Here is a 45,167-nt window from a genome sequence, read left to right as displayed (position 1 = left end):
TGTCCAACTGATAGGATTATATGAAAAAACACAGAAAAAGGGCAATAGCAATGGCATATAAAGTGATTATACTCTATCGACTTTATATGCCACCTTACTTTTTAGGGACATTTACTGAATATCCCTTTTTATTTCCATTCACCCGGCATTTCCGGCCGGTCTGTTTATCTTGATTTCTTGAAATCTTTCTCAATAGCCTCTGCAATCCAGTTGGCCAATGCCTGCCGGTTATCCGGAATCACCAGCCGTTTCTGGTCGAGAGCATTCTGAATATTTCCCAGTTCCATGAAAACGGCGTAAGGCACCGTATTCCGCAGCACGAACAGGCTCCGCTCACTGACCGTTCCGTCAAATCCGCGATTAGGCTGATGCCTTGCATACTTTGCCCGGAAAGTCTGCTGCAACTGCTCTGCCAGACGCTGTCCGTACTTGCTTCCCGGAGCATGATAGAAATACGTATCTGTCTGCTTTCTTCTTCCACGACTGTCGACATGAATAAAGATGGCCCGCTTATATCCCGACTTATCCTTCCGGTACAAGCGGTTGATAGCATCACAGCGCTGCTGCAGACGCTCTACCTGATTCAACGGAATAGGCTTGCCCATACAGGTCTCCCGCTTGCTGTTCTTCAATATCGCCGTATTGCGGATTCCGTCTTTGGAGTCCTGTATAATAAAGTGTACCTTGGCTCCCCGTTTAAGCAGTTCCTTTCCCAGACGCAATATAATGTCATAAGCATACTCATCTTCATGAAGTTCATGCCCCTGATACTTGCCGATGCATCCCGGGTCGGGTCCGCCATGACCGCTGACCAGATAAAATACCGCCCCTCTCAAAGAGGAGGAAGTCACCGAATAAGCAGCCTGACTCTTGCCGAACAGCGGTTCGTAGTTTCCACTCTTCTTTCTTTTTTCGGCAAAGGCAGAAAATACCATCCCCCAGCACAACAGCAAAACAAATCCTGCCTTGATAGCCTTCAAACTCATCTTTCTCATTCCTTCAACAACTCATCGATCTTTTTACACAAAGAGGCAAACTCCTCCTCATTATACAGACGCGTCATCAATACAATCCGGCCTTCCTTGTCAATCAGTACATTCCGGGTAATACCGGCATTGCGTACTGCGTACTTGGAGAAAATATCGGCTCCCGGATCCAGTCCCAACGGATAAGTCACCTTCGTCTGTGCCGCAAAAGCCTTTACCTTTTCCAAAGGTTCGTCCCGGTCGATGCCATACAGGGCAAACCGTGGATTACTCTTATGTTTCTGCCATATGTCCTTTTCGATAAACGGCATTTCCTTGCGGCACACTCCGCACCAGCTTGCCGTAAACTGAAGCATGACCACCTTTCCCCTCAGCGAAGACAGGGCAATCCGGCTCCCGTCGGTCAGTTCCATTTCAAAATCCGGTGCCATGTCACCTACTTTCACAATATATCCCGCCTTGTCGGGGGTCACCTGCTGAGCCTTCAATTCTCCGGACAAAGACAACAGTCCTATCAGAGAAAGGGCTATAAAGAATAGTTTTCTCACGTGTATACAACTAGCTAAATTGGTTTATATATTCAAACTTACGGAAAAATCCGCTATTTCCCCGCAACTTTCACCAAAAAGTAAATTTCTTTAATAAAAAAGGAAGATATCCCGTCCTGAACATACCACATATTAACATCTCGGAAAGAGAAAAATCATTCCATCCCCTCTCTGCGGACTTTCCGGATTAATTGACAAAAAAATGCCCGGGAAATGCCAGTTTACATTTCCCGGGCAAGCTATTTACTGACGGAAGTTACGGAATTTCACCTTCCATCCGTCCGATGTACATTCAACACTGATTATTTGGCCAGTACTTTCGGATTGGAAATTGTTTTTCCTACCGGAGACAACTGCATCAGTTTGGCTCTCGGAGATACCGATACATTGCTCAAAGAAGAAGAGTTCCATACCTTCGGACTGAGAGCTGCATGGATAGCACGGCTCATTGACAATGAGATACCGAAGAATGATTCAAATTCGCTAGGATCCGCATCGTCGCTGGCCTTCAGGTTAACCGGCAACTTAACCACTTTTGTATAATTGCCATTGCTGTCATAACCTACACCTACAACCAATACATCATAGTTATAAGGGAATCCCCACAAAATAGGTTCACTGTCCAAAGAACCTGTAGAAGTCAGGATGCCAATATATTCATCATCAGGAAGCGGACCATATTCCTGTTCTACCTGGTCAATTTCTCCCTTGTCGAATGCATTGATCAAGAAGCCTTCGCCAGAGAAGTTCAGTTTTATACCAAAGGCAGCCATTTGTGCCAAGCTAGGATCGTCTTGGAAGATCTTACCATCATAAGCATCATTCAATTCCTTGGCATTCCACTGCTTGGTTTCTGTGATTTCGAATGTCGCAGTAGAAGCTTCAGCTGCTTTAGTACGGATGGTAGTTTTCTGAATATCAGTAGTCGGAGTCAGTCCGGCACGTCCCATTGCCAAGAATACATATTCAGTATCCGGAGTCAGATTGTTATAAACCAGACTCAACTGGTTACCTGCCGAGGTTTCGAAGCTCTCTTTGCTCAATTCAGCTTTCAACTCAGCGTCAGACATTTGATCAATTACTGATTTTTCACCGTAAGCCAATACATAGGTATCAAATGTAGAAGGAGTTACATCGATAGTAATTGAACGTGACTTCACGTCTGTTGCCGTAATCGAAATAGTATTATTTACAGGTGCAGCTGCAGCGGTAGTGATTTTCACTTTTGTAATCGGTGTAGCCAGTGTGTTCTCGGCTGTCACTCCGTAGCAATATGCATAATATTCAGTCTCAGGATCCATGTTGATAAATACCTGATCCGTCATATCACCTTTTACCAGGAAAATTGACAAAACTTCCGACAAAGACATTCCGTAGAGATCGGCAATCTGCTGGAGCTGGCTCATCTCATCATTGAACAAAGCCTCATCTGAAACATAGCCTTCCATGGTTTCTGCCGGCAAATAAGACAGCATGTACGACATACTCTTATCCTTCGGAAGTACTTCGAACTGAGCCCATGAAGAACCTACATCACCGATTGTCAGCTCAAAAGCTTCTTCGGCTTTAGCTTCCTGCTTCACAGTGAAAGAAGCCTCACCCTTCGTACCGTCAGCGGTAGTACAAGTCAGTGTAACAGTAGCTTCACGCGGAGTAGTTTCCGGATTGGCAGCTACCGTAAACAACAATATACCCTTGGTAGTTACATCAAAATCACTCAGCCAGTCAGCTTCGGAAGCAGCCGCCAGTTTATATCCCTGTCCGGCATTCTTCAGCGAATAAGTCATCTGAGCACTGTTTTCGGATGCAGAAAAACTTACTTCCGACTCAGAAAAGGTTATCGACGGTTCTACTGTAACCACTTCTTCTTCCTTTGGTTCTTCACCATCATCGCAAGCTGTCATCAACGGTGCAACGCCCATCATCATAAAAGGCAGTATCACCCAAAAACTTCTTTTTCTCATAAACGTCTCATTTTTAAATTATAAAATCTCACTTCATTAACTCAAATGGTAAATCCAGTTTGGCAGTACTTCTGCTCCGTGCAGCAGTTCTCGGAGCCTTAGGTCCCGGAATAAACACTGCATGCTCCAGAATGTAGCGCACTCTTTCCTGCTGTTCGGGAGTAAACGCATCGGCATACGAAATCGAATAATCCATGATATTGTCGGATACGAATGTCATTCCCGAAGCACACTCTTCTCTGCAGATCAGTTCGTCCAGATGCTCCTTATAGGCCGTTCCGTAGAAATTGACCAGCTTCAGGTATACATTCCGGTCGTACGACGGAGTATCCTCACAATAGTCAGTATCCGCGCATCTTCCCGTATACGTTTCAGAAAAGACATGTCTCAGTCCCAGGAAATGTCCAAGTTCGTGCGCCAGTGTACCGGCAACATTCGTATCAGCCCCGTCCGGATGCTCCGGCGAAAGCGGATCCGAAAAATCGTATACATAGCGGTTATTGATAGACACGCACTGAGGACGGTTCAACTGCTCCACTCCCGGTACCTCTCCCTGCCACTGGGTAACTCCCGGAAGGGCATCCGGCGCCACCACAAAGGGGAACTGAGAAATACCCAGGATATTGGGAGTACTGAAGGTATACAGAAAAACATTGATATACCGGTTCGGGTCCCACACCAGATTCAAGTATCTTTCCTCGCTGGAACTCATGAACTTTTCACAGTCGATGATAGAAGACGTCCATGCCACACGGTTGACACCCGGTTCTTCCATTGGTTTTCCGTCGGGAGTTTCCTCAGCCATTACAAACTCCAGGTTCATGTTCACCCCACTTTGCTTGTACAGCGAGTTCACCCGGTCCAGCACCTCCTTCAGATGGCCTTCGCGCACATACTGGTTTTCGTTGTTCCGATTGGCATACAGCACCTGAAAGACTACCGGAATCTTATAGTGGGCATCGGCCTGATAAGCCTTCCCCGGCTGCTCCACCTGAATTTCCACCGACATGTCCTCCTGCTGTACCGCTGTCAGTAACAGGGTAGCCGTACGACTGTCCGCTTCATAATTCTCCTTCAGTTCAATCTGTACCTCCGCACTTCCGCTTCCACTGCCAGTTCCCTGTACCACGCACCACTGCTTGTCGCTGGTCAGGCTCCACTCCTGGTTGGTGGAAACCGACAACGTATACACTCCACCGTCCGACTGGACTCCCTTAAACGAGTCCTGCCCCACTTCCAGGTAAGCCTCATCCACAGGTTCCGAAGTGCCCTTGTCGTCTTCCGAACAGGCGGTCCACAAAGACAGGCAGGATACCATTAAAACATATACATATTTTCTCATAAACGACTTTATTTATATTCAAAGGCAACCGCATCATTGATCGGGCAAAGTACCACGTTGTCAACCACATAACGTCCAGTCTTTGCAGAAGTAACCATGACTGCCACCTTGCAGCTTCCTAAACTGTTCAATGTCGCATCATTCAGATTCATTTCCATTGCAAAGTCAACCAACGTTCCCTTAGACAAGGTCTGGTTCTGTCCCAACTGTTCTCCGTATGCCTTTGAAGAAGAAGACAGGCGCAACACATTGTTGTGAGTAGAGAAATCACCTTCGATACCTGATGCTACAGTCTGTTCAGCCTTGATACCATCTTCCAGCAACCAGGCTACGATACGGTACTGTCCTGTCTCACCGATCTTCACCTGACCGATTACATCCAGTTTTCCGGTATCCTCTCTGCCACTTACAGCAACGGCAATGCCCGACATGGCCTTTTCTCCTACAAACTGTGACACTGCTTCGTCAATCAGGCTTGCATTTTGAGAGAAATTGGTACTCATCGTCAAGGAACTGGAAATATTGTTCAGGTTCATTGTAACCGTCGGGAAAGTAGTTACCCCAATCCAAGTATTGACCTTGCTGGAATAATCGTTACTCATTTCATCACCATCGTGAGCCGCAGCAAATACGGCATCCCCTTCTTTATGGTTAGCCAGATATTCCTGGATACCACCTGTAGCCAACGGACAGAACTGGCACCATGTACCGGTAGACTGAATAACCAGGGCACGGCGACGGAAACTGTCAAAGTTATCAGGCTGTCCGTCTTCGGGCAGAGGAGTTACTCCTTCAGCAACGGCTTTCACCTTGATCTTTTCAGAGATATCTCCTTCATAGCTGGCGAAGAATTCATATTCTCCCGGTTCGGTAGTGGTAAAAGTAGTAGAAGAATAGACTGCATTGTTCATGTAGATCTTGGCTGCAGCCGTTACATCGGTATCTCCCTTTTTCACGGTCAGGGTGACCGCATCCGAACCGTCGGCAACTACAAAGGAAGAAGAAGAAGTGATGACCAGATCACCTTGCAGATCCGGACCCGGTTCCTCTCCCGAGCCGTCATTTCCGGTACAGGAAACGAAACACATCATCATACAGCACAACACAAAAGAAAACCAATTTCTCGTTTTCATAGTAAATATCTTTTTCATACGATCAAATTTATAAATACCAACATCAAATTTTACGATTCCTGATTTCCCCTTCCTCCGGATGTTTCCGTCAGAAAGAAGAAGTAATGGTCAGATTGGCTCCTGTATAGGCCGGTGTCCATCGGCAGACTCCGCCGGAGCAGACATATCCGGCACGGTTACGACCGTATCCCAACTGGATGCGGGTAGCCTTATAAGCATAACTGGCCGATACGTTGTAATAATGAATGTCCGAAGAACCGTGATTGTACATATCGCTTACACTGAAGCTCCACCGCGGTGCCATGCCGAATTCCAGCAAGACAGCCATCCAGTCCTTCTCGTAATCCTGAGAATACAGATACTGCAGTTCGGCGCGCAGAGACATCTTCTTATTGAACTTATAAGTATTGTCCAGTACAAAGATGTTCGAAGCATATGTCTTGTCATTGGCTCCGTGTTCCGGGCTCCATTCCTGAACGGAAACCAGGGCCGAAGTCTTCCACTGCTTGTTCCACTGATGCTCCACATCCACATTCATGTCCCGCCACAACAACCGGGATTCACCGGTAATCTTGGCATCCGAATATGCCGTAGAGAAATTGGCATGCAAGTTCCAGTAATTATACCGGTTCTCCTTGTTGCGGATAGAATAATACACATCCACCTGTGCCGCAGTCTCACCTTCGGCTTGCACCTGATACGGATTCAGGTTGGCTAGCATATACGTATACTGACGGGTCAATGACGGCAGATAGTTCAGTACATTTCCCGTTCCGGCTCCCTTCAAGGAAAGCATGGTACTCATCTGTTCCAACTTTCTGAAAGTACCCAAAGCCGAGAAATTCTTGTAAGAATATCCCAATTCGGCCAAGATAGCCTTTCCGTCCACCATCTCGGCAGCCACTGCATTCGGGAAATCCTTTCCCTTCGATACATATTCCACACGGGCATCGAGCCCCTTCCATCCCATACTGGCACGGGCCGAATACATATCCAGGTTATTGGTTGTCAGCCGGTCCACAAAGTCCGGATCGTCCATCAGCGCCTCATAACGGTTTACATAACTTCCACCCAGGTCGAAGGCTACCTCCTTCCATCCGAGGATGCTGCCCAAAGACACATTCAGGTTACCTCCGCGCACGGCCGATTCCGCATAATCCAGATACAGACGAGGACGACCATACAATGCACTGACCTCTAACCAGTTCTTGTAATTATACGCCCCTCTCACACCCTCGATGGAATTGTTGAATCCGAGCGTATGGTCTTCATAACTGCGGAAAACCAGTCCGCTGCCATACTGTTCGAAGATATCTCCCACACGGAAACTGAAGTTGTCATCCTGCCAGCTGATGTATTTCGATCCCAGCAAAGTACGTTTTCCGTTGTTATAGGTAGCATATTCATACCCCTGCAATGCCGGCAGGAATCCCTCGAGCTGAATACCCGCAGAGAACTTCCCTTTCATGTAATCCAGTTTCAGGTAACTGTTCGAACCGAAATGGTCATCCGGATTAGCAGCAGAATTCCCCAGCTTGCTATCGTCCACGTAATAGATATTGTTTGATTCAAGGCTACCGGTCAGTCCCCCTTTGTCCTGTGCGTAGAGAGAGGATACAGCCCCTGCCATACACAATGCGATCCACTTTTTCATTTCCCTGCTATCTTTTTCAGTTGTTCCAATAATTCCTGTTCACTTCCAGGGGTATATCCCGAATGAGAATAAACCATCTTTCCCGCTGCATCAAATATATAAGTCTGCGGAGTGAAAGACACGTTCATTGCCCGCTTCAAGTCCTGGTTTTCATCGAAAACAGCCTGAAACTGCCAGTCGTATCCCTGTACCATGGAACGTGCGCGGGAAGAAAAACGGCTGTCGTCGATAGATACAGCCACAATGTCAAAGTCCACTTCTTCCAGCCATTCCTCCATCTGGTCATTCAGTGCGTTCAGTTCCATCAGGCAGGGCTTGCACGTTACTCCCCAGAACGACATGATGAAAGGCTTTCCCTGAACCACCTCCCGGATGCTGACCAATTCCCCATTCAGATTTTTCACTTTTACATCAGGCACCTCAGTCTGTGCCTGTACAGGAACGTATATAAAGAACAATAAGATTCCTAAAAGAATCGACAGATATTTTTTCATAATATAATACATTTATACTCCCCGGTCAGAAGAGTCCGACACTTTTACAAGTGTCCCGGATCAGGGAAGAGAGACCATCCTCTTCCCTTCCAGGCACTTCAATTAACTATAAAAAACACTCACATATATATCCCCTGAATATTACCAGTTCCGTTTCTGTGCCTCAGTCGGCAGACCCTTATAGTCAAAGGTCTTTTCCTGGAACTTCAATGCACTCTTACGGGTCGGCAGATTAATCTTCATGAAGCGGTTGCCGCCACGGTGTGCATCGATCGGTTTCACTTCATATCCGGTGCGTGAAGCCACCTGAGTCTGTCCGGCTACCTTTTCGTCTTCCGAAACCTTGGTCAGCGTAATTTCACTGACACCGTAGAAGCGGTAGAACGGATAGTTGCTCATCAGGTATCCTACAGAAGGATACAGCGGATAAGGAGTAATGCTTGAGTCTTCCAGTCCCTTGATTGACATTGTCGTACCATCTTCCGACACTTCAACCGGGAAGGTAATGTTGCGGTATCCCATATCCGAAGACTCTACGTTTTCACCGAACATGTAGTAGCTGTAGTTGGTAATGCCCGATGAGATCGGCGGAATGGCATTTTCGTAAGTTACCAGACCGATTTGCTCTTTTCCGTCATCGCCTTTCACAACCTGCAGGAAAATCTTAGGTCCGTAGTCATAGAACAGTTCGTCAGCAGTAGCTACTGCATATTCAAGGTCACAGAACAAATTCCAAGTGCCGTAGAACTCATGCAGCGGCTTGAATCCGTTACCTACAATACGGTTCATGTTCTTATATTTAGTAGAATACTTTTCGGCAGATACCTTGTATTCTTCAAAATATTCCTGAATCTTTGCTTCAGCAGTCGCGTCATCGTATCCGAGTCCCTTCCAGTAAGTCATCAAAGATGCATGTACGTCGGCCGGGATAGAAGCCGGAGCCTCGTTGGCATTCTGAGTGAACACGATCGGGAAAGAAGCAGTCTGAGTTTCTCCCTTCTTGGAAGTACGGTACTTGTAAGTAGCCGTCCAGGTTCCGGTAATCTTGTCGAACACCGGAGAATCCAACGGAGTACCTGTTTCAGGAGCCGACTTTCCGGTAGCCTCGTAAATGTCAGAACGTCCTTCGTCTACATTATACGACTGCATGATGATTCTTGACTCTGTATTTTCCCAGCTTTCGAATGACATATTGTAACCCTGGTCGCTGTTGATCTGAGCATAAATCTCTGCATCTTTTACATCTGCTCCATACATTTCAAGCATCTTGTCGTCCTCGTAAGGAGCGCCTGCCCATTCACTGACATAGTTCATCACATAACGCACACCGTAACAGTCTTTATTCGGAGCCTTGATGTTGAATACCACCTCATACGGATTGTCGCTTGGAACATGAGTCAGGGTCAGTACAGATTTCGGATTGGTAGACGGAGTGATTTCCACATCCTGTACATAAGCACTCTGCTTCATGAAATCTTCAGAGTAGTTACAGATGACTACCATTTTATACTTCAGGCCCACCGTCAGACGTTCATAAGAAAACTCTGCTGGTTCCACACTCGGACTGGTCATGTAATAGAACAGATAAGACTGGATACCTTCCTCACCTACCCATGTCAACAGATGATTGTAGTCTTCTTCCGCAATCAGACATGCGCCATAACTGAGGACACCTTCTCCCGGAACTACCGAGAAAGACAAGGAAGTTTCGGTTTTTCTCAGAATTTCCACTTTGGTCTGGTTTTCTACCTGTTCAGGGAAAGCAGTCCATAATTTCATTTTCGCATATTTTCCGGTATAAGTCGCATCGAAGTCGGTATACTCCTCCGTATATTCACCGATGTGGTCAGCCACAGACTGGTTCAGCAGTTCGCCCGGGAACGAACCTCCTTCTTTTCTTTCGAACAGCAGGTTACCCTCCGAGTCGCATTCACCCACCAGCAGGATATAAGTACCGCCCGGATAGAAAATCTGGTATGTATTCCAGTCTTCGGCAGGCTGATCCGGATCAATCTTTGTACCGTTTTCGATGGTCATTGTCTGAGAGCCTTTCATCAGCGTACCGTATTCCAGGAATCCTACGTCGGTATGACCGAACTGCTCTTTCATTCCATAATAGCTGTAAGCTTCGGCTACCGCTACACGGTAATAAGTATCGGCATCTGCCTCAACGTGGAAAGTAATTCCGGTAGTAGTCGTGTTGATTAAAGTCACCAGTTGAGAGTAAGCCGGAGTAGTTATCACCTTGCTCTTTACCACATATCCTTCCGTGCTCTTGAAGGCGAAAATCACCGTATAAGTCGTATTTCCTTCCAGACCCTCTACTGTAACCAGGTTGGCACCTTCCTGTGCCTCAATAATACCACTTTCTCCCTCATTGTTGGCATTGGCATAAAGTACCTCAGCCTCGGGCAATTCTGTTACTTCTCCCTCTGCAACGTCATACACATAAGATTCCACACCTTTTAAATTTAAACTGAAAGCAGCCGACGTTGCATAAATCATACTGTTTTCATCCCCCTCTTGGACAGAAATTTCAATTAATGGTCCATTGCCATTGTCTCCACCCACTGAATCCTCTTTTGAGCATCCATATCCTAACAAAAGGATAAGGAATAGCCAAACACTCACTTTTTTCATTTCTAACAAAAATTTACTATATCACTTGATTAACTATCTTTTTGCAAAAGTAGATATTTTGTTTTTAAAACATAATTTTACCAAAACTTTTTTATCATATACAATAAAAAATTATCAATTTAATAGATTTTATTCATTTTTTATACGAAATACTTATTCATCAACCATATTTTACTAACATAATATATTTAAAGATGGATTTTATTATAGGATATTTAACTTTTGACAAAGAATATGTTTTTAAACAATATCACATAAAGAAATAAATAAACGCGACAAAAAGAAATGAAAAGTTTTTAAAATAAAAAAGGGAAGCATTGCAATAATTTGCAATGCTTCCCTACTCATTATTTAATTATTTAATTTATTACAGCGGCATGTTACCGTGTTTCTTAGGCGGATTGGTCACGCTCTTGTTCTGAGTCATCTCAAGTGCCTGAATCAGTTTGTAACGTGTATCCTTCGGCAGGATAATCTCATCGATGTATCCCTGTTCTGCCGCACGGTAAGGATTAGAGAATTTCTCCTTGTATTCCTCAACAGCTTTTGCCTTTTCTTCCGGAGTAGCCTTACGGTACAGGATATTCACGGCTCCGTCGGCTCCCATCACTGCAATTTCGGCAGTAGGATATGAGAAGTTCACATCCGAACCGATCGGCTTGCTGTTCATTACGATGTACGCACCACCGTAAGCCTTACGGGTGATTACGGTAATCTTTGGTACAGTAGCTTCGGCATAAGCATATACGATCTTCGCTCCGTGACGGATGATACCGTTGTGTTCCTGGTCGCAGCCCGGCAAGAAGCCCGGTACGTCTTCGAACGTAATGATAGGAATATTGAAGCAGTCGCAGAAGCGGATAAAGCGTGAAGCCTTGTCGGAAGCATCGATATCGAGCACACCTGCCAGGTAAGCCGGCTGGTTGGCCACGATACCTACTGAACGTCCTCCCAGACGGGCAAATCCCACTACGATGTTCTTGGCGAAATGAGGCATCACTTCGAAGAAGTAGTGATCATCCACCACCGGTTCGATGATGTTCTTGATATCGTACGGCATATTCGGATCGTCCGGAATCACGGTCATCAGTGATTCTTCTACGCGGCGGATATCGTCTGAGCATGACTGCATCGGTGCATCTTCCATGTTATTGGAAGGCAGGAAGCTCAACAGCTCACGGATGCTCATCAGGGTTTCTTCTTCGGTCTCACACAAGAAGTGTGTCACACCGCTCTTGCTGCTGTGTGTATAAGCACCACCCAGCTCTTCCTTGTCCACTTCTTCGTGAGTCACTGCCTTCACTACGTCCGGACCAGTGATGAACATGTGGCTCTTTTCCTTCACCATGAAGATGAAGTCGGTCAGTGCAGGAGAATAGCAGGCACCACCGGCACAAGGACCGAGGATAGCCGAGATCTGCGGAATCACTCCCGAAGCAATGGTATTCTGGTAGAAAATAGAGGCATAACCCGAAATACTTCCTACACCTTCCTGAATACGGGCACCACCCGAGTCGTTCAAGGCAATCACCGGTGCACCGTTCTTCAGTGCCAGTTCCTGTACCTTTACAATCTTGCGGGCACCGGTAGCACTCAGCGTACCGCCGTATACCGTAAAGTCATAGGCATATACATATACCAGACGTCCGTCGATCTTTCCGTATCCACAAACGATTCCGTCACCCGGAATGTGGTTCTTTTCCATACCGAAATCAGTACAGTTGTGAATCACAAACTTGTCGATTTCGTTGAACGTACCCTTGTCGAGCAACATATCGATACGCTCGCGGGCAGTCATGTGACCGTTGGCGTGCTGTCTTTCCACGCGCTCTACGCCACCACCCTGAGAAGCCAGTTTATCCAGTTCCTCAAATTTCTTATATTGTTCAGCTGTTGTCATAATCAATCTTCTTTAATTACATCGAGCGTCATGATCACCTGATTGCTGTTCACTGAGTCACCCTCGTTGACCAGAATCTCTTTTACCACACACTCACTGTTTACTTTATAATTGCTCTGCATCTTCATGGCTTCGATTACCACCACGATGTCACCGGTCTGCAGACGGTCGCCGGCCTTTACCGGAATCTTCACTACCTTACCCGGCATCGGAGAAACAATCTTATCCTGCTGTTTCTCTTCACTTCCCTTGCGCATGCGCAGGTACTTGGCCTGAGAGTCGATAATATCGATATTATACGACTGGTAGTGGGCGTTTACCGTATAGCTCTTTCCACCGTCCTTGCGGATCATTTCCGCATTGTACGACTTGCCGTCGTGCAGAATCGAACAACTTCCGTTTTCGGCCATCACGATGTCTACATCATAAGGCACACCGTCGATTGTCAGCTGCACTTTGTTCCCTTCCTTGCTTACCAGGGTTACATCGGCTACTCTGTCACCAATATGTATTTCCATCTGAATTCTGTTTAATTGAGTTAGTAGAAAAATTAAATACGCAGTACGCCTTTCTTCAGACCGAATTCACGCCAGCGGCTGATCGGACGGTTATCCGACGATCCTGAATTGTTTTCTTCCAGGTTCATCAGGTAGTCGATGTAAGCGGCTATCATGGCAATGTTTTCAGTTTCCTCTTCCTTCTGTCCGGCCCATTCACGCAGCATATCCTGATGTTTCGGAATGAACAGCGTATTATAATGTCCTTCTACAAAATCGGGCACGTTCATGATGTGACGCAGATAACCGATATTGGTCTTCAGACCGGTAATCTTGTATTCATACAGCACACGGCGCATACGTTCGATAGCGAACTCACGGGTAGTAGCCCATACAATCAGCTTACCGATCATCGGGTCATAATAAATAGGAATTTCGTAGCTTTCGTATACATAGCTGTCGATACGCACTCCGATACCGTTCGGTTCCATCAGCTGACGGATGACACCCGGAGAAGGCATGAAGTTGTTTTCTGAGTCTTCGGCACAGATACGGCATTCGATGGCATGACCACGCTGTTTCAGGTCTTCCTGCTTGAAGTGCAGCGGCTCATTGTTGGCAATGCGCAACTGTTCCTTTACCAGGTCGACACCCACTACCTCTTCCGTAATCGGATGCTCTACCTGCAAGCGGGTATTCATCTCCAGGAAGTAGAAGTTGCGGTGCTTGTCAACCAGGAACTCAATCGTACCGGCTCCCTTGTAGTTGACTGCCTTGGCAGCTGCAACTGCAGCCTCACCCATCTTCTGACGAAGCTCAGGAGTCACGAACGGAGAAGGAGTTTCCTCTACGATCTTCTGGTTACGGCGCTGGATAGAACACTCACGTTCAAACAGATGAACGGCATTTCCATAATTGTCGCCCAGAATCTGGAACTCAATATGATGAGGTTCTTCCACAAATTTTTCCAGATAAACGGTATCGTCGCCAAACGAAGACATCGATTCCGAACGGGCTGTGTTGTAAGCCTCTTCCACTTCATCTACACTGTGAATCAGACGCATACCCTTACCGCCACCTCCCATGGAAGCTTTCAGCATTACCGGATAACCGATCTTATTGCAAATTTCCTTTGCTTCCTCTACACTCTGAAGAGGCTGTTCTGTTCCGGGAACCACAGGCACACCGGCTGCAATCATGTGCTTACGAGCCGAAATCTTGTCTCCCATGGCATCCATAGTCTCCGGATCCGGTCCGATAAAGATAATTCCTTCTTCACGGCAACGGCGTGCAAACTCCGAATTTTCGGAAAGGAACCCATATCCCGGATGGATGGCATCTACTCCATGGCGTTTAGCCGCCATGATAATCTTATCAATGTTCAGGTAACTCTCGCGAGAAGCAGCCGGTCCGATCAGGCAAGCCTCATCTGCATAAAGTACGTGGCGCGCCGTTCTGTCGGCTTCGGAAAATACTGCAACAGTGCGGATGCCCATCTCACGACATGAGCGCATTACACGCACTGCAATCTCACCACGATTAGCGATCAATACTTTCTGTATCATGCTTTATGTTTTAAAATATTCTTCTTACCTCATGTCTGTGCGTACTCACATCCACAGACACTCACTTCATGCACTTTCAATTCAGCACATCAAGTCCTAGTCTGTGCAAAAGTAGCAAAAAAACAGATAATCTTTTCATGAATAGACTTTTTTTTAGGTTGTAGAACATGTTTTTCACTCCATTGGGAACATCTGCAGCATTATTCTTTCTTTTTTCTTCAAAAAGCAAACTCCAGTTTGCAAATAGCTGTATCTTTTGTTTTTAGGAAACCTTGCCGCCAAAGCGGAGAGACGGATTCGCCTGCTGATGGATTTGACGGCAGACCGATAAAACCTTTCTGCCCCCGGTGCGCGGGTCGTACAACCTGCATACCGGGGGCAGAAAACCCGGGTACGGAGGTTGTACGACCTCCCTGCCCGGGTTCCAGTATATTTCATAAAAATGGAGGATCTCCTCCGTGTTTGTCGGACAAACTATTATAGGTTACATGAAAAACTTCAATACGAAAATGGCAGAAAGGATATACATTCCCCACGACAGTTTCTTCACGTTTCCACAAATCAGGTTAATCAGCACATAACTGATCATTCCCAGTACGATACCGTCAGAGATGCTGTATGCCAGCGGCATGAACACGATGCACACAAATGCCGGAATGGCCTCTGAATAATCGTTGAAGTCTACCTTCTTCACCGATGACATCATCATCAGTCCCACCAGGATAAGCACCGGAGCCGTAGCCGCACCCGGCACAGCCAGGAAGAACGGAGCCAGGAACAAGGCCAGCAGGAAGCAGATGGCAGTCACGAAGGCTGTCAGTCCGCTGCGTCCGCCTTCGCCCACGCCCGACGCACTTTCCACGAAGGTCGTAATGGTACTGGTTCCCAGCATGGCACCCACTGTAGTACCAATCGCATCGACCAGGAAGGCCTGTTTCAGATGCGGAATCTTTCCGTCTTTCGTCACCATTCCAGCCTTGGTAGTCACACCCACCAGCGTACCGATGGTATCAAACATATCCACAAACAGGAAGGTAAATACCACGATCACCATTTCCTTGGTGAAGATATGCTCCCACTGGAACTGCCAGAAAATCGGTTCAATGGAAGGAGGCGTACTTACCACCTGGTCAATGTGCGTAATTCCCATCGGAATACCGATAAGGGTAGTCAGCAGGATACCGAAGAGCAGGGCACCGCGCACCTTCTTCACCAGGAGCACCGATGTCACGAGCAGACCGATGATACCCAGCAGAGCCGTACCCGAAGTAATGTTACCCAGGCTGATCAGCGTCGCATCGTTGTTGACGATGATTCCCGCATTCTGCAGACCGATAAACGCAATGAACAGTCCGATACCCGCTCCGATGGCATTCTTCAGCGTCACCGGCAAGGCATCCACAATCTTTTCACGCAGGTTGGTTACCGTAAGCAAAATAAAAATCAGTCCCTCGAGCAAGACCGCCGTCAGCGCAAACTGCCAGGTATATCCCAGTGTCAGACAGACCGTATAGGCAAAGAACGCATTCAGTCCCATACCCGGCGCCAGTCCGAAAGGCAATTTAGCATAAAAAGCCATCAGCAGTGTAGTGAAGGCCGAGGCAATGACAGTTGTCGTAAAAAGCGCCCCCTTATCCATCCCGGTAGCGCTCAGGATGTTAGGATTTACCGCCAGGATATACGCCATGGTCAGAAAAGTGGTGATACCCGCCAATATCTCCGTACGCACACGGGTTACATTCCGGTCGAAACCAAACAATTTTTCAAGCATAATAATTTTCAGCTATTTTAATATCGGACCCAGAGAAAATGAGAAAGAGTTGCCTGCCCTCTGAATCCCAAAGACAAACAACCCTTTTATACCTTACTTATTATATTAGAAAGACCATTTCATTGCCAGGGTAGGAATGAAATAGAATCCATCCATCAGGGCAAAGTTGTTGGAGATTTCCCACTCAGTACCTACACTGAGGTTGAAATTCTCGTCTACATGTTTGAATTTGTTCAGGTTCACCCAGAACTGAGGTTCGGCGATGAATACAAAGTCGTGTGCATTGCCGTTGCCATCCACATGCTTCTCACGCCAGAAATCCGCAAATCCGCTGCAAGTATAGCGTCCGCCGTCAAAGTTCAGCGTCCAGGTACCGGTAAGCTGGAAGTTATGAGGTTTCTCATTTCCCTTGATGTACTTGTAGAGCACCTGCACTCCGAACACCTTCGAGAAATCCTTGTTGTTCCAATTATAGGCAGCACCGGCCAGCATGGAATGATTGATAAACATACCTCCGTTGTATTCCAGGTGAGCCGCAAAAGGTGCCTCCCAGAACTTCAGTTCACGACTGATTTCCCAGTAAGCAGAGCTTACTCCGTCGCGCTGGTAGTCCATATCCACAAAGAAAAAGGTACTACCCCACTTGTCAGCCTTGAACATTTCTACCGTAGTGGTCAGTCTTGGACGTGTATCCAATGAGTTGTACATTGCGCGTCCAAAATCATAATGCAACTGGACATTCTGTGCCTTCAATACCCCCGAAAAACAGCACAGCAAAACGATCAGCAAAAAATTTTTTTTCATCAATACGTAAAATTGTTAGTTGTTATTACGTCGCAAAAATAGTAAAAAACTGCTAAACAACATAATTTCAAGCATTCATAAAATCATTCTTCCCTCTCATATCCCCGGGAAATCGCTTACACATCTCCTGTCGGACACTTCTTTCCCCCTTCCGGCTGTCCATACTTTTTGATTTAGGTCAATAAAACCCCTTTTTCTATAAAAAATATGCTATAAAACATATTTCGTATCAAAAAACGCCCTATCTTTGCAGCGTAATCAAAAGAACAAAGTAAATAAAAGTTTATTGATCAATTTAGTTTTCAGGTAAAAGATTGAATACCGAAGTCGACCGTGAGGCCCGCTGAGGAAAAGAAAAGTTTATTTTTTAACTTAAAAAAGAAAGGATAACATTATGAAAAAGGTAAAAAGTATTTTTCACAAGATTGCAAACGCAGATCCGATGATCTGGGGTTATGTAATGCTCAACGAGCAGATTAAGAAGTAAAAACAGGCTGAATGTTTTCATGTTCAGCTTGACATGAACCCGACATGTATTAGGCATTAAATAAAATGAGGGGAAAAGGAGTTTCTTGTGAAACTCCTTTTTTCTGTTTATACCGGTAGCCGTTGCCGGATTTGTGGACCGGAGCCTGCAAAAAACCCCTCAACACCCCCTTTCATTCTCCATTTATTTTTATCTTTGCCTATCTTTATCCGTAATTTCTTCCGAACCATGGCACACATAACGATAGACACAGAAAATCCGGAATTCCAGAATGCGCTCAAGCTGATACAATATACCCGCCAGTCCGTCTTTCTGACCGGAAAGGCCGGAACCGGAAAGTCTACCTTCCTGAAGCATGTCTGCCAGGTTACCAAAAAGAAATTCGTGGTACTGGCTCCGACAGGCATCGCTGCCATCAATGCAGGAGGAAGTACGCTGCACAGTTTTTTCAAACTGCCGTTTCACCCGCTGCTGCCCGATGATCCCAACTTCAGTCTCAAGGGAGGCAAACTGCACAGTTTCCTGAAATATTCGGCCGACCACCGCCGCCTCATCAAGAACGTGGAACTCATCATCATCGATGAAATATCGATGGTGAGGGCCGACATCATCGACTTCATCGACAAGGTACTGAGGGTCTATTCGCAGAACATGCGCGAACCCTTCGGCGGCAAGCAGCTCCTGCTGGTAGGCGATGCGTTCCAGCTGGAACCGGTGGTCAAGGGAGACGAGCGGGAAATCATCGGACGGTATTATCCCAATCCCTACTTCTTCTCGGCAAAGGTGTTCCAGCAAATGGAACTGGTGGCCATTGAGCTGAACAAGGTGTACCGGCAGACCGACAAGGTATTTGTCAGCATCCTGAACCACATACGCACCAATTCGGTGAGCACGGCCGAACTGCAACTGCTGAACCTGCGGGCAGGGATCTCTCCTTCCAGCGACAGCAAGGACATGTACATCACCTTGGCCACCCGGCGCGACAACGTAGACTACATCAACGAAGAACGCCTGAACCAGTTGCCCGGCGAAGCCACCCTGCTGCGGGGAGAGATACGCGGAGAGTTTCCGGAAAGCAGTCTCCCTACCCTGATGGAACTCACGGTGAAGCCCGGAGCCCAGATTATCTTCATCAAGAACGATGCCGAGAAACGGTGGGTAAACGGTACCCTGGGTACCATCTCCGGAATTGATGCCGACGGCATTATCTATGTCATCACTGAAGACGGAAGGGAATTCGGGGTACAGAAAGAGCGTTGGAGCAACATCAGGTACCACTACAACGAAGAGGAGAAGAAGATTGAGGAAGAGGAACTGGGAACCTTCACGCAATATCCCATCCGGCTGGCATGGGCCATTACCGTCCACAAGAGTCAGGGACTGACTTTCAGCAGGGTAGTCATCGACTTTACGGGAGGAGTATTTGCCGGCGGACAGGCCTACGTGGCCCTGAGCCGGTGTACGTCGCTTGAGGGCATCTGCCTGAAACGCGAGATTTCCCGCAACGACATCTTCGTCCGTCCGGAAATCGTGGCTTTTTCCAGACAGTTCAACGATTCACGGGCCATCGACAAGGCCATGAAGGAGGCGCAGGCCGACATCCAGTATGCGGCAGCGGTCAAGTCCTTCAACCGGGGAGACTTCGAGTCGTTCATGACACAGTTTTTCAAGGCCATCCACTCCAGGTATGACATTGAGAAGCCGTTGATACAGCGCTTCATCCGAAGAAAACTGGGTATCATCAATATCCTGAAACAGGAGAACAAAAGACTCAGGGAGCAGTTGGATGAGCAGAAGAAAAGTCTGCAGAAATATGCCCGCGAATATTACCAGATGGGCAATGAGTGTGTGACGCAGATGCACGACAGCCGGGCGGCACTTGCCAACTACGACAAGGCCATCGAGCTTTATCCGGAGTATGCGGATGCCTGGGTGCGGAAGGGAGTGACTCTTTTCAACGACAACCGGATTGAGGAGGCTGAGGACTGCCTGAACCGGGCGGTCAGACTGAGGCCGATGGAGTTCAAGACGGTGTATAACCGAGGGAAACTGAGGATTTATACGCACGACGTGGAAGGGGCGATTGCCGACCTGGACAAGGCGACTACCCTCAAGCCGGAGCATGCCGGGGCTCACGAGTACCTGGGGAATGCACTGGCACTGGCAGGCAAGGAGGAAGAAGCTGCCCTCCAGTATGCCCTGGCCGAAAAACTGAAGCAGAAAAAGCGGTCGAATGAGTAGTCGAAAACTAGTCTCAGCAGACCTTGCCCGGTAAATCAATGAAACAATATCAGCTATTAAATATAAGCCTATGATAGTGAAATTATACGACAAGAACAATGATCCGGATGACCTGCAGCGCATTGTGGATGTGCTGAATGACGGAGGCATCCTGATTTATCCGACAGATACCATGTATGCCATCGGATGCCATGCGCTCAAGGAGCGTCCGATTGAGCGGATCTGCCGGCTGAAGAAGATTGATCCGAAAAAGAACAATCTCTCGATTATCTGTTACGACCTGAGCAACATCAGCGAATATGCGCAGGTGGAGAATGCGACCTTCAAACTGATGAAACGGAACCTGCCGGGACCGTTTACCTTTATTCTGAAGGCCAACAGCCGGTTGCCGAAAATATTCAGGAACCGGAAGGAGGTGGGCATACGTATTCCCGACCATCCGATCATACGCGAGATCTGCCGCCTGCTGGATGCACCGATTCTGACTACGACGCTTCCGCTGGAGGAAGGGGAAGACCTGGAATACATCACCGATCCGGAACTGATAGAAGAGAAATTCGGCCACGAAGTGGACCTGATTGTCGATGGAGGTATCGGAGGCATTGAACCTTCTACGGTCATAAATTGTTATGAAGATGTACCTACCATCGTAAGACAGGGAAAAGGTATATTAAAAGAATAACTGTTTATTTAATTATTACACATTTATGTTATTAACGTTATTGAATGCAGCTTCGCGCGTCAATGTTGAACAAATTCTGGACAAGCTGCTTAATTGGGGAATCGATGCGGGTAAAAGCATCATTGGGGCTATTCTGATCTATGTAATCGGACGGTTTGTAATCAAGCAGATCAACCGTCTGGTATGCAAGATTCTGACGAAACGCAAACTGGAAATCAGCGTGCAGACTTTCTGCCGCAGTCTGGTGAACCTGCTGTTGAATCTGGTACTTGTCTTTGCCATCATCAGCAAACTTGGAGTAGAGACTACGAGTCTGGCGGCCTTGCTGGCTTCTGCGGGTGTGGCTATCGGTATGGCATTGTCGGGCAACCTCTCTAACTTTGCCGGGGGACTGATCATTCTTGTCTTCAAGCCTTTCAAGGTGGGAGACTACATCGACGGAAACAACGTGAGCGGAACCGTGAAGGAAATCCAGATTTTCCATACCATCCTGAGTACGGTAGACAACCGGATTATCTATGTACCCAACGGCAGCCTGAGCAGCAATGCCATTGTCAATTACAGCAAGCAGGACATGCGCCGTGCCGAATGGACATTCGGAGTGGAATACGGTGAGGATTTCGAAAAAGTGAAGGCGGTACTGGAACGCATCATTGCTGCCGATGCCCGTATCCTGAAAGATCCGGCTCCGTTTATCGGACTGGGAGCGCTTTCTGCCAGCAGCGTGGACATCAAGGTACGTGCGTGGGCCAAGACCGACGATTACTGGGGCGTGTATTTTGACATGAACCGGGTGGTTTACGAGACATTCAACAAGGAAGGTATCGGATTCCCGTTCCCGCAGCTCACTGTACATCAGGCAAAAGACTGAACGGAAGGAGGCTGCGGCCTCTCCGGCACACGATACTCATAAAAAAGACCACCGGAAACGCTGCCGTGCAACGTTCCGGTGGTCTTTTTGTCTTCCTTCCGGCCGGGTCATCCCCGGGAACGGAAATCTTATTTTCTGTCGGCTTTCAGTCTGTCGGCCATAGCCTTGGCCAGCTCTCTTGCCTGTGCCGCATTTTCCACCTTCATGCTCTGCTTCATTTCAACCGGATTACCTACCAGTTCGAATTTCAGTCTTTCGGTAAATTCACCCAGTTTCTTCACAGCTGCACTAGCCCAGGTAAATGAGCCGAAGTAACCGATGACACGGTTCTTCATTTCACGTGCTGCAATCTTGCTCAGCAACGCTTCCATTTCCGGATACAGGTTCATGTTGTAAGTGGTACATCCCACAATCAGTCCTTTATACTTGAACACATCGGCCAGGATGTAAGAATGATGCGTGTGCGATACATTGTGCATGATGATGTTCTTGATACCCTGACGGCTCAGTTCTTCGGCAATGACTTCCGCCATTTCCTCTGTATTTCCATACATGGTACCGTAAGCGATTACCACACCTTCTTCTCCTTCATAACGGCTCAGTTTGTCGTACATTTCTACTACCTGAGGAATCTTTTCTTCCCATACCGGTCCGTGAGTAGAACAGATCATCTTGATATCGAGTCCGCTGCATTTCTGCAAAGCCTTCTGTACCGGATTGCCGAACTTACCTACGATGTTTGCGTAGTAACGGCGCATTTCATTCCAGTAAATATCGGTATTGATGTTCTTGTCGACACATCCGCCGTTCAGGGCACCGAAGCAACCGAAAGCATCGCCTGAGAAAAGGATACCTTCTGTCTCATCGAATGTCACCATGGTTTCCGGCCAGTGTACCATCGGAACAAGATAGAAGCGGAGATTGTGGTGTCCGAGTTTCAGGAAATCTCCGTCACCTACTACATAACGGTCTCCTCCTACTCCGTAGTATCCGTCAACCATCTCGAATGTCTTCTTGTTGCCCACCAGCACGATATCCGGATAATACTGTTTGATGAGAGCGATAGAGCCTGAATGATCCGGTTCCATATGATTGATGATCAAATAATTGATTTTACGGTCACCGATCACGTTACGGATTTTCTTCAGATATACCTCGAAAAAGGCAACGTCCACTGTATCTACCAGTGCCACCATTTCGTCGTCGGCTATCAAATAAGAGTTGTAAGACACTCCATAAGGCAATGGCCACAAGTTTTCGAACAAAGCTTTTGTGCGGTCATTCACACCCACATAATGTACTTTCCCTTTCAGTTCCATGTTTGTTAATTATCTATTTGGTTATTATACTGTTTTCTTTATATATTTTTTCCCTTGCCAGGTATCGCGCTCTTCCATCCGCTTCTTGACACGGGCAGTAAATTCGTGGTTCTTCATTCCCCAGTCGGGAGCAATGAGCAGTTCCTTCGGAGACTGGGAAACAAAACGTTCCAGGACTAAATCCGGACGAAGATGCTCGACGTAATCAATGACGAGGTCGATGTACTCGTCGACCGAAAAGAGATGAAAATCGGAAGGATTGAGTTCGTATTCACGCGCCATGCGTGTTCCCCGGATAAGCTGCAGCTGATGCAGTTTCAGTGTCGTAAGCGGAAGTTCCGAAAGCCTCAGCGCCTGCTGCACCAGTGCCTCAGAGGTCTCACCCGGCAATCCCAGTATGATGTGCCCTCCAGTCAGAATCCCCCTTGCAGCCGTCCGGCGTACCGCATCTTCGGTGCAGGCAAAATCATGCCCGCGGTTAATGCGCTTCAATACCGCATCGTCCAGACTCTCGATACCGTATTCTACCAGCAGGAACGTCTTCTTATTCAGTTCCTCCAGGTAATCGAGCAGTTCCTCCGGCATACAGTCGGGACGCGTACCGATGACCAGTCCCACTACCCCCTCTACCTGCAAGGCTTCCTCGTACATCTGCTTTAACTTTTCCAGTTCGCCATACGTATTGGTATACGCCTGAAAGTAGGCAAGGTATTTCATTTCCGGATATTTACGGGCAAAAAATGCTTTTCCCTCCTCCAGCTGTTCTCCTACGGATTTCTCCGTACGGCAGTACGAAGGATTAAAAGTCTGGTTATTGCAATAAGTACATCCTCCCGACCCTTTGCTTCCGTCGCGGTTCGGACAAGTGAATCCGGCATTGACCGATATTTTCTGCACCTTAAAGGGAAAATGAGCGGCCATGAAACCGGCAAAATCATTATAACGTAAATCTTTGCCCATATGCATCTTCAAACTACGTGCAAAGATAACATTTATTTTTGAGAAAGCCTTTTCCTGTTCTGCCCCAGAAAAGAAAAAAGTCGGGTATACAGGGCCTAAACCCTTGTATACCCGACTTAAATCCGGATTATTTAATAATAATTACAATTCGGTTACCAAATATTCACACGCTTTTCAGGAGCGACGTACATCGGATCCTTTTCAGTGATGTGGAAGGCATCGTACCAAGCCTGGATATGAGGCAGGGCGCCGTTGACACGCCATTCACCCAAAGCATGAGGATCGCTCTTGGTACGCATGCGGATATCTTCCTCGCGGATGTTTCCGGCCCATACGGTTGCATAAGCCAGGAAGAAACGCTGTTCCGGAGTAAATCCGTCAGCTACTCCCAGAGGAGCTGTCTTCATGGCATTCTGGAAGGCCAGGAAAGAAACCTTCAAACCTCCGTGGTCGGCCAGGTTCTCACCCAAAGTCAACTGTCCGTTGCATTTCAGTCCCGGGAGTACCTCGATGTTACCGAAGAAATCAGCCATCACCTTCGTACGTTCGTCGAAACGGGCAGCATCTTCCGGAGCCCACCAGTAAGTCAGGTTACCGTTCTTGTCGTACTGACGTCCCTGGTCGTCGAATCCATGAGTCATCTCATGACCGATTACCACACCGATGGCACCGTAGTTGAAGGCATCGTCGGCATTCATATCGAAGAACGGATACTGCAGGATACCTGCCGGGAAGCAGATTTCATTGGTAGAAGGATTATAGTATGCATTGACAGTCTGAGGAGTCATCAGCCATTCGTCCTTGTCTACCGGCTTGCCCAGACGGCTGTACATATCGTTCAGCGCCCACTTGCTGGCACGGCAAAGGTTAGCCCAGTAAGAATCTTTCTTGATATCGAGTGTAGAATAATCCTTCCATTTGTCAGGATATCCCACCTTTACATGGAACGCTTTCAGTTTTTCCAAAGCCTTCACCTTGGTACTGTCGCTCATCCATTCCTGAGCCTGGATACGTTCAGCCAGTGCATCCTGCAGATTCTTGACCAACTTCACCATACGTTCCTTGGCAGCAGCCGGGAAGTATTTTTCTACGTACATCTGACCGACAGCTTCGCCCAGGGTACCTTCCACTGCAGCTACCGCACGCTTCCAGCGAGGAGAGTTCACCTGACGTCCTGACAGGATTTTTCCGTAAAAGTCGAAACGGGCAGCTACAAAGTCATCGCTTAGGCTGGCTGCCGCAGCATCGATCAGGTTATACTGCATATAAGAAATATGCTTTGAGACAGGCAGTGTATTCATCAGTTTCTCCACTGCCTTGATCGGTTCAATCTGGGAAACGTTCAGTTCGCTGACTTCACCTACGCCCAGTCCTTTCAGATAAGCATCCCAGTCGATACCCGGGAAAGTCTTCTTCAGGTCGGCATACGACATCTTGTGATAGTTGGCTTCCGGATCACGCTGCTGTACGGCACTGTAAGAATCCTTTGCAATGGCAGTTTCGATTTCCATTACGTCGGCCATCTTCTGCTCTGCTTCCTTTTCCGGGAAACCGGCCAGCACGAACAGTTTGACGATGTATTTCTTATAGTTTTCACGGATATTCAGTGTCACGCTGTCATTGTCCAGATAATACTCTTTTTCACCCAGGTTGATTCCTGACTGTGCCAGCTGGAAAATGTTCATTTCACTGTTCTTCGGGTCAGCATATACAAAGCTGGAGAAATAAGTGCCCACACCGTTGTTGAGCAGTTCGGTCATCATCGGCACAATCTGGCTCTTGTCAGTCAGTCCGGCAATCTTGTCCAGTTCCGCCTTGATAGGCTCTACACCCTGCTGGTTGCGGGTCACGCTGTCCATTGCCATATTATATAAGTCACCGATTTTCTGGCTCAGACTGCCGGCCGGATTTTCTTTTGCAGCCAATCCCTCGATCAGATCCTGCAACTGCTTCCGGTTGTTTTCAATCAGCACTTCAAAAGTTCCATAACGAGAATATTCATCCGTCAACGGATTGTTCTTCATCCACCCACCACATGCATAGCGGTAAAAATCTGTGCCAGCCGATACGGTCGTATCCAGATTGGCAAGATTCAGTCCGGTAGTACTCTTTACTTCCTTTGTACCTGAACATCCTACCATTGCAGAAGCTACCAACGCTGCAACAGCTACATAATGTCTCTTTTTCATAACTCAATTTTTGTTTATAAATAGTAAAGTAACTTTCGTATTTTCAAAAGATTATCCTTTCAGTTCTTCCAGTTCCAGCAATACGGTCTCCCATTCTTCCTCAGCCTTAGCCACCTGCTGTTTCAACTGCTGATGACGCTCATACAGTTTCATGTCGGAAGCTCCTTCGGGAGTAGCCATCTGCTCCTCCACTGCCTGAATTTCCTGTTCCAGACGGGAGATACTGTCCTCACAGTCGGCCACCTGCTTTTCCAGTTTACGGATTTTCTTGTTCTGCTCTTTCTGGGCCTCGTACGACAACTTGTTTTCGCTGACAGGAGCTGCTGCTTCCTTGGCCGACTGTGTTGCAGGCGACTGAGACAGCTGCAGTTCATTCAGGCTCTCCATTTTCTTTTTCTGAAGGAAATCATAAATGCCGCCGATGTGCTCCTTGACCACTCCTCCGCCAAACTCGTAGACTTTGGTTACCAGTCCGTCCAGGAACTCACGGTCGTGCGAAACCACAATCACCGTTCCGTCGAAATCCCGGATGGCCTCTTTCAACACATCCTTCGACCGCATGTCAAGATGGTTGGTCGGCTCGTCCAGTATCAGGAAGTTTACCGGTTCAAGCAGCAGCTTGATCATCGCCAGACGGCTCCGTTCTCCTCCGGAAAGCACCTTGACCTTCTTGTCGGAGGCCTCTCCTCCAAACATAAAGGCTCCCAGAATGTCCCGGATCTTCAGACGGATATCTCCCTTGGCTACCTGATCAATCGTATCGAATACAGTCAGATTCTCATCCAGCAGCTGTGCCTGGTTCTGGGCAAAATAACCGATCTGTACATTATGTCCGATAACCAGTTTTCCCTCAAAAGGAATCTGGTCCATGATGCACTTCACCAAGGTAGACTTACCTTCACCGTTCTTGCCGACAAAGGCAACCTTCTCGCCCCGGTTGATGGTCAGTGTCACGTCGTGGAAGACCACATGGTTGCCATAAGCCTTTTTCACCCCTTCGCAAATGACCGGATAATTTCCCGAGCGCATGGCCGGCGGGAACTTCAGCCGTAACGTAGAGGTATCTTCTTCGTCAATCTCAATCGGAACAATTTTTTCCAACTGCTTGATGCGGCTCTGCACCTGTACAGCCTTCGTTGCCTTGTAGCGGAACCGTTCGATGAATTCTTCCGTATCCTTAATCTCTTTCTGCTGGTTCTCATACGCACGGAGCTGCTGTTCACGACGTTCCTTGCGCAAGACCACAAACTCATCGTAAGGTACCTTATAGTCGTAGATATGACCACAGGATATCTCAATCGTACGGTTGGTGACATTGTTGATAAAGGCCCTGTCGTGACTGACCAGCACAACGGCTCCCGGACTCATCTTCAGGAAATTCTCGAGCCACTGGATACTTTCAATGTCCAAATGGTTGGTCGGCTCATCGAGCAGCAGCACGTCCGGACGGCGCAACAACAGTTTGGCCAGTTCGATACGCATACGCCATCCGCCGCTGAACTCACTGGTAGGCCGGTCGAAGTCGGAACGGTCAAATCCCAGTCCGGTAAGCGTCCGCTCAATCTCAGCCCGGTAATTGGTTCCTCCCATCATCAGGAAACGCTCATTATCGTGAGTGAAGCGGTCAATCAGTTCATGATACTCCTCCGAATCGTAATCCGTACGGTCGGCCAGTTCCTGATTCATCCGTGCCAGCCGGTCCTGCAATTCAAAAATATGCTCGAAAGCCATCTCGGCCTCAGCCATGACCGTGCGTGTGTCACTCAGAATCATCACCTGGGGCAGATAACCGATGGTTACCCCACGCTGTACCGCAACGGTACCCTCCGTAGGCGACTGCAGGCCGGAGAGAATCTTCAGCATGGTCGATTTACCGGCTCCATTCTTTCCTACCAGCGCAATGCGGTCCTTCTTATTGATGACAAACGAAACATCCTGAAACAAAGGAGTTACTCCAAATTCAACTTTTAATCCTTCTACTGAAATCATGGGAGTGATACTAAATTAATCAGATAAGGGATACTAATTCAATAACTGGTTCATAATTTATACAAGAAAGGACCTCGTTAACATACGCTGATGCCAACCAGATCCTTTCCTTGATTATCTATCAGACCTTGGCAGCCTTGGCGGCTCCCTCAGTTTATTCTTCGGTATAACGTTCGATGGTCTGAGCGCGGTCAGGACCTACTGATACAATCTTGATCGGAGTTTCCAACTGTTCTTCCAGGAATGAGATGTATGCATTGAATTCTTCAGGGAATTCATCTTCGCTTGTCATCTTGGTCATGTCAGTCTTCCATCCCGGCAATTCTACGTATACAGGTTCTACACCTTCTGTAATATCGTATGGGAAGTAGTCGATTTCCTCACCGTTCACCTTGTAAGCCACGCAAGCCTTGATGGTATCGAAGCCGTCCAGCACATCGCTCTTCATCAGGATAAGCTGAGTTACTCCGTTAACCATGATGGAATAGCGCAAAGCCACCAGGTCAATCCATCCGCAACGGCGTTCACGACCAGTTACTGCTCCATATTCATGTCCGAGGTCACGGATAGTCTTTCCGGTTTCATCGAACAATTCAGTCGGGAACGGACCCGATCCGACACGAGTACAGTAAGCCTTCATGATTCCGTATACCTCACCGATCTTGTTCGGACCAAGTCCCAGACCGGTACAAGCTCCCGCACAAATCGTATTTGAAGAAGTCACAAACGGATAAGAACCGAAATCAACATCCAGCATCGTACCCTGTGCACCTTCGCACAATACGCTCTTGCCTTCTTTCAGCAGGCCGTTGATTTCATGTTCACTGTCTACCAGCGGGAAAGTACGGAGGTATTCGATACCTTCCATCCACTGTTTTTCCAGTTCGGTAATGTCATATTCGTAATTCAGGCTCTTCAGGATCTGCTCGTGACGTGCCTTGGCAGCCGCATACTTGGCTTCGAAATTATGCAGGATATCTCCTACACGCAGACCGTTACGGCTCACTTTATCAGTATAAGTCGGTCCGATACCCTTTCCGGTAGTTCCTACCTTGGCAGCACCTTTGGCAGCCTCATAGGCAGCATCCAGGATACGGTGAGTCGGCAGAATCAGATGCGCTTTCTTTGAGATGTGCAAACGTTCCTTCAACGGATGTCCGCTGGCCTCCAGTGCTTCGGCCTCTGCCTTGAACAGTGAAGGGTCCAATACAACTCCATTACCGATGATATTCACCTTATTTCCCTGAAATATTCCCGACGGAATAGAACGGAGCACATATTTCTGTCCTTCAAACTCCAGAGTATGGCCCGCATTAGGTCCTCCTTGGAAACGGGCAACTACATCGTAGCGCGGAGTCAATACATCCACTACTTTACCTTTACCTTCGTCGCCCCATTGCAAACCTAACAAAACATCTACTTTCATGATTCTTCAGTTTTTATATAAAATCTATTTGTTTTTCTTTCGTTTTGCCACCATACACTTGCTGCACAGACCGTAAATATACAGCGAATAATGAGAAGCATGGAATCCCCTCTGCTTTGTCTGGGCCACTGCCTGCTTCAGGGTCTCGTCCTCGAATTCAGAAACCTTTCCGCAAGAAGTGCAAATCATATGATGGTGTGTTTCATTATTGTATGAACGTTCATACTGAGAAGTATTGCCAAACTGATGCTTGATGACCAGCCCCGCATCAATCAGCAAGATAATGGTGTTATACAGCGTAGCCCGGCTGACCCGGAACTTTTCCTTTTCCGCCATATAGGAATACAGCGTGTCAATGTCGAAATGCCCCTTGATGGAATAAATAGTTTCAAGTATAGCATAGCGTTCAGGCGTCTTACGATGCCCGTTCTTCTGCAGATAATCTGTCAGAATCTGCTTTACTTTATCTTTTATCTGTTCTTCCATCGGTTCATTACATTCAGGGTTCAAAGTTACTCTTTTTTATGTAAACAGAAAAGTTCTCGCCATTAAATTCTATCAAAAGGCCTCATTCAGGTTTCAGGGAAATACTTCTTTTACGCCATTTCGATTTCCGCCTTTATTTCATCCAGACATCCGGCCAGTTCCGGACCTGCATTTTTGGCTGCCGCACCCAGCATCTTGCCCAAGGTCTTGCGGTTGTCACGCGACTGCAGTCCGAATTTACACAAGGCCAGCACCGCACTCTTCCGTACCCGGAAAGACTCGTCTTCCAGGGCCGTAAAAGCCTGGTCGAGGAATTCCGCCTCTGCCCGCTCGCTCAGTTTCATTTTCTTCATCAGCAGGCGCGCCATCAGCAAAAAGCCGCACAACTGAAAATACTCACGTCCGTCGGCCATCCAGCAGAAAGCCGATTCGGAAGCATAAGGCAGGTACTGGAAAAGGTTCATCACGGCATATTCGGCCAGTTCGAGATACTGCATATCCTCAACCCATATTTCCGCAATTTCCGGATAAAATGTATCGGCCGGCTGCAACAGGGTTGCCATGATCTTGCACTCACGGATGTTTTCCTTCCAGAGAGCCTGGGCCAACTGATGGTCTTTCGGATAACGCTGCGCAATCTCCTTGATGCGCGGATATTCAATTCCAAAATTCAATTTATATCCCATCCCCTTCTCCCGCATGCTCTGAGAGATCACTCCGTTCATGAACAGACGGAACTGCGACTTGATGTCGCGGATGGTATCATGTATCTGTATATTTTCCATTCTTTTCTTTTCAATCTTTTCAACATCTGTTTTCCACTATCCGGCTGCCGGTTCAACAGCTCACCCCTACCGGCAAGTTGTCATAATCGCGTCCGTAACGAAGCATCTGCTCTGCATACCCTTCGGTATACGATACGGTCACATCCGTAATCTTTCCAGCCTCATCGGTCACTGCCGTATATACCGGATTGATAAATCCCTTATAAGGAGCCAGGTTCAGTTTCCGGTAACGGTCAAGCACCTCGGCATGCAGCAACGGATCCACCTGTACGCCATACTGCTCAACCAACTGACGTGCAGCCTCAAAATCACCCTCGCTCTTGATGCGCTGAATCTCTGCCAGAAGTTCACCGAAAAGCGCACGCAGCCGGACATAATCATTGATCCGGACAAAACTTTTTCCATCCACTTTCACGATTTCTACAGCCTTGTCTGCCTTACTGTGCTCCAACGCCCATCGGGCAATCAGCTGCCGGTTGCGCATGTGCGCCTCCTCCACATTACATCCCGGTTCGATGCGCACCAGCTGAGTCATCAGTCCGTTCATCATATAGCCGTAATACTCGGCCTTATATGCCTCAGCATCCGGTACCAGTCCCAGTGCAACCATCTTTGCATCCGGCAGATAATACAGTCCGAACAAGTCGGCCCGAGCCTCTTCCACCGTAGCCCCGTAAGCCTTCAGCGCATCCGGATCCACTCCCGGCAACAGTTTGCCCGATCCGTGTCCCAGACACTCGTGCAAATCGGTATGCAAGTCATCCGTAATATCCGAATAACGGTCCATCAGTTCATGCTCCACATCGCTGTACACAAACTCCTGACGGAAGCCGTTTCCGCGTGCCGCCTGACTGTACGCTTCGGTCAGGTTGCCGATGGTCACCGACTTCGATCCGTGTACACTCCGGATCCAGTTGGAGTTGGGCAGGTTGATACCGATGGCACTTGCCGGATAAAGATCTCCCGCCAGTATGGCCGCTGTAATCACTTTCGCCGAAACCCCTTTCACACACTCCTTCTTAAAGCGTGCGTCTACCGGAGAATGATCTTCGAACCACTGTGCCTCGCTGCTGATTATTTCCGTACGGCGAGTAGCCTCCAGGTCCTTGAAATTGACAATAGACTCCCAGCTGGCCTTCATTCCCAGCGGATCCCCGTAGGTTTCGATAAATCCGTTCACAAAGTCCACTCTTGAGTCCACGTCTTTCAGCCAGGCGATGGAATACGCATCAAACTCCTTCAGGTCACCGCTGCGGTAAAAACCGATCAAAAGCGCAATCACCTTACGCTGCGCCTCGTTCTCCGCAACCTCCATGGCTTTTTCGAGCCATCCGATGATTTTCACGATGGGCTCCGAATACATACCGCCTACCTTCCAGACCTCTTCCTCGAGTTTACCGTCTTTCTTGACAAGCCGGCTGTTCATTCCATACATCACCGGTTCCGTATCTTCCGCATCCTTCATGCCGGCATAGAAAGCCTCCGCCTCTTCCTGCGTCACTCCCTCGTAATAATTGGCGGCAGAAGTCTGCAGCAAATCCTCTCCGTCTGCCTGATTGACCCGCTTCGGCATTACCGACGGATCGAACATCACCGGGAATAAGGTTGCGTACATAGCCTCCCGGCTTTCTCCCTCACGCAACGGCAACAAGGCCTCATCCAGTCCGTCCAGTATTCCCTTCAGATAACTTTCGGAAAAACCGGGAACAAACTTATCGCATGAATAGTGATGATGGATGCCGCTGGCAAACCATACCCGCTTCAGGTACACCTCCAAAGCCTTGAACTCCTCAGTGGTGCGGTCGCCCTCAAAATGCAGATAGGCCGCTTCCAGCAAATGCCTGATCTGCAGATTATACTTTCCGTTCTGGTCGAAAAGAATATCCCTTCCCTCCAGGGCAGCCTGAGAGAGGTAATAAATCAGTTCCTTCTGCTTCAGGGACAACTCCTCAAAGCCCGGAACGCGGTACCGGAGAATCTGCAAATCGGCAAATTGCTCCACTACATAGTCGAATGTATCTTTAGTCATCATTTCGGTCTCAATTTTAAGTTCTACACTACACTGTTTTCGATGGAATTTTCAGAAAAAAAATCACCCAGAGAAGAACAAGCCGGATGGCCTTCTCGCTCTGAGTGATAAAAAAAATGCTCAATTATTGCGTATTATTTACTTTCCAGTTTGCGCTTACGGTAACCGTTTGGAGTCTCCCCCATGTTTTTATAAAAAGCCGCATAAAACGACTGCCGATTAGCAAAACCGACCATTGCACTGATTTCCTCTATGTTCTTTTCCACATAGCGTTTGTCAACCAGCAGATGCAACGCATCCTTTATCCGGTATTCATTCACCAAGCAAGAATAGTTCATTCCAAAGCGAGAGTTTATCACCGCCGACAAATAGCGAGTATTCGTCTGCAACTCCTTAGCCAAATCCTTCGCCGAATAATTGGGATCCTTATATTTTTTCTGCAGCACGATGATATTCATGATTTTATCATATAATTCATCTGCCAACTCAGCACGAATCATCTCTCGATAGGCCGCGCTCTTCATACTCGTATCACGCAAATTATAAGGCCTCTTTACTGCCGACTTGTCCAAGCCTACAGTTACTTCATTTTCATCCCTCATCTGTCTGTTCATTTGTCTTTCTAAAAAATCCGTCTTTATATTTAAATACAAATTTCATAAGACTTTTTCTATTTTACAATAAAATCCGGTTTCTTTTTACATAAAAAAACAAAAAAAGGCAGGACTTCCTTCCATTTTTATATTTATGCATGAAAATACATCTACTTTTTAAACTTAATGGAAAGTTTCAGCTATCTTTGCGCCACGATATTGAAACATATGATACTCAAAACGCTCAAATCTTATTTCGGATATACTCACTTTCGCCCTTTACAGGAAGAAATCATTTCTCAGATTCTGGCACACAAAGACACTTTAGTACTAATGCCCACCGGTGGCGGGAAATCCATCTGCTACCAGTTGCCGGCCCTGCTGATGCCGGGAACAGCCATCGTGGTATCTCCCCTCATCTCACTGATGAAAGACCAGGTGGAAGCCTTACAGGCCAACGGCATCATTGCCCGTGCCCTGAACAGTACCAATGATGAGACGACGAATGCCAACATCCGTTTCGAATGCCGTCAGGGAAGAGTAAAATTATTGTATATTTCTCCGGAAAGACTGCTGGCCGAAGTCAACTTCCTGCTGAAAGACATCCAGCTATCGCTCTTCGCCATCGACGAAGCCCACTGCATCTCTCAGTGGGGGCACGATTTCCGCCCGGAATATACCCAGCTGAAGGTTTTGAGGTCCCAATTTCCGCAGGTACCGATAGTGGCCCTGACCGCTACGGCCGACAAGATTACCCGGCAGGACATCATCACCCAGCTGGCGATGAGACAACCTCAAATTTTCGTGTCACCTTTCGACCGCCCGAACCTGAGCCTCACCGTCAAGCGAGGCTATCAGCAAAAAGAAAAGATACGTACCATCATCGAATTCATCCGGCGTCATAAAAACGAAAGCGGAATCATTTACTGCATGAGCCGGAACAATACGGAGAAAGTGGCAGAGATACTGGAGAACCAGGGAATAGAAACCGCCGTATACCATGCCGGACTCAGTACGGCTGCACGCGAGCTGGCGCAAGACGACTTCATCAACGACCGGGTACAGGTAATCTGTGCCACCGTAGCCTTCGGAATGGGCATCGACAAATCGAACGTGCGGTGGATCATTCATTACAACCTTCCGAAAAGCATCGAAAGTTTCTATCAGGAAATCGGCCGTGCAGGAAGAGACGGACTGAAAGGAGAAACCTTGCTGTTTTATTCACTGGGAGATATCGTGCTTCTGTCCAAGTTTGCCTCCGAAAGCAACCAGCAGGAAATCAACCTTGAGAAACTGAAACGGATGCAGCAATATGCCGAAGCAGACATTTGCCGCAGAAGAATCCTGCTGAATTATTTCGGAGAAACCATGGATCACGACTGCGGCAACTGTGACGTATGCCGAAATCCTCCCGAGCGCTTCGACGGAACCATCATCGTACAGAAGGCCCTGAGCGCCATCGTACGGACCGACCAGCGTATCGGAACCAGTCTGCTCATCGACATTCTCAGGGGGAGTGCTACCCAGGAGATCCTCGAAAGAGGATACGATAAACTGAAAACCTACGGAGTGGGACGGGACATTCCCGCCAAGGACTGGAACGACTACCTGTTGCAGATGCTGAATCTGGGATATTTTGAAATAGCCTATAACGAAAACAACCATCTGAAAATTACGGAAGCCGGAAAAAACGTACTCTATGGAAAAGAGCCGGCCTGGATGGTAGTCATCAAGCGGAAAGAACAGGAAGACTTCAGCGTAGCCCACAGACAGACAGGCCGGAGAGGCATTTCCAGTGGAAATAAGACCGAAATGCCGGTACTCACCCCCATGGAATTTGAGAACGAAGACCCTTACCTGTTCGAAGAACTGCGACTGCTGCGGAAAAAGCTCGCCGACCAGCAAGCCATCCCAGCCTACATCGTACTCTCCGACAAGGTACTTCATCTGCTGGCCTCCATCAAGCCGGCGACCCTGGAAGCCTTCGGAGAAATCAGCGGTATCGGAGAATACAAAAAAGAAAAATACGGAAAAGACTTCATACAAGTCATCCGTCTGTTTCTGAAGCAATGAGCCGTTCTTCTCAACGGCACTGCTTCAGTTTCTCCATCACCTCCGCACGCGGAACCCCCAGTTCCACAGCCTGCTCATACGCCTTGCGCGCCTCACTCTTCCGCTTCAGCTGCAGCAGCACATCCCCTATGACCAGACAGGCATCCGTATCCTTCGGGTCCAGCTGCATCACCTTCTGCAGGTCGAGCAAAGCCATCTCCCCCTGTCCCTGTTCCAGTTCGATGTTTGCCCGCATTTTCAGGCAGGAAGTATCCTCCGGGAAATCCGTCACCAGCAAGTTCAGCAAGTCAAGTGCCGCCGTATACTTTCCCTCCTTCTGGTTCAGCACAGCCAGTCCGAGCCGAGCCTCCCGGTGCTTGAAGTCCGTTGCCAAAATCGTATTATAATCAATTCTGGCCTCTTTATACTGCCGGCGGTCCATGTAAATATAAGCACGGAACAAGCGCGCCTCCAGATTCTCCGGTATCAGGTCGATGACATTACAATAATCCACATAAGCCTTGTCCAGCAAGCCCATTTCCAGATAAAGCGCCGCCCGGTTCAGCAGCATCGCCGTAGAATAAGGAGTAATGTTCAATGCCAGCGTATACGACTCGATGGCCTCCTTGTTCTTTCCCATACGCTTCTGCACGGTTCCCAGGTTGGAGAACAGCAACGCATTGCGGGCGTTCGAAGGATCCATTTTCAAAGCCTGCTGAAAAAGGACTTCCGCCTGTTGCAGACTGTCCTTCAGCGTATAATCCATCGCCCGTTCCACCAGTTCATTGTAAGATTGGGCACTTGCTATTCCGGCCAGGCAGAAACCGAGCCATACACAAAGCGGTCTTTTCATAAATTTCCAGTAAGATGATGATTGACAAAATGATTTTCGGCAAAAATAATGTTTTCTCTCCGACAATGCCTTTTCTGTTAACATAAAATGAGAAGAGAAATCCTAAAATAAAAGAAACATTAATAAAGTCGGTAAATACATGCTGAGACTTCCCTGCAATTTTGTAAATTTGGTCCTGCAACTTAATTACTAAACTCATATAAAAAATCCGAATGACATGAGAAAAGAACAAGCCATATTTGCCTGCGGATGTTTCTGGGGTGCACAATATCAGTTTGAGAGAATCAAAGGTGTCCTGCGTTCCACAGTCGGCTATATCGGCGGAGAAAAGGAAAACCCGTCGTATCAGGAAGTCAAGGCCCATACCACCGGTCATGCCGAAGCCACACAGGTAGAGTTTGACCCCAAGCAGGTGTCATATACCGATCTCTGTAAAGTATTTTTCGAGATACACGACCCGGCACAGACCGACGGACAAGGTCCCGATATCGGTCCGCAGTACCGGAGTGAGATATTCTACCTCAACGAAACCCAGAAGCAGGAAGCAGAAGCGGTAATCGATATCCTGCGCCAAAAAGGATATGAAGTGAATACCCGGCTGACCCCAGCCACCACCTTCTGGGAGGCAGAAGACTATCATCAGCATTATTATGAGAAGACCGGTGGAGAACCCTATTGCCACATACGGATCAAGAAGTTCTGAAACCGTCCTCTTTCCCTCGCCCATCTGTAAAGGCATAAAAACAAGTCGGGCTGTATGAATGAAAAAACTCATACAGCCCGACCTTCTTTTTATTCGGCGCAATTACGAATATAATTTACAATCCATTCTCCAACTTCACGTGTTCCGTAGCGTGCTCCGCCTTCCACCTGTATTTCAGGCGTACGGACACAGGCATCCAGTGAAGCATCCACCGCCTTGCGGATCAAAGCACCTTCTGACTTGCAATCAAAATATTCGAACAGCATAGCCACCGACAAAATCTGGGCCAGCGGATTGGCAATGTTCAGTCCCTTAGCCTGCGGCCACGAACCATGAATCGGTTCAAACACCGGTGTACTCTCTCCCGTAGAAGCCGAAGGAAGCAATCCCATCGACCCGCTGATGCAAGATCCCTCATCCGTCAGGATATCGCCGAACGTATTCTCGGTCACCATCACGTCAAAGAAAGTCGGTTCCTGAATCATGCGCATGGCTGCATTATCGACAAACATATAATCGGTAGTCACTTCCGAATACTGAGGAGCCATCTCCTGGGCAATCTGCCGCCACAGACGTGACGATGCCAGCACATTGGCCTTATCCACTACAGTCAGGTGCTTGCGGCGTTTCATGGCATATTCAAATCCCACCTTCAGGATCCGTTCAATTTCAGGACGGGTATAATAGTTCGTATCATACGCCTTGTCATTGTCCTGATACTTCTCACCGAAATACATACCTCCCGTCAGTTCCCGGATGCAAAGGAAATCGGCTCCCTCTACCAGTTCGGCACGCAACGGCGACTTGTGCAACAGACATTTGAAAGTCTGTACCGGACGGATATTCGCAAACAGTCCGAGTTTCTTACGCATGGCCAGCAGCCCCTGTTCCGGACGCACCTTGGCAGTCGGGTCATTGTCATATTTCGGGTCACCTACCGCCGAAAACAATACAGCATCCGCCTCCTTACAGATCCGGAACGTCTCTTCCGGAAAAGGATCTCCTACCTTATCAATGGCATCCGCGCCACAGATAGCATATTCATAACTCACCTGATGTCCAAATTTCTCACATACGGCGTTCATGACCGCTACTCCCTGTACCGAGATTTCCGGTCCGATGCCGTCACCAGCCAAAACAGCTATTTTAAAGTTCATAGTTTCTGTATCTTATAAATATTAGATTTCAATTGTTTGTTCTTCAATGATGTTCAGCATCTTGATGGTTGCCTTGATGGCCGCCTCCGTCTGGTCGGCATCCAGTCCCCGCGTACGGAACTCCCTGTCTTCATAGTTCCAGGTAATGACAGTCTGCACAAACGCATCCGTACGCCCACCGGGCGGAATACTTACCGCATAATTTACCAGCATCGGAAATTTCCGCTTAAGGGTTCCCTTGTAAATCTTCCGCAGGGCCCGCACAAAGGCATCATACTGTCCGTCACCGGACGAACTTTCCTGAAACGTCTGCCCGTTGATTTCGATGCTCAAGGTAGCCATCGGCTTCAGTCCCTGTGCCAGCGTGACAAAATAACTCAACAAGCGCACCTTATTATTGGCTCCGTCATGCTTCAGCACATCGGAGATGATGTAAGGCAAATCCTCCTGCGTAACCAGTTCTTTCCGGTCGCCCAGTTCGATAATCCTTTCGGTCACTTTCCGCATCGACTCCTCATCCAGTTCCAGTCCCAGTCCTTCCAGGTTTTTCCGGATATTCGCCTTTCCCGAGGTCTTTCCGAGCGCATATTCACGCACCCTACCAAAACGCTCAGGCAGCAAGTCATTGCAGTAAAGGTTATTCTTGTTGTCACCGTCGGCATGTACCCCCGCCACCTGCGTAAAGACGCTGTCACCCACAATGGGCTTATTGGCCGGGATAGTCACTCCCGAATACGACTCTACCAGGCGGCTCACGTCGTTCAACTTGCTCTCGTCGATGTGCGTAATGGCGTGAAAATGGTCTTTCAAAATTGCCTGCACACTTGCCAGCGGTGCATTTCCCGCGCGCTCTCCCAGTCCGTTGATGGTCGTATGAAGTCCTTTCACCCCACTCAGTACGGCAGCCAGCACATTACTAACCGCCAGGTCATAATCGTTATGAGCATGGAAGTCGAAATGCAGTTCCGGATAACGCTTCTTCATCTTCCGCATGAACTCGATGACCTGCAGCGGATTGAGAATTCCCAGCGTATCGGGCAACATGAAACGACGGATACCGCAGTCCTTCAGCCCGTCGACCAGGCGGAATACATAGTCCGGAGAATCCTTCATTCCATTGCTCCAGTCCTCCAGGTACACATTGACATCCATCCCCTTTTCCCGGGCATAGGCTACCACCTTCTTGATATCGGCCACATGCTCGTCGCAGCTCTTCTTGAGCTGGAAACGGCAATGCTTTTCCGACCCCTTGGTCAGCAGGTTCACCACCCGGCAACCGGCATTGTAAATCCAGTCGACCGACACATTGTTGTCAACAAATCCCAACACTTCCACCCGAGGTAACAAGTCCCGTTTTGCTGCCCACTCACAAATCATTTTCACGGCATTAAACTCCCCTTCCGACACACGTGCAGAAGCAACCTCAATGCGGTCTATCTTCAAATCTTCCAACAACAAACGAGCAATCATCAACTTTTCATGAGGCACGAACGATACACCACTGGTCTGTTCGCCATCACGCAAAGTGGTATCCATTATCTCAATTCTCGGATGATTATTCATAAAAATCAGTTTATCTTATTATCTACTCTCAGGCAGTTGCTTATCGGCCCTGCCCTTTTTCATAAGCCTCAATTTTGTCTTTGTTCTCTACCAGGAAATCGATGTCGTCCAGCCCGTTCATCAGGCAGTGTTTCTTATAGGCATTGATTTCAAATGTCTCCGAATGTCCGGTAGCCAGGTTGGTAATGGTCTGCTCCGGCAAGTTGACTTCCACTTCTGTCTTCGGATTGGCATAAATCGAATCAAACAGTTCCTGAAGGAAGGCCTCGCTGACCACCACCGGAAGCACAAAGTTATTCAGTTCATTGTTCTTGTGGATATCGGCAAAGAAACTCGAAACCACCACCCGGAAGCCGTAGCCCGCAATGGCCCATGCCGCATGTTCACGACTGGATCCGCTGCCGAAGTTCTTGCCCGCCACAAGAATCTGTCCGCTATAAGTCGGATCGTTCAGGACAAAATCCTTATTGAGGGAACCGTCGGGATGATAGCGCCAGTCGCGGAACAGGTTGTCTCCAAAAAATTTATCTTCGCGTGTGGTCGCCTTCAAAAAACGCGCCGGAATAATCTGGTCGGTATCCACATTCTCCAAAGGCAAAGGAATACATGTACTGGTGAGTATATTGAATTTCTGTTTCATAATCTTTTCTTTTTACATAAGCGTTCTAGGATCGGTAATCACTCCAGTCACGGCTGCCGCAGCTGCCGTCAGCGGACTGGCCAGCAACGTACGGGCACCGGGTCCCTGTCGTCCCTCAAAGTTTCGGTTGCTGGTAGAAACCGAATATTTTCCGGCAGGAATCTTATCATCGTTCATGGCCAGACAAGCCGAACAGCCCGGCTGACGGATTTCGAATCCGGCCTCCGACAAAATCCGGTCGAGACCTTCCTGACGGATCTGTTCTTCCACCATCCACGAGCCGGGTACCAGCCAGGCAGTAATGTGATCGGCCTTCTTTCTTCCTTTCACCAGCGAAGCAAATGCGCGGAAATCCTCGATGCGTCCGTTGGTACAAGCTCCCAGAAAGACATAATCCACCGGTTTGCCCAGCAGTGACTCTCCCGGCCGGAAGCCCATATACTGCATGGACTTGTCGAAAGAAGCCTTTTCTACCTCACCCATACCGTCTGTCAGCGGAATACGGTCCGTAATTGCCATTCCCATACCCGGGTTGGTACCGTAAGTAATCATGGGCTGGATGTCGGCAGCGTCGTAACGCACCTCCTTGTCGAACACCGCATCCTCATCGCTCCGGAGCGTCTTCCAGTAAGCCAGAGCCTTTTCCCATTCCTCACCCTTAGGAGCATACTCACGCCCTTTCAGGTATTCGAAAGTAACCTCATCCGGAGCTACCATACCTCCGCGGGCTCCCATCTCAATGGAAAGATTACAAAGCGTGAGTCGTCCTTCCATGGTCAGTCCGCGGACCGCCTCACCGGCATATTCCACAAAATATCCCGTTGCCCCGCTGGTAGTCATCTTCTCCATCATATAAAGTGCCACATCCTTGGCAGTCACCCCTTTTCCCAGTTGGCCGTCGATGGTAATGCGCATGGTTTTGGGACGAGCCTGCAGGATACACTGCGAAGCCATGACCATCTCCACCTCACTGGTACCGATACCGAAGGCAATGGCCCCCATCGCTCCGTGAGTAGAAGTATGCGAGTCGCCGCACACAATCGTCATTCCCGGAAGCGTCAGTCCTCTTTCCGGCCCCACCACATGGATGATACCGTTCTTCTTGTTCATCATTCCGAAATGCGTCAGACCAAACTCTTCCGCATTCCGTGCCAAGGTATCCACCTGCGCCTTCGATACCGGATCCTCAATCGGCTTGTCCTGGTCGTGTGTCGGAGTATTGTGGTCCGGCATACAGTAAATCTTATCCGGGCGGAAGCATTTCAAGCCTCTCGCACGCAATCCGCTGAAAGCCTGCGGGCTGGTCACCTCGTGGCAGTACAAACGGTCAATATACAGTTGGGTAGGTCCTTCTTCCACTTGCTGCACTACGTGAGCATCCCATATTTTATCAAATAATGTATTCGCCATATTCGTTTTCTTTATGTATTTCTCTCTTTATTTCCGAAATTTATTGATACAGTCGATATAAGCTTCTACAGAAGCTGCGATGATATCGGTATTGGCACCGAAGCCGTAGAACATCTGTCCGTCATATTCCACCTGCATATGCACCTTTCCTACGTCATCACTTCCCTTGCTGATGGCCTGGATGGTAAACTCTTTCAATACCATCTGACGCTTGATAATCTGCTTGACAGCCTTGATGGCAGCATCCACCGGGCCGTTGCCTGTAGCGGCAGCCTCAAAGTGCTCACCCGAGATATTCAGTCCCAGACTGGCAACCGAACGGACTCCTACCCCACTGGTCACCTGCAGGTATTCCAGTTTGATATGGTGGTTCACGTTTCTGTCGGCCCCTGCCAGTACCATGATATCATCGTCGGTGATATCCTTTTTCTTATCCGCCAGTTTCAGGAAGTCCTCGTACACCTTATCCAGTTTTTCCTGGTCCATCTCCACTCCCAGCGCATGCAGGCGGTGCTTCAGTGCCGCACGTCCGCTGCGGGCAGTCAGTACAATGGCATTGTCATCGATACCCACATCCTTCGGGTCGATAATTTCATACGTCTGTACGTTCTTCAGCACACCGTCCTGATGAATTCCCGAAGAGTGTGCAAAAGCGTTGCGTCCTACGATGGCCTTGTTGGGCTGTACCGGCATGTTCATCAGGCTGGAAACCATCCGGCTGGTCGGGTAAATCTTCTGCGTATTGATATTGGTATCGATGTCGATATTATGATGACAGCGCAAGATCATGGCAATTTCCTCGAGCGAAGTATTTCCGGCCCGCTCACCGATACCGTTTACCGTCACTTCCACCTGACGGGCACCGTTCAGGACACCGCTGATGGTATTCGCCGTAGCCATTCCCAGGTCGTTGTGGCAGTGGGTAGACAGAATGGCCTTGTCGATGCCGTCTACGTGATCAATCAGATATTTGATCTTGGCTCCGTATTCTTCCGGAAGGCAATACCCCGTAGTATCCGGAATATTCACCACCGTAGCTCCAGCCTTGATAACGGCTTCCACTACCCGGGCCAGGTATTCATTGTCCGTACGGCCGGCATCCTCCGCATAAAACTCTACATCCTCTACGTACCGGCGTGCATACTTCACTGCTGCCACTGCCCGTTCGATGATTTCCTCACGTGTCGAATTGAATTTATATCTGATATGAGAATCCGATGTACCGATACCGGTATGGATACGCTTGCGCTTGGCATATTTCAATGATTCTGCGGCCACGTCAATGTCTTTCTGTACCGCACGGGTCAGTGCACAGATGGTAGGCCAGGTAACGGCTTTCGAAATTTCGATTACCGAATTGAAATCGCCCGGACTGGAAATAGGGAATCCGGCTTCAATCACATCTACTCCCAGTGCCTCCAACTGTTTGGCTACCTGTATTTTTTCAACCGTATTTAACTGGCAACCGGGGACTTGCTCTCCGTCGCGTAAAGTCGTATCAAAAATAAATAATCTGTCGCTCATATCTTTTGTATTTAAATAGTATCAAAAATAAAAGAGCCTTTCACACCGCAGTGGGAAAGGCTCTATATGGTCAGGTTCATACACTCAGATATACGGGCTCACTTTCCCACCGGATTTACCGATAGAATAATAATCAGACCGCACAGCAGAATATGTATAAACAACGAATTCATTTCTTTCTTTTTTGATTTAACGTTTGCAAAGGTATAGAATAATCTGAAAAAACAAAATAAAATGTCAGTTTTTTACGATTTATGATTATATTTTAATACAATATTTACTCTTTTAACCGCAACTCATACAAGCAAGCTTCTACTTCAGCATTGCTTCCCATGTGTTTTCCCATATCGTCTGACAGTTTGACACATTCCCGCCATTCCTGGTTGACATTCATCTTGCAGCGTGAAAGTTTCATCACAATATTCGACGGTTTGAATCCGGTGTCATTGGTCAGGTTCGTACCGATTCCAAAGGAGCAGCGGATTTTGCCTTTACAATATTCGAAGATATGAAGGGCCTTATCAAAGTCGAGTGCGTTGCTGAAGATAATGGTCTTGGTAGTCGGGTCTATGCCCAGTTCCTTATAGCGCAGGATCAGGCGGTCGATGAATTCAATCTCATCACCGGAGTCACACCGTACCCCGTCAAACAGCTTTGCCTGCTTGCGGCTGAAGTTGGAAAGGAACGAGTCGGAAGTATAGGTATCCGACAAGGCTGTACCCAGGTCCCCATCATATACATTCACCCAGTTTTCGAGTGCCATGTAATTGGCATGTTTGTATCCGAACTGGGCTCCGTGGAACATAAACCATTCGTGAGGATGGGTTCCCATCGGAAGCATATGGTATTTCATCGCAAGGTGACAGTTGGAAGTTCCGGTACAATAATTTGCATGCTCTTTCAAATAAGCCACTACCGTCTCCTGTACGTCGAATGAAAAACGGCGCCGGGTACCGAACTCTGAGAATGGCATGTGATGCTCATTCGAAAGGGCCACCTTTCCGGAAAGACGGTTCAATATTACCTCCTTGTCCGGAATACAGTTGAAAAACTGATTTTTTATTTCGGAGATAATCGCCAGGAGCGGTACTTCATAGAGGGTAACCTTATACATGTAATCCGTCACCTCCATATGAAGATGATGATCCTTGTCCAGGTAAACTTCAATTTTTTCCGGGTCGAAACGGAAAGAGGAAAGCCATTCCCAGTAAACCCTAGGCAAAAAACGGCAGTGCTTGAACATGTGTTCCAGTTCTTCCTTCTGGAGTGCCACCAAGGAAAGGTTGTGAATTTCACTCTTCAGGGCATTGAGAAAACCTTCCGTATATTCTGTCTCGTCTCTATCCTTAAACGAAAATGTGCCTACTGCATTAGGAAATAATTTAATATAGGCATACGAAGTCGTAAATTTATATAAATCTGTATCTAATATTGTTTTTATCACCATAATACACTTATTTATTTCAGCTTTAGTCGTAAAGATACGATATGTTTTTTTATTTCCCTTAACGAACCGTCATTTTTATTGGAAAAAACGCATCAGAAAGATATTTGGAAAAGAGATTCGGGGAAAAAACAGAAAGAGCAATGAAAAAGACGGATAAAGAAGCCGGCAGAAATCCATGCAGCAGAAGAAGGACTCCGCAAGGAACAGATGTCTTACAGGCAGCACAGGCTACACAGGATAGTGATAAAAAAAGGAAGACGAAAGGGAAGCCTATCCAGAGAGCTGCAGAAGCATACCAACCAATCAGAGGTATATAAACAAAAAAATCCCCGGGGCGTTGACCACTCCGGGGATTCTGAATAAAACGGCGACTACCTACTCTCCCACAGTCTGCAGTACCATCGGCGTGACGAAGCTTAACTTCTCTGTTCGGAATGGGAAGAGGTGGAACCTTCGTGCTATA

34 protein-coding genes and 1 rRNA gene are annotated in these 45,167 nt (G+C 47.9%); 5 read left to right on the top strand and 30 right to left on the bottom strand.

Features of this window, described 5'->3' with window-relative positions; genetic code table 11:
- Positions 1–164: 164 nt before the first annotated feature.
- From H3001_RS10635 to H3001_RS10575, 13 genes are all read right to left on the bottom strand, one after another.
- On the bottom strand, positions 165–935 hold the full coding sequence (locus H3001_RS10635) for an N-acetylmuramoyl-L-alanine amidase family protein (protein WP_178243410.1): 771 nt from the start codon (positions 933–935) through the stop codon (positions 165–167).
- 56 nt (positions 936–991) lie between these two features.
- Positions 992–1,516: a TlpA family protein disulfide reductase gene (locus H3001_RS10630; RefSeq protein WP_394367806.1), complete on the bottom strand. Its 525-nt coding sequence runs from the start codon at positions 1,514–1,516 to the stop codon at positions 992–994.
- A gap of 320 nt (positions 1,517–1,836) precedes the next feature.
- Positions 1,837–3,498 carry a BACON domain-containing protein gene (locus H3001_RS10625; RefSeq protein ID WP_181214896.1) on the bottom strand — a complete coding sequence of 554 codons (1,662 nt, stop codon included), beginning with the start codon at positions 3,496–3,498 and terminating at the stop codon, positions 1,837–1,839.
- A 28-nt stretch (positions 3,499–3,526) separates the two neighbouring features.
- Positions 3,527–4,840 carry a zinc-dependent metalloproteinase lipoprotein gene (locus tag H3001_RS10620; protein WP_181214895.1) on the bottom strand — a complete coding sequence of 438 codons (1,314 nt, stop codon included), beginning with the start codon at positions 4,838–4,840 and terminating at the stop codon, positions 3,527–3,529.
- Between the two features lie 8 nt (positions 4,841–4,848).
- A complete protein-coding gene (locus tag H3001_RS10615) occupies positions 4,849–5,973 on the bottom strand; it encodes an Omp28-related outer membrane protein (RefSeq protein ID WP_178243382.1) in 1,125 nt (374 codons plus the stop codon).
- Positions 5,974–6,061: 88 nt separating this feature from the next.
- Entirely contained in the window at positions 6,062–7,627 is a 1,566-nt protein-coding gene (locus tag H3001_RS10610; RefSeq protein WP_181214894.1) for a DUF6029 family protein, read from the bottom strand.
- The gene (locus H3001_RS10605; RefSeq protein ID WP_181214893.1) at positions 7,624–8,121 is read right to left on the bottom strand and encodes a TlpA family protein disulfide reductase; all 498 of its coding nucleotides are present in this window, start codon (positions 8,119–8,121) and stop codon (positions 7,624–7,626) included. Before H3001_RS10605 ends, H3001_RS10610 begins: the two co-directional genes overlap by 4 nt.
- Positions 8,122–8,262: 141 nt before the next feature.
- Positions 8,263–10,626: a hypothetical protein gene (locus tag H3001_RS10600; protein ID WP_181214892.1), complete on the bottom strand. Its 2,364-nt coding sequence runs from the start codon at positions 10,624–10,626 to the stop codon at positions 8,263–8,265.
- A 502-nt stretch (positions 10,627–11,128) separates the two neighbouring features.
- Positions 11,129–12,661 (bottom strand): acyl-CoA carboxylase subunit beta, encoded by a 1,533-nt coding sequence (locus H3001_RS10595; protein ID WP_181214891.1) that lies wholly within the window; start codon positions 12,659–12,661, stop codon positions 11,129–11,131.
- Between the two features lie 2 nt (positions 12,662–12,663).
- Positions 12,664–13,179: a biotin/lipoyl-containing protein gene (locus H3001_RS10590; RefSeq protein WP_178243387.1), complete on the bottom strand. Its 516-nt coding sequence runs from the start codon at positions 13,177–13,179 to the stop codon at positions 12,664–12,666.
- A gap of 32 nt (positions 13,180–13,211) precedes the next feature.
- Positions 13,212–14,723 carry an acetyl-CoA carboxylase biotin carboxylase subunit gene (gene accC / locus H3001_RS10585; protein WP_178243388.1) on the bottom strand — a complete coding sequence of 504 codons (1,512 nt, stop codon included), beginning with the start codon at positions 14,721–14,723 and terminating at the stop codon, positions 13,212–13,214.
- A 484-nt stretch (positions 14,724–15,207) separates the two neighbouring features.
- On the bottom strand, positions 15,208–16,494 hold the full coding sequence (locus H3001_RS10580; protein ID WP_178243389.1) for an NCS2 family permease: 1,287 nt from the start codon (positions 16,492–16,494) through the stop codon (positions 15,208–15,210).
- Positions 16,495–16,599: 105 nt separating this feature from the next.
- On the bottom strand, positions 16,600–17,298 hold the full coding sequence (locus H3001_RS10575) for a nucleoside-specific channel-forming Tsx family protein (protein ID WP_178243390.1): 699 nt from the start codon (positions 17,296–17,298) through the stop codon (positions 16,600–16,602).
- A 715-nt stretch (positions 17,299–18,013) separates the two neighbouring features.
- Between H3001_RS10575 and H3001_RS10570 the strand changes: the two genes are divergently transcribed.
- The 3 genes from H3001_RS10570 (at position 18,014) to H3001_RS10560 (ending at position 21,579) form a co-directional block, all read left to right on the top strand.
- Positions 18,014–20,026 carry a tetratricopeptide repeat protein gene (locus tag H3001_RS10570; protein WP_219915869.1) on the top strand — a complete coding sequence of 671 codons (2,013 nt, stop codon included), beginning with the start codon at positions 18,014–18,016 and terminating at the stop codon, positions 20,024–20,026.
- A 70-nt stretch (positions 20,027–20,096) separates the two neighbouring features.
- A complete protein-coding gene (locus H3001_RS10565; RefSeq protein WP_181214890.1) occupies positions 20,097–20,708 on the top strand; it encodes an L-threonylcarbamoyladenylate synthase in 612 nt (203 codons plus the stop codon).
- 25 nt (positions 20,709–20,733) lie between these two features.
- Entirely contained in the window at positions 20,734–21,579 is an 846-nt protein-coding gene (locus tag H3001_RS10560; protein WP_181214889.1) for a mechanosensitive ion channel family protein, read from the top strand.
- A 128-nt stretch (positions 21,580–21,707) separates the two neighbouring features.
- On the opposite strand, the gene H3001_RS10555 is transcribed toward H3001_RS10560, so the two are convergent.
- The 9 genes from H3001_RS10555 to H3001_RS10515 form a co-directional block, all read right to left on the bottom strand.
- A complete protein-coding gene (locus H3001_RS10555; protein WP_178243393.1) occupies positions 21,708–22,898 on the bottom strand; it encodes an FprA family A-type flavoprotein in 1,191 nt (396 codons plus the stop codon).
- A gap of 24 nt (positions 22,899–22,922) precedes the next feature.
- Positions 22,923–23,858 carry a TIGR01212 family radical SAM protein gene (locus H3001_RS10550; RefSeq protein WP_181214888.1) on the bottom strand — a complete coding sequence of 312 codons (936 nt, stop codon included), beginning with the start codon at positions 23,856–23,858 and terminating at the stop codon, positions 22,923–22,925.
- Between the two features lie 152 nt (positions 23,859–24,010).
- Positions 24,011–26,047, bottom strand: coding sequence for a M13 family metallopeptidase (locus H3001_RS10545; protein WP_178243395.1), 2,037 nt, complete (start codon positions 26,045–26,047; stop codon positions 24,011–24,013).
- A gap of 51 nt (positions 26,048–26,098) precedes the next feature.
- Complete coding sequence (locus tag H3001_RS10540; protein WP_181214887.1) at positions 26,099–28,036, bottom strand: ABC-F family ATP-binding cassette domain-containing protein; 1,938 nt, start codon at positions 28,034–28,036, stop codon at positions 26,099–26,101.
- Between the two features lie 154 nt (positions 28,037–28,190).
- Complete coding sequence (locus tag H3001_RS10535) at positions 28,191–29,462, bottom strand: adenylosuccinate synthase (protein WP_178243397.1); 1,272 nt, start codon at positions 29,460–29,462, stop codon at positions 28,191–28,193.
- Positions 29,463–29,486: 24 nt separating this feature from the next.
- Complete coding sequence (locus H3001_RS10530; RefSeq protein WP_178243413.1) at positions 29,487–29,948, bottom strand: Fur family transcriptional regulator; 462 nt, start codon at positions 29,946–29,948, stop codon at positions 29,487–29,489.
- A 110-nt stretch (positions 29,949–30,058) separates the two neighbouring features.
- On the bottom strand, positions 30,059–30,724 hold the full coding sequence (locus H3001_RS10525; protein WP_181214899.1) for a DNA alkylation repair protein: 666 nt from the start codon (positions 30,722–30,724) through the stop codon (positions 30,059–30,061).
- Between the two features lie 61 nt (positions 30,725–30,785).
- Positions 30,786–32,765 carry a dipeptidyl peptidase 3 gene (locus H3001_RS10520; protein WP_246368555.1) on the bottom strand — a complete coding sequence of 660 codons (1,980 nt, stop codon included), beginning with the start codon at positions 32,763–32,765 and terminating at the stop codon, positions 30,786–30,788.
- Positions 32,766–32,896: 131 nt separating this feature from the next.
- Positions 32,897–33,364 carry a helix-turn-helix domain-containing protein gene (locus H3001_RS10515; protein WP_178243416.1) on the bottom strand — a complete coding sequence of 156 codons (468 nt, stop codon included), beginning with the start codon at positions 33,362–33,364 and terminating at the stop codon, positions 32,897–32,899.
- Positions 33,365–33,586: 222 nt separating this feature from the next.
- On the opposite strand from H3001_RS10515, the gene recQ reads away from it, so the two are divergent.
- A complete protein-coding gene (gene recQ / locus H3001_RS10510) occupies positions 33,587–35,428 on the top strand; it encodes a DNA helicase RecQ (protein WP_181214897.1) in 1,842 nt (613 codons plus the stop codon).
- A 10-nt stretch (positions 35,429–35,438) separates the two neighbouring features.
- Here the strand turns inward: recQ and H3001_RS10505 are convergent, their stop codons facing one another.
- Entirely contained in the window at positions 35,439–36,260 is an 822-nt protein-coding gene (locus H3001_RS10505; protein ID WP_178243398.1) for a tetratricopeptide repeat protein, read from the bottom strand.
- A 217-nt stretch (positions 36,261–36,477) separates the two neighbouring features.
- Between H3001_RS10505 and msrA the strand changes: the two genes are divergently transcribed.
- Positions 36,478–36,963: a peptide-methionine (S)-S-oxide reductase MsrA gene (gene msrA / locus H3001_RS10500; protein ID WP_181214886.1), complete on the top strand. Its 486-nt coding sequence runs from the start codon at positions 36,478–36,480 to the stop codon at positions 36,961–36,963.
- Positions 36,964–37,052: 89 nt separating this feature from the next.
- Here the strand turns inward: msrA and leuB are convergent, their stop codons facing one another.
- From leuB to rrf, 7 genes are all read right to left on the bottom strand, one after another.
- Complete coding sequence (gene leuB, locus H3001_RS10495) at positions 37,053–38,120, bottom strand: 3-isopropylmalate dehydrogenase (protein WP_181214885.1); 1,068 nt, start codon at positions 38,118–38,120, stop codon at positions 37,053–37,055.
- 21 nt (positions 38,121–38,141) lie between these two features.
- Entirely contained in the window at positions 38,142–39,683 is a 1,542-nt protein-coding gene (locus tag H3001_RS10490; RefSeq protein WP_178243401.1) for an alpha-isopropylmalate synthase regulatory domain-containing protein, read from the bottom strand.
- Positions 39,684–39,723: 40 nt separating this feature from the next.
- Positions 39,724–40,323, bottom strand: a complete 600-nt coding sequence (gene leuD, locus H3001_RS10485; protein WP_178243402.1) for a 3-isopropylmalate dehydratase small subunit — start codon at positions 40,321–40,323, stop codon at positions 39,724–39,726.
- A gap of 12 nt (positions 40,324–40,335) precedes the next feature.
- Complete coding sequence (gene leuC / locus H3001_RS10480) at positions 40,336–41,733, bottom strand: 3-isopropylmalate dehydratase large subunit (RefSeq protein ID WP_181214884.1); 1,398 nt, start codon at positions 41,731–41,733, stop codon at positions 40,336–40,338.
- Positions 41,734–41,760: 27 nt separating this feature from the next.
- Positions 41,761–43,257: a 2-isopropylmalate synthase gene (locus H3001_RS10475; protein WP_178243404.1), complete on the bottom strand. Its 1,497-nt coding sequence runs from the start codon at positions 43,255–43,257 to the stop codon at positions 41,761–41,763.
- 277 nt (positions 43,258–43,534) lie between these two features.
- Positions 43,535–44,704 (bottom strand): nicotinate phosphoribosyltransferase, encoded by a 1,170-nt coding sequence (gene pncB, locus H3001_RS10470; protein ID WP_181214883.1) that lies wholly within the window; start codon positions 44,702–44,704, stop codon positions 43,535–43,537.
- Between the two features lie 362 nt (positions 44,705–45,066).
- A 5S ribosomal RNA gene (gene rrf, locus H3001_RS10460) occupies positions 45,067–45,167 on the bottom strand; the annotation flags it as partial.

The organism is Phocaeicola faecicola, assembly GCF_013618865.1.
Taxonomy (GTDB): Bacteria; Bacteroidota; Bacteroidia; order Bacteroidales; family Bacteroidaceae; genus Phocaeicola; species Phocaeicola faecicola.
The sequence above is the reverse complement of the archived record's forward strand: the minus strand, read 5'-3'. Positions and strand labels throughout refer to the sequence as shown.

Bases quoted from the DNA above. Each gene is read 5' to 3' on its own strand.
- H3001_RS10635 (WP_178243410.1), bottom strand. From the start codon at position 935: ATGGTATTTTCTGCCTTTGCCGAAAAAAGAAAGAAGAGTGGAAACTAC.
- H3001_RS10625 (WP_181214896.1), bottom strand. From the start codon at position 3,498: ATGAGAAAAAGAAGTTTTTGGGTGATACTGCCTTTTATGATGATGGGC.
- H3001_RS10620 (WP_181214895.1), bottom strand. From the start codon at position 4,840: ATGAGAAAATATGTATATGTTTTAATGGTATCCTGCCTGTCTTTGTGG.
- H3001_RS10615 (WP_178243382.1), bottom strand. From the start codon at position 5,973: ATGAAAACGAGAAATTGGTTTTCTTTTGTGTTGTGCTGTATGATGATG.
- H3001_RS10610 (WP_181214894.1), bottom strand. From the start codon at position 7,627: ATGAAAAAGTGGATCGCATTGTGTATGGCAGGGGCTGTATCCTCTCTC.
- H3001_RS10605 (WP_181214893.1), bottom strand. From the start codon at position 8,121: ATGAAAAAATATCTGTCGATTCTTTTAGGAATCTTATTGTTCTTTATA.
- H3001_RS10600 (WP_181214892.1), bottom strand. From the start codon at position 10,626: ATGATTTATGCAACGTCGGCTGCTTTCAGTTTAAATTTAAAAGGTGTG.
- H3001_RS10595 (WP_181214891.1), bottom strand. From the start codon at position 12,661: ATGACAACAGCTGAACAATATAAGAAATTTGAGGAACTGGATAAACTG.
- H3001_RS10590 (WP_178243387.1), bottom strand. From the start codon at position 13,179: ATGGAAATACATATTGGTGACAGAGTAGCCGATGTAACCCTGGTAAGC.
- accC (WP_178243388.1), bottom strand. From the start codon at position 14,723: ATGATACAGAAAGTATTGATCGCTAATCGTGGTGAGATTGCAGTGCGT.
- H3001_RS10580 (WP_178243389.1), bottom strand. From the start codon at position 16,494: ATGCTTGAAAAATTGTTTGGTTTCGACCGGAATGTAACCCGTGTGCGT.
- H3001_RS10575 (WP_178243390.1), bottom strand. From the start codon at position 17,298: ATGAAAAAAAATTTTTTGCTGATCGTTTTGCTGTGCTGTTTTTCGGGG.
- H3001_RS10570 (WP_219915869.1), top strand. From the start codon at position 18,014: ATGGCACACATAACGATAGACACAGAAAATCCGGAATTCCAGAATGCG.
- H3001_RS10565 (WP_181214890.1), top strand. From the start codon at position 20,097: ATGATAGTGAAATTATACGACAAGAACAATGATCCGGATGACCTGCAG.
- H3001_RS10560 (WP_181214889.1), top strand. From the start codon at position 20,734: ATGTTATTAACGTTATTGAATGCAGCTTCGCGCGTCAATGTTGAACAA.
- H3001_RS10555 (WP_178243393.1), bottom strand. From the start codon at position 22,898: ATGGAACTGAAAGGGAAAGTACATTATGTGGGTGTGAATGACCGCACA.
- H3001_RS10550 (WP_181214888.1), bottom strand. From the start codon at position 23,858: ATGGGCAAAGATTTACGTTATAATGATTTTGCCGGTTTCATGGCCGCT.
- H3001_RS10545 (WP_178243395.1), bottom strand. From the start codon at position 26,047: ATGAAAAAGAGACATTATGTAGCTGTTGCAGCGTTGGTAGCTTCTGCA.
- H3001_RS10540 (WP_181214887.1), bottom strand. From the start codon at position 28,036: ATGATTTCAGTAGAAGGATTAAAAGTTGAATTTGGAGTAACTCCTTTG.
- H3001_RS10535 (WP_178243397.1), bottom strand. From the start codon at position 29,462: ATGAAAGTAGATGTTTTGTTAGGTTTGCAATGGGGCGACGAAGGTAAA.
- H3001_RS10530 (WP_178243413.1), bottom strand. From the start codon at position 29,948: ATGGAAGAACAGATAAAAGATAAAGTAAAGCAGATTCTGACAGATTAT.
- H3001_RS10520 (WP_246368555.1), bottom strand. From the start codon at position 32,765: ATGATGACTAAAGATACATTCGACTATGTAGTGGAGCAATTTGCCGAT.
- H3001_RS10515 (WP_178243416.1), bottom strand. From the start codon at position 33,364: ATGAGGGATGAAAATGAAGTAACTGTAGGCTTGGACAAGTCGGCAGTA.
- H3001_RS10505 (WP_178243398.1), bottom strand. From the start codon at position 36,260: ATGAAAAGACCGCTTTGTGTATGGCTCGGTTTCTGCCTGGCCGGAATA.
- msrA (WP_181214886.1), top strand. From the start codon at position 36,478: ATGAGAAAAGAACAAGCCATATTTGCCTGCGGATGTTTCTGGGGTGCA.
- leuB (WP_181214885.1), bottom strand. From the start codon at position 38,120: ATGAACTTTAAAATAGCTGTTTTGGCTGGTGACGGCATCGGACCGGAA.
- H3001_RS10490 (WP_178243401.1), bottom strand. From the start codon at position 39,683: ATGAATAATCATCCGAGAATTGAGATAATGGATACCACTTTGCGTGAT.
- leuD (WP_178243402.1), bottom strand. From the start codon at position 40,323: ATGAAACAGAAATTCAATATACTCACCAGTACATGTATTCCTTTGCCT.
- leuC (WP_181214884.1), bottom strand. From the start codon at position 41,733: ATGGCGAATACATTATTTGATAAAATATGGGATGCTCACGTAGTGCAG.
- H3001_RS10475 (WP_178243404.1), bottom strand. From the start codon at position 43,257: ATGAGCGACAGATTATTTATTTTTGATACGACTTTACGCGACGGAGAG.
- pncB (WP_181214883.1), bottom strand. From the start codon at position 44,704: ATGGTGATAAAAACAATATTAGATACAGATTTATATAAATTTACGACT.